61 protein-coding genes, 1 pseudogene and 1 riboswitch are annotated in these 56,804 nt (G+C 43.5%); of the genes and pseudogenes, 51 read left to right on the top strand and 11 right to left on the bottom strand.

Annotation, left to right across the window (positions count from 1 at the left end):
• Positions 1-82 precede the first annotated feature (82 nt).
• A riboswitch (cyclic di-GMP riboswitch) is annotated at positions 83-174 on the top strand.
• Between the two features lie 115 nt (positions 175-289).
• The 9 genes from RTR76_RS17230 (at position 290) to RTR76_RS17190 (ending at position 11,184) form a co-directional block, all read left to right on the top strand.
• Positions 290-484 (top strand): hypothetical protein, encoded by a 195-nt coding sequence (locus tag RTR76_RS17230; protein WP_312523040.1) that lies wholly within the window; start codon positions 290-292, stop codon positions 482-484.
• Positions 485-641: 157 nt separating this feature from the next.
• A complete protein-coding gene (locus RTR76_RS17225; protein WP_312523039.1) occupies positions 642-2,180 on the top strand; it encodes a diguanylate cyclase in 1,539 nt (512 codons plus the stop codon).
• Positions 2,181-2,289: 109 nt separating this feature from the next.
• Positions 2,290-3,771 carry a cbb3-type cytochrome c oxidase subunit I gene (locus RTR76_RS17220; protein ID WP_312523037.1) on the top strand — a complete coding sequence of 494 codons (1,482 nt, stop codon included), beginning with the start codon at positions 2,290-2,292 and terminating at the stop codon, positions 3,769-3,771.
• Between the two features lie 256 nt (positions 3,772-4,027).
• Entirely contained in the window at positions 4,028-5,377 is a 1,350-nt protein-coding gene (locus tag RTR76_RS17215; RefSeq protein ID WP_312523034.1) for a hypothetical protein, read from the top strand.
• Positions 5,378-5,608: 231 nt separating this feature from the next.
• Positions 5,609-7,966, top strand: a complete 2,358-nt coding sequence (locus RTR76_RS17210; RefSeq protein ID WP_312523054.1) for an anaerobic ribonucleoside triphosphate reductase — start codon at positions 5,609-5,611, stop codon at positions 7,964-7,966.
• Positions 7,963-8,472, top strand: a complete 510-nt coding sequence (gene nrdG / locus RTR76_RS17205) for an anaerobic ribonucleoside-triphosphate reductase activating protein (RefSeq protein ID WP_312523032.1) — start codon at positions 7,963-7,965, stop codon at positions 8,470-8,472. The genes RTR76_RS17210 and nrdG overlap by 4 nt, the downstream gene beginning before the upstream one ends.
• Before the next feature lie 178 nt (positions 8,473-8,650).
• Entirely contained in the window at positions 8,651-10,129 is a 1,479-nt protein-coding gene (locus RTR76_RS17200) for an ATP-binding protein (protein ID WP_312523030.1), read from the top strand.
• 67 nt (positions 10,130-10,196) lie between these two features.
• Complete coding sequence (locus RTR76_RS17195) at positions 10,197-10,700, top strand: ferritin family protein (protein WP_312523028.1); 504 nt, start codon at positions 10,197-10,199, stop codon at positions 10,698-10,700.
• Between the two features lie 88 nt (positions 10,701-10,788).
• The gene (locus RTR76_RS17190; RefSeq protein ID WP_312523026.1) at positions 10,789-11,184 is read left to right on the top strand and encodes a pyridoxamine 5'-phosphate oxidase family protein; all 396 of its coding nucleotides are present in this window, start codon (positions 10,789-10,791) and stop codon (positions 11,182-11,184) included.
• Positions 11,185-11,258: 74 nt separating this feature from the next.
• On the opposite strand, the gene RTR76_RS17185 is transcribed toward RTR76_RS17190, so the two are convergent.
• On the bottom strand, positions 11,259-11,666 hold the full coding sequence (locus tag RTR76_RS17185; protein WP_312523024.1) for an EVE domain-containing protein: 408 nt from the start codon (positions 11,664-11,666) through the stop codon (positions 11,259-11,261).
• An 88-nt stretch (positions 11,667-11,754) separates the two neighbouring features.
• Between RTR76_RS17185 and RTR76_RS17180 the strand changes: the two genes are divergently transcribed.
• The 3 genes from RTR76_RS17180 (at position 11,755) to RTR76_RS17170 (ending at position 13,476) form a co-directional block, all read left to right on the top strand.
• Positions 11,755-12,687 carry a YafY family protein gene (locus tag RTR76_RS17180; protein WP_312523021.1) on the top strand — a complete coding sequence of 311 codons (933 nt, stop codon included), beginning with the start codon at positions 11,755-11,757 and terminating at the stop codon, positions 12,685-12,687.
• Positions 12,688-12,834: 147 nt separating this feature from the next.
• A complete protein-coding gene (locus tag RTR76_RS17175; protein WP_312523019.1) occupies positions 12,835-13,173 on the top strand; it encodes a nuclear transport factor 2 family protein in 339 nt (112 codons plus the stop codon).
• A 15-nt stretch (positions 13,174-13,188) separates the two neighbouring features.
• The gene (locus RTR76_RS17170) at positions 13,189-13,476 is read left to right on the top strand and encodes a Dabb family protein (protein WP_312523017.1); all 288 of its coding nucleotides are present in this window, start codon (positions 13,189-13,191) and stop codon (positions 13,474-13,476) included.
• Between the two features lie 50 nt (positions 13,477-13,526).
• Here RTR76_RS17170 and RTR76_RS17165 read toward each other — a convergent pair whose 3' ends face one another.
• Complete coding sequence (locus RTR76_RS17165; protein ID WP_312523015.1) at positions 13,527-14,387, bottom strand: AraC family transcriptional regulator; 861 nt, start codon at positions 14,385-14,387, stop codon at positions 13,527-13,529.
• 181 nt (positions 14,388-14,568) lie between these two features.
• Between RTR76_RS17165 and RTR76_RS17160 the strand changes: the two genes are divergently transcribed.
• The 8 genes from RTR76_RS17160 (at position 14,569) to RTR76_RS17125 (ending at position 20,850) form a co-directional block, all read left to right on the top strand.
• Positions 14,569-15,078: a hypothetical protein gene (locus tag RTR76_RS17160; protein WP_312523013.1), complete on the top strand. Its 510-nt coding sequence runs from the start codon at positions 14,569-14,571 to the stop codon at positions 15,076-15,078.
• Positions 15,079-15,243: 165 nt separating this feature from the next.
• Positions 15,244-16,218, top strand: a complete 975-nt coding sequence (gene gmd / locus RTR76_RS17155) for a GDP-mannose 4,6-dehydratase (RefSeq protein WP_312523010.1) — start codon at positions 15,244-15,246, stop codon at positions 16,216-16,218.
• A 30-nt stretch (positions 16,219-16,248) separates the two neighbouring features.
• The gene (locus tag RTR76_RS17150) at positions 16,249-17,034 is read left to right on the top strand and encodes a glycosyltransferase family 2 protein (protein WP_312523008.1); all 786 of its coding nucleotides are present in this window, start codon (positions 16,249-16,251) and stop codon (positions 17,032-17,034) included.
• A complete protein-coding gene (locus RTR76_RS17145) occupies positions 17,035-17,385 on the top strand; it encodes a L,D-transpeptidase (RefSeq protein WP_312523006.1) in 351 nt (116 codons plus the stop codon).
• Between the two features lie 129 nt (positions 17,386-17,514).
• Positions 17,515-18,105, top strand: a complete 591-nt coding sequence (locus RTR76_RS17140) for an Ada metal-binding domain-containing protein (protein ID WP_312523004.1) — start codon at positions 17,515-17,517, stop codon at positions 18,103-18,105.
• Complete coding sequence (locus RTR76_RS17135) at positions 18,077-19,015, top strand: DUF1848 domain-containing protein (protein WP_312523002.1); 939 nt, start codon at positions 18,077-18,079, stop codon at positions 19,013-19,015. Before RTR76_RS17140 ends, RTR76_RS17135 begins: the two co-directional genes overlap by 29 nt.
• Before the next feature lie 137 nt (positions 19,016-19,152).
• Positions 19,153-20,523: a sodium-dependent transporter gene (locus RTR76_RS17130; RefSeq protein WP_312523000.1), complete on the top strand. Its 1,371-nt coding sequence runs from the start codon at positions 19,153-19,155 to the stop codon at positions 20,521-20,523.
• Between the two features lie 114 nt (positions 20,524-20,637).
• Entirely contained in the window at positions 20,638-20,850 is a 213-nt protein-coding gene (locus RTR76_RS17125) for a hypothetical protein (RefSeq protein WP_312522998.1), read from the top strand.
• A 49-nt stretch (positions 20,851-20,899) separates the two neighbouring features.
• On the opposite strand, the gene RTR76_RS17120 is transcribed toward RTR76_RS17125, so the two are convergent.
• Positions 20,900-21,247, bottom strand: a complete 348-nt coding sequence (locus RTR76_RS17120) for a helix-turn-helix domain-containing protein (RefSeq protein ID WP_312522996.1) — start codon at positions 21,245-21,247, stop codon at positions 20,900-20,902.
• 155 nt (positions 21,248-21,402) lie between these two features.
• Here RTR76_RS17120 and RTR76_RS17115 point away from each other — a divergent pair, with 155 nt between their 5' ends.
• From RTR76_RS17115 to RTR76_RS17095, 5 genes are all read left to right on the top strand, one after another.
• Positions 21,403-21,624 (top strand): DUF2798 domain-containing protein, encoded by a 222-nt coding sequence (locus RTR76_RS17115; protein ID WP_312522994.1) that lies wholly within the window; start codon positions 21,403-21,405, stop codon positions 21,622-21,624.
• A 40-nt stretch (positions 21,625-21,664) separates the two neighbouring features.
• Positions 21,665-21,979: a dimethylsulfonioproprionate lyase family protein gene (locus RTR76_RS17110; RefSeq protein ID WP_312522992.1), complete on the top strand. Its 315-nt coding sequence runs from the start codon at positions 21,665-21,667 to the stop codon at positions 21,977-21,979.
• Between the two features lie 13 nt (positions 21,980-21,992).
• The gene (locus RTR76_RS17105; RefSeq protein WP_312522991.1) at positions 21,993-22,457 is read left to right on the top strand and encodes a pyridoxamine 5'-phosphate oxidase family protein; all 465 of its coding nucleotides are present in this window, start codon (positions 21,993-21,995) and stop codon (positions 22,455-22,457) included.
• A gap of 94 nt (positions 22,458-22,551) precedes the next feature.
• Positions 22,552-23,364, top strand: a complete 813-nt coding sequence (locus tag RTR76_RS17100) for an alpha/beta hydrolase (RefSeq protein ID WP_312522990.1) — start codon at positions 22,552-22,554, stop codon at positions 23,362-23,364.
• A gap of 146 nt (positions 23,365-23,510) precedes the next feature.
• Positions 23,511-24,020 carry a flavin reductase gene (locus RTR76_RS17095; RefSeq protein WP_312523053.1) on the top strand — a complete coding sequence of 170 codons (510 nt, stop codon included), beginning with the start codon at positions 23,511-23,513 and terminating at the stop codon, positions 24,018-24,020.
• A gap of 102 nt (positions 24,021-24,122) precedes the next feature.
• Here the strand turns inward: RTR76_RS17095 and RTR76_RS17090 are convergent, their stop codons facing one another.
• A complete protein-coding gene (locus tag RTR76_RS17090; protein WP_312522989.1) occupies positions 24,123-25,310 on the bottom strand; it encodes an MFS transporter in 1,188 nt (395 codons plus the stop codon).
• 116 nt (positions 25,311-25,426) lie between these two features.
• On the opposite strand from RTR76_RS17090, the gene RTR76_RS17085 reads away from it, so the two are divergent.
• Together RTR76_RS17085 and wrbA are read left to right on the top strand one after the other, a co-directional pair.
• The gene (locus tag RTR76_RS17085) at positions 25,427-26,809 is read left to right on the top strand and encodes a PLP-dependent aminotransferase family protein (protein ID WP_312523051.1); all 1,383 of its coding nucleotides are present in this window, start codon (positions 25,427-25,429) and stop codon (positions 26,807-26,809) included.
• 104 nt (positions 26,810-26,913) lie between these two features.
• Positions 26,914-27,525 carry an NAD(P)H:quinone oxidoreductase gene (gene wrbA / locus RTR76_RS17080; protein WP_312522986.1) on the top strand — a complete coding sequence of 204 codons (612 nt, stop codon included), beginning with the start codon at positions 26,914-26,916 and terminating at the stop codon, positions 27,523-27,525.
• 65 nt (positions 27,526-27,590) lie between these two features.
• Here wrbA and RTR76_RS17075 read toward each other — a convergent pair whose 3' ends face one another.
• Positions 27,591-28,580, bottom strand: a complete 990-nt coding sequence (locus tag RTR76_RS17075; RefSeq protein ID WP_312522984.1) for a hypothetical protein — start codon at positions 28,578-28,580, stop codon at positions 27,591-27,593.
• 111 nt (positions 28,581-28,691) lie between these two features.
• Positions 28,692-29,579 carry a LysR family transcriptional regulator gene (locus RTR76_RS17070; protein WP_312522982.1) on the bottom strand — a complete coding sequence of 296 codons (888 nt, stop codon included), beginning with the start codon at positions 29,577-29,579 and terminating at the stop codon, positions 28,692-28,694.
• 327 nt (positions 29,580-29,906) lie between these two features.
• On the opposite strand from RTR76_RS17070, the gene RTR76_RS17065 reads away from it, so the two are divergent.
• Genes RTR76_RS17065 through ttdB form a run of 3 tightly spaced genes read left to right on the top strand, consistent with a single transcriptional unit; the run spans position 29,907 to position 32,833 of the window.
• On the top strand, positions 29,907-31,268 hold the full coding sequence (locus RTR76_RS17065) for a citrate:proton symporter (RefSeq protein ID WP_312522980.1): 1,362 nt from the start codon (positions 29,907-29,909) through the stop codon (positions 31,266-31,268).
• Between the two features lie 60 nt (positions 31,269-31,328).
• Positions 31,329-32,228, top strand: coding sequence for a L(+)-tartrate dehydratase subunit alpha (gene ttdA / locus RTR76_RS17060; protein ID WP_312522978.1), 900 nt, complete (start codon positions 31,329-31,331; stop codon positions 32,226-32,228).
• Positions 32,225-32,833: a L(+)-tartrate dehydratase subunit beta gene (gene ttdB, locus RTR76_RS17055; RefSeq protein WP_312522977.1), complete on the top strand. Its 609-nt coding sequence runs from the start codon at positions 32,225-32,227 to the stop codon at positions 32,831-32,833. Before ttdA ends, ttdB begins: the two co-directional genes overlap by 4 nt.
• Before the next feature lie 94 nt (positions 32,834-32,927).
• Here ttdB and RTR76_RS17050 read toward each other — a convergent pair whose 3' ends face one another.
• Positions 32,928-33,845 carry a helix-turn-helix domain-containing GNAT family N-acetyltransferase gene (locus RTR76_RS17050; protein ID WP_312522976.1) on the bottom strand — a complete coding sequence of 306 codons (918 nt, stop codon included), beginning with the start codon at positions 33,843-33,845 and terminating at the stop codon, positions 32,928-32,930.
• A 579-nt stretch (positions 33,846-34,424) separates the two neighbouring features.
• Positions 34,425-35,297 (bottom strand): LysR family transcriptional regulator, encoded by an 873-nt coding sequence (locus RTR76_RS17045; protein ID WP_312522975.1) that lies wholly within the window; start codon positions 35,295-35,297, stop codon positions 34,425-34,427.
• Positions 35,298-35,436: 139 nt separating this feature from the next.
• Between RTR76_RS17045 and RTR76_RS17040 the strand changes: the two genes are divergently transcribed.
• The 11 genes from RTR76_RS17040 (at position 35,437) to RTR76_RS16990 (ending at position 45,357) form a co-directional block, all read left to right on the top strand.
• Positions 35,437-36,774, top strand: a complete 1,338-nt coding sequence (locus RTR76_RS17040) for an aspartate aminotransferase family protein (protein WP_312522973.1) — start codon at positions 35,437-35,439, stop codon at positions 36,772-36,774.
• 12 nt (positions 36,775-36,786) lie between these two features.
• On the top strand, positions 36,787-37,599 hold the full coding sequence (locus RTR76_RS17035) for a 3-keto-5-aminohexanoate cleavage protein (RefSeq protein WP_312522970.1): 813 nt from the start codon (positions 36,787-36,789) through the stop codon (positions 37,597-37,599).
• Positions 37,600-37,984: 385 nt separating this feature from the next.
• Positions 37,985-39,397 carry a PTS mannitol transporter subunit IICB gene (locus RTR76_RS17030; protein ID WP_312522968.1) on the top strand — a complete coding sequence of 471 codons (1,413 nt, stop codon included), beginning with the start codon at positions 37,985-37,987 and terminating at the stop codon, positions 39,395-39,397.
• A gap of 50 nt (positions 39,398-39,447) precedes the next feature.
• Positions 39,448-39,870, top strand: coding sequence for a PTS sugar transporter subunit IIA (locus RTR76_RS17025; protein ID WP_312522965.1), 423 nt, complete (start codon positions 39,448-39,450; stop codon positions 39,868-39,870).
• A gap of 56 nt (positions 39,871-39,926) precedes the next feature.
• Positions 39,927-40,697 (top strand): DeoR/GlpR family DNA-binding transcription regulator, encoded by a 771-nt coding sequence (locus RTR76_RS17020; protein ID WP_312522963.1) that lies wholly within the window; start codon positions 39,927-39,929, stop codon positions 40,695-40,697.
• A 6-nt stretch (positions 40,698-40,703) separates the two neighbouring features.
• A complete protein-coding gene (gene pfkB / locus RTR76_RS17015; protein WP_312522961.1) occupies positions 40,704-41,648 on the top strand; it encodes a 1-phosphofructokinase in 945 nt (314 codons plus the stop codon).
• Between the two features lie 24 nt (positions 41,649-41,672).
• A complete protein-coding gene (locus tag RTR76_RS17010; protein WP_312522959.1) occupies positions 41,673-41,942 on the top strand; it encodes an HPr family phosphocarrier protein in 270 nt (89 codons plus the stop codon).
• A 29-nt stretch (positions 41,943-41,971) separates the two neighbouring features.
• Positions 41,972-43,225, top strand: coding sequence for a zinc-binding dehydrogenase (locus RTR76_RS17005; RefSeq protein ID WP_312522957.1), 1,254 nt, complete (start codon positions 41,972-41,974; stop codon positions 43,223-43,225).
• 290 nt (positions 43,226-43,515) lie between these two features.
• Entirely contained in the window at positions 43,516-44,304 is a 789-nt protein-coding gene (locus tag RTR76_RS17000) for an EFR1 family ferrodoxin (protein ID WP_312522955.1), read from the top strand.
• 79 nt (positions 44,305-44,383) lie between these two features.
• Positions 44,384-44,734, top strand: coding sequence for a hypothetical protein (locus RTR76_RS16995; RefSeq protein WP_312522953.1), 351 nt, complete (start codon positions 44,384-44,386; stop codon positions 44,732-44,734).
• 77 nt (positions 44,735-44,811) lie between these two features.
• Complete coding sequence (locus RTR76_RS16990) at positions 44,812-45,357, top strand: glutathione peroxidase (protein ID WP_312522951.1); 546 nt, start codon at positions 44,812-44,814, stop codon at positions 45,355-45,357.
• Between the two features lie 46 nt (positions 45,358-45,403).
• On the opposite strand, the gene RTR76_RS16985 is transcribed toward RTR76_RS16990, so the two are convergent.
• On the bottom strand, positions 45,404-45,976 hold the full coding sequence (locus RTR76_RS16985; RefSeq protein WP_312522950.1) for a nitroreductase family protein: 573 nt from the start codon (positions 45,974-45,976) through the stop codon (positions 45,404-45,406).
• 236 nt (positions 45,977-46,212) lie between these two features.
• Here RTR76_RS16985 and RTR76_RS16980 point away from each other — a divergent pair, with 236 nt between their 5' ends.
• From RTR76_RS16980 to RTR76_RS16950, 7 genes are all read left to right on the top strand, one after another.
• Complete coding sequence (locus RTR76_RS16980; protein WP_312522948.1) at positions 46,213-47,007, top strand: MBL fold metallo-hydrolase; 795 nt, start codon at positions 46,213-46,215, stop codon at positions 47,005-47,007.
• A 119-nt stretch (positions 47,008-47,126) separates the two neighbouring features.
• Positions 47,127-47,594, top strand: coding sequence for an OmpH family outer membrane protein (locus RTR76_RS16975; RefSeq protein WP_312522946.1), 468 nt, complete (start codon positions 47,127-47,129; stop codon positions 47,592-47,594).
• A gap of 263 nt (positions 47,595-47,857) precedes the next feature.
• Complete coding sequence (locus RTR76_RS16970) at positions 47,858-49,024, top strand: adenosylcobinamide amidohydrolase (protein WP_312522944.1); 1,167 nt, start codon at positions 47,858-47,860, stop codon at positions 49,022-49,024.
• A gap of 123 nt (positions 49,025-49,147) precedes the next feature.
• The gene (locus RTR76_RS16965) at positions 49,148-49,813 is read left to right on the top strand and encodes an amino acid ABC transporter permease (protein WP_312522942.1); all 666 of its coding nucleotides are present in this window, start codon (positions 49,148-49,150) and stop codon (positions 49,811-49,813) included.
• Positions 49,794-50,471, top strand: coding sequence for an amino acid ABC transporter permease (locus RTR76_RS16960; protein WP_312522941.1), 678 nt, complete (start codon positions 49,794-49,796; stop codon positions 50,469-50,471). The genes RTR76_RS16965 and RTR76_RS16960 overlap by 20 nt, the downstream gene beginning before the upstream one ends.
• A gap of 34 nt (positions 50,472-50,505) precedes the next feature.
• Positions 50,506-51,237 carry an amino acid ABC transporter ATP-binding protein gene (locus RTR76_RS16955; protein ID WP_312522940.1) on the top strand — a complete coding sequence of 244 codons (732 nt, stop codon included), beginning with the start codon at positions 50,506-50,508 and terminating at the stop codon, positions 51,235-51,237.
• Between the two features lie 19 nt (positions 51,238-51,256).
• A complete protein-coding gene (locus tag RTR76_RS16950; protein ID WP_312522938.1) occupies positions 51,257-52,132 on the top strand; it encodes a cysteine ABC transporter substrate-binding protein in 876 nt (291 codons plus the stop codon).
• A 48-nt stretch (positions 52,133-52,180) separates the two neighbouring features.
• On the opposite strand, the gene RTR76_RS16945 is transcribed toward RTR76_RS16950, so the two are convergent.
• Together RTR76_RS16945 and RTR76_RS16940 are read right to left on the bottom strand one after the other, a co-directional pair.
• Entirely contained in the window at positions 52,181-53,638 is a 1,458-nt protein-coding gene (locus RTR76_RS16945) for a hypothetical protein (protein WP_312522936.1), read from the bottom strand.
• 74 nt (positions 53,639-53,712) lie between these two features.
• Positions 53,713-54,201 carry a CBO0543 family protein gene (locus tag RTR76_RS16940; RefSeq protein ID WP_312522934.1) on the bottom strand — a complete coding sequence of 163 codons (489 nt, stop codon included), beginning with the start codon at positions 54,199-54,201 and terminating at the stop codon, positions 53,713-53,715.
• A 153-nt stretch (positions 54,202-54,354) separates the two neighbouring features.
• Between RTR76_RS16940 and RTR76_RS16935 the strand changes: the two genes are divergently transcribed.
• The 3 genes and pseudogenes from RTR76_RS16935 to RTR76_RS16925 all read left to right on the top strand — a co-directional run.
• On the top strand, positions 54,355-55,563 hold the full coding sequence (locus tag RTR76_RS16935) for a GGDEF domain-containing protein (RefSeq protein ID WP_312522932.1): 1,209 nt from the start codon (positions 54,355-54,357) through the stop codon (positions 55,561-55,563).
• Positions 55,564-55,638: 75 nt separating this feature from the next.
• On the top strand, positions 55,639-55,980 hold the full coding sequence (locus RTR76_RS16930; RefSeq protein ID WP_312522930.1) for a zinc ribbon domain-containing protein YjdM: 342 nt from the start codon (positions 55,639-55,641) through the stop codon (positions 55,978-55,980).
• 240 nt (positions 55,981-56,220) lie between these two features.
• Positions 56,221-56,804 (top strand): annotated as a pseudogene (locus RTR76_RS16925) (hypothetical protein); the annotation flags it as partial.

Below are 56,804 nucleotides of genomic sequence, written 5' to 3'. Positions count from 1 at the left end.
GAAAATAATTGACTAGCTAGTAAAAACGTAATAAAATTATATCAAAATACTACATATTTTTTGATTTTTTTGATGAATTAAGTAAATATATTGGCAAACTTGTCGAAAGATAAGGGCGCAAAGCTATGGGTCTAAGGACATTTGGACAATGTCTATGATTGCCAGGTTGCCGATTCTATGCGAATTGTATTTTCAGCACAGTCGGGGATGACGTGTGCTGTTTTTGTTTTCTGTAAAGCTTTTCTGTAAATGCTAAACGCCCGTTGAATAAGGAGCGGAGGTTTTATTGATGCTGGATCAGTCGAGTATTCAAGAGATTCTAAGAGCTAATTTACCGGATGCTACTAATGATTTACTTTGCCAATTATCAGAGGAAGTTGAAAAAGAAATGGAGTCACATGGGAAAACAATTATTCGCAACCTCCTAACGCAAGGCCACGCAAAAGCGAGAGGAGCGCTCTTTAATGTCGATATTAAAATTTAAGCTCACCTGACTACCCCCCAATTTATAATCAATAGCAAATAATCAATCCTTAAACCACAATCAATCACGTATTGTGCAGAGGTTAAGGCGTGTCAGGAATGGCTGGCGTTTGCAGCGAAAAACAGCAACTTTTGCATATCGATTTGGGGGGAGCAGTTTGTTTAAATTGCAAAGCAAGTTTAGCTATATCTATGGATTACTTGTTATTGTATTTACACTGGCGTTTTTAGCTGTTAGTCCAACAATTACGTTTAAGGTGCTTTCCGGATTATTTCCGCTTTTAGTGATGATTGCCTATAAATATCGAACAACCAGCTTTTCTTATGCTGTGGTAGCTTGTTTGCTTGGCGTACATCATCTTTTACTTATTGCAATGCAGCGTTACCAAACCGTTTCTGTAGATGTATTGACCCCATATATTATTAATTCAGGATTTATTTATGCACCGCTGCTACCAAATCCATTTTATGCTTTAGGACCGCTGGCTACTCTTTCCATTCATTTTACTTTATATAAGGCTGAAGGCGATTGGTGGATAGTAGCAACAAAAATAATTGGGACAATTTTATGCGGGCTGATTGCTGGAGCTGTTATTCAATTTTTGCACGGTCTTACACTTGAGCGGGATCGCTTTTATAAGTCCAGTATTACCGATCCGTTAACGGGTGTGTATACTTTTACCTATATGATTGAGTGGGGACAGAAGTTAATTGATGAGGGCCATAAACTGACGGCAGTATTAATTGATTTAGATAATTATAAGAACATCAATGACACGTATGGACATTTCATCGGTAACAATGTTCTAATTCAATTTGCAGAGGTATTGCGCAGTGTTTGGCCGGAAGCATTAATTGGCCGCTTGGGCGGCGATGAATTTGTTGTACTGCTTACAACGGAGAATGAGAGCAGTCAGGTTGCTGCCGTCCTGGAAGAAATGAAAAATAGGAGCTATGTTACCGATCCCGATCTCATACCTATTTCTGTCGCTTTTTCTTATGGCATTGCTGAACAAACGTCAGATGAAGCAACCATTGAACAATTACTGACTACTTCAGATAAAAATATGTTTTATAATAAAATCGCCCAAAAAAGCAAGCAAATAAGCTGTGAAGTTGAAGATATTCCTGAGCCGTTTGTAGATTTATTAAATGTTTTGTCCCAGAAAGATATGTATACGTTTATCCATTCTTTGTATGTTGCCAAATTCAGTAAGCAGCTTGGCGAACTTTTGGGCTGGAATTCTCTTGCCGTTACTAATATTGCCTTGGCCGGCTGGTTGCACGATATTGGTAAAATCGCCATCCCTAATGAGATTTTAAGAAAACCGGCTCAACTGAGTAATCAAGAATATAGGTCAATACAAAAGCATGTTGAGTATGGTTTACATTTGCTACAATCCTTTGATATTAAAAATGATGTAATTACTGCAATAGCCGAACATCATGAACGATATGATGGCACAGGATACCCCTTCGGCAAGGCCAGGGAGGAAATTTCCATTGAAGGTCGCATCTTAGCTATTGCTGATGCTTATTCGGCAATGACCATAAAACGGGTATATCAGAGCCGTCACCTTTCAACAGCGGAGGCAGTTTGTGAATTGAAAAAGGGGAAAGGCTATCAATTTGATCCTGTACTTGTAGAGCAATTTGTCAGCATGATTACTATGAAGCAAAACTGTAGATCCCATTAATGCAAAAAAGTCTAAGCAGATGCTTAGACTTTTGTAATATCTTAATGCCAATTCTTTCATACTATAGGAGTTACATGGTTACCTAGGGTCTTGAAGAGGGGGCGGGCAATTGTTCTTATTTCGAAGGGTACACTGCTGGTTTGCTGTATTTGCTGTTGCCGGCTTCGGCTTACAGGGTTTAGTATCAAATACCGGTGCCTTGTCAGTACTATTTGTTGATTTGCCTTTCCCTATTCCGTATATAAATGGCAGGACTTTTCACGTAAATGTTGGAATATATTGGATATTTTCCGGTTTAATAAGCGGAATACTTTATTACTTCACTCCGATTAGCAAGAAGCGAAGTAATTATTTTACTGCAGCTATTTTTCTTCTCTACTCATTTGGCGCAATGCTAATTCAGGGAATACTGGCACTGCATTTTACAGTAATTAGAGAATATTTGGAAGGCCCAGTAACATTACGGGCCTTTTTACTTATTCCCCTTGCGATGCTCAGCTATTATCTGCTGCGTTCAATAGGAGAAACTGTAAAAGAGCAGGGGCGGATTATATCACTTTCAATTGCGTGTGGTGTGGTACTACTCACGGCTTTCTATGGGACTACTGTATATTATTATACAAATCCTGGATTAGCAGAATATCAGCGCTTTCTTACATTTCATATTGGTGTGGAAAGTAGTGCAGAGTTAATTAGCCTGGGACTTACAGGATTGCTGCTCACAAGGCTTGCCGGTATAGAACGCACGGAAGTGGCCTTTATCATTTTTGGTACGATCTGTGTCGCAGTGCTGGCGATGCTGACTGCTAGTGCCGGATATCTGATCTGGCCGGGCAACTGGCTGGTAGCTGCACTGGCTGGAATAGGGTTTAGTATGCTGCATTTGCTTTCTGCTGCTGCATTCTTTGTGCTTTTAATAAAGGCGATACAAAATGGTTTAGTGAAAAAAAGTGATTATCGTTCTGTGATTTCACTGACTCTGACAGCAAGCAGCTTGTTGTATCATATTATAGGAGCGGCCCTGTTAGGCTTGTTTTTGGCGTACCCTGCCACGCATCAATATATAAAGGGAACTTATATTGTGTCGGCTCATTCTCATCTTGCCCTGTTTGGCGTTTTTGGGTTTCTCGCATTATCGGTAGCTGTTTCAGTCTTATTGGAGTTCGTCTCATTGAGTAAGAATGAAAACAGGCGCTGCTTAGGAGGAATCCTGCTGCTGCATGGAGGGATGTTGACAATGGCTGTAGGATTAATTCTTGCAGGAGGGTTGCAGGCTTATTTACTACGCGTTCTCAATGTGGATATGTCTCTTACCGATGTTGTATTACGACCCTATCTGTTCTTAAGGATAGGTGGTGGAATTCTCTATATGCTGGGCAGCTTGCTAGTAGCTTATACAATACTGAAGACTGTATGGCAGCAGCGAGAAGTGGTTTTTGGTTATGGATCGTCAAATCAGGGCAGCCGGAATTGTCTTTATAAATCCTATAAGAAGCTGCTGCAAAAACAAAACGAGTTAATACCCGTTATTCAACGAATTACTATTTTGCAAAAAATTCAGGCTGTGCTGCATAAATTAGCAAAAAGATAATATCTACAAAATGTTCAGTTACCACAAGCAAGATATACACGCTGAAAAGCTTCTGGATCAGTCATTGACTATCCGTCAGTCTTTTTAGTCGTGTTTTTTTATTAAATACCGCTTGAAGAATAATTATTATGTCTACACGGTACAGTGCTCAGCCATTCCATTAAGAAGCTAACTAATTAACATATGTCACGTTTTTGTTAATATGCACGTATGATAGTATGCAGGTTAATATTTATCTGAAAGGAGTTAGTTTATTATGTATAATGACTATCATAAATGCTCAAAGTGCCACCAGTGCCATTCATGCCATCAATGTAATCCATGTCAATGTCAGAAATGTAACCCATGTCCGCCTATTTGCCTAATTCTCCCGCATGGGGCAACGTCAGCTACAGGGTCTACAGGTATTACAGGAGCTACTGGCACTACAGGTGCAACAGGTGCAACAGGTGCCACAGGAGCCACAGGCGCAGGAGCAACAGGCGCAACAGGAGCAACAGGCGCAACAGGCGCAACAGGCGCAACAGGCGCAACAGGCGCAACAGGTACCACAGGCGCAGGAGCAACAGGAGCCACAGGAGCCACAGGAGCCACAGGAGCCACAGGAGCCACAGGAGCTACAGGAGCCACAGGAGCTACAGGAGCAACGGGAGCCACAGGAGCTACAGGAGCCACAGGAACAGCAGGTCTGGCAGGAGCCACAGGTGCAACAGGTGCAACAGGTGCAACAGGAGCCACAGGTGCCACAGGTGCGACAGGAGCCACAGGTGCCACAGGTGCGACAGGAGCCACAGGTGCCACCGGCGATACTGGAGCAGCAGGTTTGGCAGGAGCGACAGGTGCTACGGGAGCCACCGGAGCTACAGGAGCTACAGGAGCTACAGGAGCTACAGGAGCTACAGGAGCTACAGGAGCTACAGGAGCCACAGGAGCCACAGGAGCTACTGGAGCTACTGGAGTCACAGGAGCTACAGGTGCAACAGGCGATACTGGAGCAGCAGGTCTGGCAGGAGCGACAGGTGCAACAGGAGCTACGGGAGCCACAGGAGCTACAGGAGCGACAGGTGCCACAGGCGCAACTGGAGCTACGGGAGCCGGAGCCACAGGTGCCACGGGAGCCACAGGTGCTACGGGAGCCACAGGCGATACCGGCGCTACGGGAGCAACCGGTGCGACTGGCGCTGCAGTAGCATTAGGCGGCTTACAAATCCAACTAGTAGGTGAGGTTGGTTCAATTGCACCAGGCGCTCCGGTTATTTTTGACGCAATAGTAAATGATTTGTCCACTGTTATTGCTTATGATATTGCAACAGGGACTGTTACTATTTCGGCAACCGGGGTTTATTATGTCAATTGGTGGCTGGCTGCAGATGGTATTGCGGGCGACGGAACGGCTACAGTGCCGACCTTTGCTATTGCTACTTCCACTGCTGGGACCTTCCTTTCTTCAAGTCCTATTGGTTCGGGTCAGTTTAGCGGCAATGCCTTAATCTTCGTTGCTGCTGTTCCGGTAACGTTTCAGTTAGTAAGTGCTATTGACAGTACAACGTTCTTAGGTGTACTCCCAGTTAGAGCGGATTTAACAATTTTGAATGTCAGTGTATAAATAAATAAGGGTAACAATGCGGAATAAGCCTTAAATTTTGAATTTAAGGCTTATTCCATTTGTATTACAGCAATACTATATAGCAGCAATTCCAGTTTATTAGGTAATTTTTGCACTATATCTTGATTGTGCAGCTATTGACAAACACAATATGTGGTAATAACATTGTAGTTAGCAATCAAACGAGGAGGCGAGGGGCCGCAGAAGCATATTCATGGCCTAATGACAGTTATGATTACAACAATTGTGAAAAGAGATGGGCGGGAAGTACCGTTTAATTTAGAAAAGATCAGTAATGCTATTAACAAGGCGCTTCAGGCTGCCGGTATGGGAGATGACAAATTAGCGCTGGCGCTAGCTGTTGCCGTTTCTAAGCAAGCGAGTGAAGAAAGCTCTGCTAAAAAAACATCTCCTACAGTGGAAGAAATTCAGGATATAGCTGAGAAGGTTTTAATTGATGCCGATCTTTCCAAAGTAGCAAAAGCATATATTCTTTACCGGGCTGAACGTACAAGAGCCCGTGAGATGAATACCCGGCTGATGAAAACCTATGAAGAGATTACCCATCGGGACTCTAAAGAGAGCAATCTGAAACGGGATAATGCCAATATTGACGGCAATACTGCGATGGGCTCTATGCTTAAATATGGCGCAGAGGGTGCCAAGATATATAATGAAATGTATATCTTGAAGCCTGAGCATGCAAAGGCTAACCATGATGGAGATATTCATATTCATGATTTTGATTTTTACACTCTGACAACAACCTGCTGCCAGATTGATATTCAGAAACTTTTTAATAATGGGTTTTCCACTGGCCACGGCTTCTTGCGCGAACCTAATGATATAGCCAGTTATTCAGCACTTGCCTGCATCGCCATTCAGTCCAATCAAAACGATCAACACGGAGGACAGAGCATTCCTAATTTTGATTATGGACTTGCCGATGGGGTACGCAAGACTTTTGCCCGCAGGTATACGGAAAATCTAATTAGAACGCTTGAATTTGCTGTGGGGCGCAAAGCTTCTATTGTGGACAATGTGAAAGATGCTGCTAAAACAATCTTTACTAATTTACAATTGATGCCTGTTGTGGCAAATAACAATGATTATATTAAGCAAGAATACGCGCTTTTATCTGATTCATTCGAGCCGGAGACGTTAAGAAAAGCACAGGCTTTCTCTCTGGAACAGGCCTTGGAAGAAACAGACAGAGCAACCTATCAGGCAATGGAAGCTTTGATTCATAACTTAAATACCATGCATAGCCGTGCTGGTGCCCAGGTACCTTTTAGCTCCATTAATTATGGTACTGATACATCTCCTGAGGGCCGTATGGTGATGAAAAATATTATGCTTGCTACTGAGGCTGGGCTTGGCTTTGGTGAGACACCGATTTTTCCTATCCAGATATTTAAGATCAAGGAAGGGATAAATTATAACCCCGGTGATCCCAACTATGATCTATTTAAGCTTGCCTGCCGCGTTAGTGCCAAACGTCTTTTCCCTAACTTCTCTTTTATTGACGCTCCTTTTAATTTTCAGTATTATCAGGAAGGAAATCCTGCAACTGAAATTGCTTATATGGGCTGCCGTACCCGCGTTATCGGCAATGTGAATGATCCCACTCGTGAAATCGCGTATAGCCGAGGAAATTTAAGCTTTACTTCTATTAACTTGCCCCGGATAGGCATTTCGAGCAATCAAAATATAACCGAGTTCTACACAAGATTGGATGATATGATCAATTTATGTATTGATCAGCTGCTTGATCGCTTTGAAATCCAATGCCGGAAGAAAGTGCGTAACTTTCCCTTTCTAATGGGAACTGCTGTATGGTTAGATGCAGAAAATCTGGGACCGGATGACGAAATACGGGAAGTACTAAAGCATGGTACATTGACTGTTGGATTTATTGGTCTGGCTGAATGCCTCAAAATTTTAATTGGTGAGCATCATGGGCAATCGGCAAAAGCTCAGCAGTTTGGACTGGAAATTGTCAGTCATATGCGTAAGCGGATGGACGAAGCTGCTGCAAAATACAAACTAAATTTTTCTTTAATCGCAACACCGGCAGAAGGTCTTTCAGGGCGATTTATTGAGATTGACCGCAAGCGATTCGGTAGTATACCCGGAGTAACTGATCACGAATATTATACAAACTCATTTCATATTCCTGTTTACTATCCAATTAGTGCCTATGATAAAATTAACCTTGAAGCGCCTTATCATAAGCTTACAAATGGCGGACATATCACCTATATTGAGCTTGATGGTGATCCTTCGGGTAATCTAGATGCTTTCGAATCCGTGATTCGCTGCATGAAGGAACAAGGGGTAGGATATGGTTCCATTAACCATCCTGTAGACCGCGATCCTGTTTGCGGATTTAATGGACTCATAGGTGATGCTTGCCCGAAATGCAGCCGCAGTGAAATGGAAGGGCCCTCTTTTGAGCGAATTCGCCGTATTACAGGATATCTTGTCGGTACTCTCGAGCGGTTTAATAACGCCAAGCGTGCTGAGGTGAGAGACCGGGTCAAGCATCTTAATGTTACAGAAACGGGCAGGGAGATGGAAACTCTTTGAATCAACTGCTAAGACTTGCCGGGATTATTCGTGAGTCAATTGTGGACGGGCCTGGCATTCGGTTTGTTGTCTTTGCTCAAGGATGCCCTCATCAGTGTGTAGGCTGCCACAATCCTCAATCCTGGCCTGTTGAAGATGGTTTTGTTGCTGCTCCTGAGCAGATTGTTGAAGAAATGATAAAAAATCCGTTGTTGAAAGGCCTGACTCTAAGCGGAGGAGAGCCTTTCTGCCAATGCGCAGCTATGGCTCAACTGGCCCGGGCTGCTCATGAAAAAGGGTTTAATGTCATTACCTATACAGGATTTACTTTTGAAGAGCTGCTGGAGCAAGCAGCTTCTGCTCCGGAGGTATTGGAGCTGCTTACAGCTACAGATATTCTAATTGATGGACCTTTCATTGAAAAATGTAAAAGCTATGATCTACAATTTAGAGGATCATCTAATCAGCGAATTATCAATGTAAAGCTTTCTTTGGAAAAGCGGAAGGCTGTGCTCACCAGCTTATAAGAGAAAAGGACAATCTTTGTCGAAAGACAAAGATTGTCCTTTATTATTCCATGCTTCACAGGTTGCTTTGAAAAAAAGGCTAACTGGGTAAAAAAGGAAGGTTTTTCTAGTGTTTGCAAGAATAAATAGCATGAATAGTGCTTGTGGCTTGCACACAGGCTCTTAAAGGAGCTGAAGAATGTATTTCTCAATCGGCACGGCAACAAAAACATATATTATCTTAACAGTATTTGCTACGGCATGCTCTTTAGTAACTACGTATTTATTTTTACAGGAAAAAGAAGAGGGATTAATTCAAAAGAAACAATTGCAGCTGCTTAAAATTTCGTCAGCTTTAGAGCGCAATATCGACATGCAATTATTTGTTACTACAATAGATGATGTTGACAGGCTGCCTATCGGTCAGGATGAAAAAGCAATCATACTGAATAAATGGCTGCAACCGATACTGCTGGAAATATCAAACAAAAACCCTGATTATGGATTGGGTATTTATTCCAAGAAATTGGAGAGAATTATCGCAATTGGCCCCGAATTCAATGAAGCTCGTTTAATAAAAGTGGTGCGCCCCGAATCACGTAAAATATATCAATCGAGGGAGCCTGAGTATTCCCAGTTTAATAACTCTACCGGATGGGGTGGCAAACCGGTCATTAATATTACTTACCCAATCGTTTATCAGGGAGAGTTAGTTGGCCATACCTGGGCATCTGCCAAAACTGAGGATGTTTTGGTTGAACTTCAAGTACTACGTGAAAGGGTAATTTTATATGCCGTTGGCATTTGGGTGATCATACTTGCTGTAATTCGGCTTGCTTTTAATAAATGGTCAAGAGGATTAATGCGCCTTGCAGCATATATTAAAAACCAGAGACAACCCGAGCCGTTAAAACGTGAATTTCCTGAGCTGCGATGTCTTATAGAAGAAATTGCCTGCCTTCGTGATAATCTTGAAAAGGAGCATCAGCAGCGGGAAAAGGTGCTGCAGGAAATAGCTCGAATCGATCGTCTGGACTCGGTGGGGGATATGGCTGCGAGTATTGGTCATGAAGTTCGCAATCCCATGACAACTGTCCGGGGCTATCTGCAGTTATTTCAAAGAAAAGAACACTTTGCAGAACACGCAGAGCAAATCAATACGATGATAGAAGAACTGGACCGGGCAAATTCTATCATAACAGAATTCTTGTCTCTGGCTAAGAACAAAACTGTAAATATGAAGATTGGCAATTTAAACACAGTTATTCATGCACTGTACCCACTGCTTCAGGCCGATGCACTGCGCCGGGGACATGAGGTTCTCATCAGTCTGGATGATATACCAAATAGCGAATTTGACGAAAATGAAATTCGCCAGCTAATCTTAAACCTGGTGAGAAACGGTTTGGAAGCTATGCAGCACGAAGGGGTAGTGACGATTCGGACCTATACCAACGCAAACAGGCTTATTCTTTCTGTTGAAGATACCGGGGTAGGAATTCAAGCTGAAGTATTGCCTAAACTGGGTATGCCGTTTATTACTACTAAAGAAAATGGCACCGGACTGGGACTGCCTGTATGTTACCGGGTGGCAGAACGGCATGGAGCAAAGATCAGTATACAAACCGGTAATACTGGCACGACATTTATCATCCAGTTTTATTTGCCTGTTGTATGATTACAGGAAAATTTGCTAGTAATATTTGCTAGTATTATAATAAAGCTAGTAATAAGGAGGGGATTTTATGAATGCTTTTGATTTTGCCTTACAAATGGAATTAGACGGTGAGAAGTACTACAGGCACTTGGCGGAAAAAGCAAAGTATGAAGATTTAAAAAAGGTCTTAGAGGGCCTGGCCGATGATGAACAGCGCCATTATCAAATTATCCAACTCGCTCAAAGTCAAAATTTCAAGCATATTGCACCTGATCCTTCTTTAAGCAGAATACAAAATGTTTTTGTCAGCAGCAGTAAATCCATTCATCCTGACAATCAGGAGGTTATTGCTAAATTAAAAGATGAGCAGCTTGATGTATACCGGGAAGCTCTTATAAAAGAAAAAGAAAGTGTAGCACTTTACAGGCAGTTGCAAGAAAAAGCACAAAATCAAGATGAAAAAGAGATCTTTGGTAAGCTTATGGAGGAAGAAGAAAAGCATGTCGATGTACTTGATACTATTATTGAGCTTCTGAATCATACAAGTGACTGGGTAGAGTCAGCCGAATTTAATCATACGAAACCCTATTAAGCATAGCAATATTGGATTTAGTTGGCGCATATTATTTTCTTGTAGAATCATAATAAGGGGATAAAAGAGAAAGGAGGCGGAAGTTACGATGAATGAGGTTTTACAATTTCTTACGGAAAACCCGATTTTTTATCTGGCAACTGTAGAGGGTACAACACCTAAAGTGCGTCCCTTCGGGTTTGTCATGAATTATCAGGATAAACTATATTTTTGTACTAGCAATAAAAAAGATGTATACAAGCAGCTTACACAAAATCCTTATTTTGAGGTGTCTACCACATCCAAATCCCATGAGTGGATACGGTTAAAAGGCAAAGCTGTATTTCATTCTACAAAAGAAACCAAGCAGGCAGCATTAACGGCAGCTCCTTTTCTCAGCAATATGTACAGTGCAGATGATCCTAGTTTCGAATTATTCTATATTGAAGAGGCGGAAGCGAATTTTTTCAATATGAAAGGTGTTGCCAAATCAATTAAGTTCTAAATCGTAGGCCATAGAGAAGGACAACCTCGCAGCTAAGGTTGTCCTTCTGTCTTATGCGAGTTTAATGGAAATGATTATGATTTGGCAGCTTGATGAATTAGCTTCCAATGCTCGGGGGTTACAGGCATGACTGAAAGCCGAGATTGACGAACAAGTTCCCAATTCTGAAAAATGGTATTTAGCTTTATTTCTTTTAGTGTTACCGGCCTGGCTAAGCGGTAGCGAGGCTCGACATCTACCACGATTAACCGTTCATCAGTTTCGTTAGGGTCTGGATAGGCAGAAGATACAATCTCAGCGACTCCTACTATGGCCTTTTCTTTGCCAGTATGATAAATGAAAATCTCATCACCTGGTGTCATGTTACTGATGTGCTTTAGTGCAGCAAAATTTTTCACACCGTTCCAGCGGTCACGTCCCAATGTTTCCAGGTCACTATAGCTAAAGCTTTCCGGTTCGGTTTTTGCAAGCCAATAAGCCATATTATCACACTCCTTATTAAGCTGAACGTAGGACGACTAGTTTAAGTGATTTTATTATATCCCAATAATTTGATTAATTTGGTGAAACATGAAAATAAACCGTTTGTACGAAATCACAACAATTCTGTTAAATAAAGGAACGGTTACAGCTAAGGAGTTGGCTGACCGCTTCGATGTGTCAACAAGAACTATTTACCGGGATATTGATGTTCTTTCTACTGCCGGAGTACCGGTGTATATGAATAAAGGAAGCGGTGGTGGCATCGCTCTGCTGGAGAGCTACGCAATGAATCGAGCCTTAATCTCAGAGGCCGAAAGTGAGAGCCTGCTGATTGCGCTCAAAACGCTGCAGGCAACTCAATACCCGGAAGTGGATAAGGCACTTGAAAAAATAGGGGCTCTTTTCAAGAAATTGCCTGACTACGATTGGGTAGAAGTAGATTTTTCTCCTTGGGGTGCCATAGCAAATGAAAAAAATAAGTTCAATGAGATAAAGCAGGCAATGCTGCAGCGAAAGGTTATCCGCTTCGTCTATGTGAGTGGTGAGGGGCATAGGAGTGATCGTCTAGCCGAACCGGTAAAATTGATTTTTAAGGGAAATGCATGGTATTTAATTGCGTACTGCAGATGTCGGCAGCAACTCAGAACGTTTCGTATTTCACGTCTCAAAAATCTCGAAGTGACAGAAGAATCCTTTGATGAGCGTTTAGTATCAGTAAGCTCTGCAAAGGCTGCTGATTACCAACGGGAGCTTGTGCAATTGAAGCTGCGATTTCATGCGAAAGCCCTAAATCGTCTATACGATTATTTTGATGATGCATTCATTAGTGCTAATCATGACGGAAGCTATATTCTGGAGGTTTCCCTGCCGGAAGGGGAATGGATTTATAGTTATATTTTATCCTTCGGCAGCCTGGTGGAAGTAATTGAGCCGGAACATATCCGAGATACTATTATAGATCGTTTGAGGCAGGCTTTAATTTTTTATGAGGATTGTACCTTGTCAGCCCTAAAACGATAAGAAAATAGAACCGCCTGTATTCACTGGAGTAGAGCTGATCAGGTGCTGAGGCTTTAGCAAACGGTCTGAAAGTAATATGACATGCTGTTGTCATATTACTTTTAGTATGATTAACATGATAGTAAAAAAAGTTAAGGAGTGGTATGAATGGCTGTAGTATTACCACCGGTTATTGCTGCTTTTATTCAGGCTAAGAATGATTTTAATGTAGAGGCAATAATAGACTGCTTGACAGATGATGCCGTTGTCGAAGATGAGGGACAGGAGCTTCGCGGACAGGCAGAAATTAAAAGCTGGCTTAAGAAGACTCATGAACAATACAATGACACACTTGTGGTCATTAGCTGTGCAGCCCAGGGCGAACAGCACATCGTGAATGCCCAGGTTTCGGGTGATTTTGAGGGCAGTCCGGTGCCTCTTGATTTTTGCTTTGTTACTAAAGAGGCGAAGATCTCATCATTGCGTATTCGCCTGCATGGACAATAAGGAGGGTCAAAGAACATGGTTACAAATACTTTGCTGCTTAAGTTAAAAGACCGGTCGGATGAGAATATAGCAAAGGCGAAGGACCTGTTATTGAGTATGGAAGGAAGGATTGAGTATCTTCGCAAGGTAAAAGTTGAAGTGGACATACGTCACGGAGCCTCGTCCTATGAATTGCTGCTGATTACGGAATTCGCAGCTATGGAAGATTTTGATGCCTATCTCGTTCATCCGGTACACATCGAAGTAGCGGGCTATATAGGAGAATTAGTGGCAAGCGGAGCAGCGGTATGCTATGAGGCTTGAATAGCAGTAAAAAGCAACAGAATCCAACGATTCTGTTGCTTTTTTATTGCCTATTTCAGCACTCGTGAAGGTGATACGTGCTTATATTTTTTAAACAACCGGCTAAAATAGTTGCTGTCATTAAAGCCGACAGAGACCGCTATCTCAGTAATGGTAAGATCACTTTCCCGTAATAGAAGGACTGCTCTATTTAAGCGTAAATGGTTAATATATTCGGTTGGTGATTTACCGGTAAGGTTTTTGAAAAGACGGCAAAAATAGTGCGGGCTCATAGCCGCCATGGCAGATAGCTCGCCAAGGCTGAGCTTTTCGGTGTAGTGAGATTCTATGTATTCCAGTATGGGATTGAGTCGCCCTACGGTTCGGCGCTGGCGCTCTTTTTCCGATTCACTGATGGTCTTTTCTCCATAAAAACGAAGCAATAAAACAAGTATCCGATAAATGTATGCTTTAACGGCAAGCTCATAACCTAAATCCTGGCGATAATATTCCGCAATTAGATGGCGTACCTCATCCAGCAATTCGTCATTATGTTCGATTTGATTGCGAAAAAGAATACGGTTATTGACCAAAGGTGTTACATATTTTGTCTGGCACAAATCAAGCTGATTGCTATGTAGAAAAGAAAGATTGAATTCAATTACATAATAAACAAGCTGACTCGATAAGTTCTCCCCATAATGAAGATCATTGCTGTTAATGACAATTAGCTCTCCCGGTCCGACATGAATGGGGCGAGAGTTGCAATGGATCAGCGCTTCGCCTTGTTCAAAATAGAGTATTTCAAAATTTTCATGCCAGTGGCATTCAAAAGCAGTTCCCCGGCGATGGTGCTCGCTGCGATGGATATCTACAGGAAAATCATTGTTAATATTTAAATCACACTTACGCCCGTTTTTATCAATTGCCATCTCTATGATAATCACCACCTGGACAATTTTGTGCTATATTTTAACAACTTTGTTCATGTAATATAAAATATTCGTTAGTATAATGGTATCATATTCAGCAGTTTTACACAGCCTCTTTTTATATTAATAATTTTGCCGGGAAAACAGTAAAAATGGCAGGAGAAGGAGGTAAACACAAAACATGGATGGGGCTGTTAATATTCTCAGTGGAGGCAAGGATATAGCCAATACACTTGATTTTTATAAGTTTATGATAGTGCCTATAGGGCAATTATCAGGTGGTGAGTCACTTCAAATGTGTACGGAAGTTTACCATACTGTGGAACAAGTCCTGACCAAGCTGGGGCGGAATACGTCTACCGGTGAAGATGGTGGTTTTACACCAAATTTAGTGTCAAATGAAGAGGCCTTAGCTGTTATACTGGGAGCTGTCCAAAAAGCCGGTTACAAGCCAGGCGAGCAGATTGCTTTAGCAGTTGATGTAGCCGCTTCGAATTATTTTGAGAATGGCAAATATAACTTTCCCGGCGAAGGCTTTGTTCGCACACCAAATGAAATGGTCGAGTATTATGTCAGTTTGGTGGAGGAATATCCCCTTCTTTCCATTCAGGGGGGGATGGCCAGGGACGACAGGCAAGGCTGGGAACTGTTTGTCCAGCGGCTGGGAGATAAGATACATATTGGATGCTGAGTGAAAAAGTCTTTGGGGCTGGCCCGAAGACTTTTTTTGTTCTTTTATGGTATTTATTGGCTGCTGTCACCACTTGACTAATGTCCGCATACAATATGACATCTGGCTTACGGAGTAAGGAAAATCGGATAGAGTTTTTAGAGTATGGCTTGTGGAGGTGCTTGGATGCAATCGGCATTAATTACGGGCATTACTGGTCAGGATGGAGCGTATTTAGCTAAATTATTGTTGAGTAAAGGCTATAAGGTTTATGGTTTAATTGCCCGCAGAGCAACATCAACCACCTGGAGATTGCAGTATCTGGATGTTGAGAACGAAATTGAACTTTTTAACGGAGATTTAACGGATGTAGCGTCAATTATTAGAGCGATAAAAGCAGCTAATCCTTGCGAAGTATATAATTTGGGTGCCCAAAGCTTTGTCGGAACGTCATGGCAGCAGGCGATATTAACTTCACAATCCACCGGTATCGGAGTTTTGAATGTATTAGAAGCTATTCGTCAAACTGATCCTAGTATTCGATTCTATCAAGCTTCCAGCAGTGAGATGTTCGGACTGATTCATGAACCAATACAGTCGGAAACAACCCCCTTCCACCCCCGCAGTCCGTATGGAGTTGCCAAATTATTTGGGCACTGGATGACGGTTAACTACCGGGAAAGCTTCAATATGTTTGCCTGCAGCGGAATTCTTTTCAATCATGAGTCACCAATTCGCGGCATTGAATTTGTAACAAGAAAAGTTACAGATGGTGTAGCAAAAATAAAGTTAGGCAAACAAAAGGAATTGCGATTGGGCAATTTGGATGCAAAGCGGGATTGGGGTTTTGCCGGGGATTATGTTGAAGCGATGTGGCTAATGCTGCAGCAAGAACACCCTGATGATTATGTTGTAGCTACCGGACGGACAACAACCTTGCGGGATATGTGCAAGATTGCTTTTGAATATGTTGGCCTTAATTACGAAGATTATGTTGTCATTGATCCGAAGTTTTATCGTCCTGCCGAAGTAGATATTTTGCTGGGTAATCCGGCTAAGGCCAAAAGAATATTGGGATGGGAAGCGAAGGTCAGCCTGAATCAATTAGTTGAAATGATGGTAGATGCAGATCTTGCACGCATAAGAGAAGATAAAATATAAGAATGAAAAGCAAGGGGTGTTAAAATCATCATGAGTACTACCGATTTTGTTACAGTTGCGATTCTTGCCAAAGACAAAGCACATGTTTTGCCTTTATATCTCAACTTAATTGAAAACCAGACATATCCTGCTTCGAAAATTAAGCTTTATATACGGACTAATAATAACAATGATAATACTGCAGAAGTCCTGGAGCAGTGGATCGAAAGGGTGAAGGACCGGTATTCGGAGATTTACTATTCATCAAATGATGTTGATGAACAAGTGCAGCTATACTCGCCACATGATTGGAATGACTTGAAGCTGACTGTACTTAAGCGTCTGCGTCAGGAGTCAATTGAATGGGCACGGGCCAGAGGGACTCATTATTTTGTGGCTGATTGTGATAATTTCATTGCTCTAGATACATTGGAAGTGATGCTGGAAACAGGGATGCCGGTTATCGGGCCACTACTGAAGGATGGTGATAGTGAAGCCAGCTACTATTCAAACTATCATTTTCATGTCAATGAATATGGCTATTACCAATATGCAGAGTTGTATTTCGATGTTTTCCATCAACGGATCAAAGGCTTAATTGAAGTGGAAGTGATTCACTGTACGTATCTGGTTCGCAGTGAAGTCTTGAATATTGCCAGTTATATTGATAATACCTCCCGTTATGACTATGTTATCTTCAGCGATACGCTGCGAAAAGCTGGCATACCCCAGTATATTGATAACCGGAGAATTTACGGCAAGCTTACTTTTTGTGATACGATTGAAGACTTTTGTTCAAAAAATATAACAGTTAAGTTAGAAGGCGGCGAGATCTAAATGAATAATCATATAATCGTCAACCTTACAAAATGCCGTCTTTATTATTTTGAAGATAATAAAGTAATAAACGAGTATACGGTAGGGATTGGCAGAGAGGTGACACCCACTCCGGCAGGGAATTATCAAATCCTTGAAAAACTGGTGTTTGAGAAACCGGAAATCATAGATTTCGATTTTGGCTCCCGGAGAATGGTTTTATCAAGCGATAAGACCTGCCTTCATGGCTCCTGGAATGGTCCCGTCGAGGGACTGGTTTCCGGCGGCTGTGTCAGAATGTATAATCAGGATATTGAAGAACTGTTTGCCAAAGTATCAGTAGGTACAACGGTTATCATGCTTGAAGAATAAGAGCATTGGACAGCAGGCGGCCGGAAAACGGTCGCTTTTCTAATATTGCAGTGTGAAATACCATAAGACAGTACAGGCTCATTTTGCTACAATAGTAGTAAGCAAAGCTTAAACGGAGGTAGTTAGGGCATGCCGACTGAAGATGAAAAATGGAATGCCGTCGTTCAGTGTGACAGTACGTATGACCGCGTATTTTGGTATGGAGTAAAAACGACAGGGATTTTTTGCCGGCCTTCCTGTAAATCTAAGGTTCCATTGCGGCATAATGTGGCATTCTTCAATAACCTGCAGCAAGCTTATGACTCTGGACTGCGTCCCTGCAAAAGATGCCGACCCGATTTAGTTGAATTCAATCCGGCACTGGATGTAACTGAAAAGGTAAAATTCATTCTCGATACCTGCTATGATGATCGCCTGCAACTGGCAGACCGAATGAAAGAACTGCGTATTAGCCGTAATCATCTTATTAGCTTATTCCGCAAACAATACCATGCAACACCGGTAGAGTATTGTAATAGATTGCGTATAGCAAAAGCGGCACAGCTGATTAAAGAGTCTGATGAAACTATCTTAAGTATTGCGCTGTTGTGCGGCTTTGGCAGTCTTTCTACCTTTTATCAGTTTTTTAAGAAGCATGTCGGTCTGACTCCGCAGGAATATAGAAAAATAAATAAGAAGTGTGAAGAAAGCAATGATTATAAGTGCCAGCAGAAGGACTGATATTCCTGCCTTTTATGCAGAATGGTTCATCAATCGCCTCAAACAAGGCAGCTTTCTTGTAAAGAATCCCTATAATGGGAACAGCATTTCCCGGATTGTTTTTACCAGGGAGAGTATTGACTGCATTGTTTTTTGGACAAAAAATGCTGAGCCCATGCTGAGTAAGTTGAAGACTATTGATGCTATGGGCTATCCTTATTACTTTCAATTTACGATTACACCGTATGACACGAATATCGAAAAGAATTTGCCAGCTAAGTCAGCAATTGTGGACACTTTTAAGCGCTTAAGCGCCACTATTGGCCGTGAACGGATAGTTTGGCGCTATGATCCTATCATTATCAATCAGGAGCTTTCTGTAGAGTATCATCTGGACAAGTTTGGCAGTTTGTGTAGGAGGCTTAGCGGCTATACCGGGCAGTGTGTGTTTAGTTTTATTGATCTTTACCCCAAGCTTCGGCTCAAAATGCAAAGTATTGCTGAGCGGCCGGTAGCTATTGCCGACAAATACCTGATTGGCGAGGGGTTTGCTAAGATTGCAGCTGAGTATAACCTTGCGTTGGCGACCTGCTGTGAAATAACTGATTTCAGTCGCTATACTATTGAAAAGGCGGCTTGTATTGATCAAAAGCGGATTGAAAATATTTTAGGCTTTACGCTAAAAACAGAGAAGGATATCAATCAGCGTCCGGCCTGCAATTGTATAAAAAGCGTCGATATCGGCGCTTATGACTGCTGTCCTCATGGCTGTATGTACTGTTATGCAACAACCTATGAGCACAGAGTATACGCAAACCGGCAGCACCATGACCGGGATGCAGCGATTATAATCGGCAGTCTGGATAATGAAAAAGTGGTAGTAACAAAAAGAGCAGAATCACTTAAGCGGTTGCAGGTGCCACTGTTTTAAAAAGATGTCTTCAACTCATTGAATTGGTATTTAAAGTATTTTTAAAATTATACAAAATAAAAGTAAGCTCCCAGCTAAAAAACATGGTATTATAGTAAGGCATATTTATTCTATCTGAAAAGTGGGAGTGGAATTGATTGACAACAAATAAAACAAGAGAGACCTTTTCGTCAGGATTAGCAGTATTCTTTGCAACGTTAGGGTCAGCGGTGGGCTTGGGAAATATTTGGAAATTTCCTTATTTGACAGGCCAAAATGGCGGTGGAGCTTTTTTATTGGTGTATTTTTTCTGTATTTTGTTTGTCGGTCTGCCGGTCATGTTGAGCGAATTTTACATTGGTCGCAAAACCAGAAAAAATGCAGTCGGTGCATTGGAACAGCTCAAACCAGGTACACCATGGAAAAACATTGGTATCATGGGCGTCGGTGCATCCTGCCTTATTATGTTTTTCTACAGCTGCGTGGCAGGATGGGTATATTTTTACCTGTTTAAGGCTATTGTAGGGGATTTTGCCAATGTTACGATGGAGACAGCCAAAGCGCAATTCGGTTCTGTGATTATGGGCCCCTTATCGCCGATCTTGTGGCAGTTTATTGTATTAGCAGTTGTAACAGCTATTTTAGCAATGGGAGTAAAGCAGGGCATTGAGAAAATCACCAAGACGTTAATGCCATTATTATTTGTTCTCATCATTATCTGTGATATTCGTGCGTTGACGCTGCCTGGCGCTGAAGAAGGAATCCGCTTCCTGTTCCATGTCGACTTTGGTCAGCTGTCAGCTGCCGCCATATTGGCAGCACTGGGGCTTGCTTTCTTTAAATTATCGCTTGGCATGGGAACCATGATGACGTACGGCAGTTACTTTACTCAGGATAATAATATGTTTAAGACTGCTGTTAAAGTGGCCTTTTCCGATACACTGGTATCGATGCTCGCAGGTCTTGCCATATTCCCGACAGTATTTTCTTTCGGTATGGAGCCAGCTGCGGGGCCAGGCCTGTTATTTATGACAATTCCACTTGTATTTTCACAAATGCCCTTTGGTACCGTTCTGTTAGTCGCTTTCTTCTTTTTAACGGCAATTGCAGCTACTACGGCTATGTTATCTCTGGTAGAAGTACCTGTTGCCTATTTGTCTGAAGAAAAGGGGATGTCTCGTAAAGGTGCGGCTATTTTAACCGCTTTTATTATGTTCGCGGTGGGAATATTAGCGACCTTATCTGTTGATAAGGCCAGCGTATTAGGGCATATTACTTTCTTTGGCTTAGGATTCTTTGATCTGTTTGATTATATTTCTTCTAATATATTATTACCGCTCGGGGGCTTATTGATTGCTTTAATGATGGGCTACTCAATTAAGCAGGACGATGTAGTGACCGAGTTGTCCAATCACGGCAGACTCAAAATTGCCGGCTTGGTAAAATGTTATTTTTTCCTTGTTCGCTATGTTACACCCGTACTGCTGATCATTGTGTTCTTAAGTTCTATTGGGATCATTAAGATTTAAAAAAATTAAGCTGCCTTTTGGGGCAGCTTTTTATTTTGCTTCTTAAAACATTGACAAAATAATCAGAAAAATCATATTATGGTAGTAAGAGAGTGAAGTGCTGGAGGGATGAAAATGAAGAAGCTGATAGGACTTGTCCTGGGAGTTTGCTTTCTGTACTACCTGGCATACCTCCCGACCTTTGTATTTTTTGTCTTTATCGGGCAGCATATTCAATCAAGCTTAGGTGTTACAGAGCAGGTATTTATCACAATACTGAACTTACTGTTTGCCAGTCTGCTCCTGCTGTTTATTGTATGGGACAATGCGAAACATAGGCTCCATTAGTAATACTGCAAAAGCTACTCAGTGAGAGTAGCTTTTTTCTTTTGCTAAGTTAATCGTCGACTAAGTCGTCAAGGCTCTTACCTTGCTTTGTTAAATAGTCTTTGCCCCAGAGACTAATAGATTCTAAAATCGGTTGCAGGCTCCAGCCGAGTTCGGTTAAGGAATATTCAACTTTTGGCGGCACTTCGGCATAAATTTTCCGCGTAATTAAGCCATCGTGCTCCATTTGCCGCAGTTGCTGCGTAAGCATTTTTTGACTGATTCCGGTTATACCACGCAAAAGATCACTAAACCGTTGGTGGTTTGTATTGAGTAGGTTTCTCAGAATCAGGACTTTCCATTTGTGACCAATTAGATTGACGGCTGCTTCTATTGGGCATATTTTAATTTCTTCCATTGTAACCTCCAGTAAAATCAATAATAGTTACCATTTGGTTTGTACCCAACGAAATAGTGCCTTCTTGCGAAAAGAAACATTCTTCCCTATTATAGTAACAAATGCAGTTATAGGCAATGTACCTATCGATTGCAGACTTAGAAAGAGGTGAATTCATGCGAATAAGCGGTAAATATACAACCTTGTTATTTGGAACAATAATGGGGAGCTTGACATCGTTAATCATATCCGCTGTGTTAACTTTGGTGAACAGCGGTTCGGTGGAGTTCCTTCAACACTGGCTGAGAAACTGGATGATTGCCATATGCTTAGCGGTGCCGATTGCAACACTTGCTCCTCCGGTCATTAGAAGAGAAATTGCTAAGATTACGGAGTAAGAAAAAAATCATGATAAGAAAATAAACAGGAGGAACAGTAATGAAAAAAATTAATGTTGATTCTTTATTGGAGTTCTCACTGGAAAAATCAGTTCGTAAGGCCATTGGTCATGAAGACAGCAAATTGGATGTAGGGCTATTATTGTATGCTCCGGGACAAAATACGCCTGAACATACTCATCAAGATATGGACGAGGTCTTTTATATTGTAGAAGGGAGCGGAGTGCTTACCATCAACGGACAGGAATTTGTACTGAATGAAAAAGATATTATTCTGTCACCTCGAGGCGAAGGGCATGGATTTCAGAATAGAGGTCCCAATAATTTAGTGGTGTTACAGGTTAAGATTTTTTAAACTTTAGGAGGTAATGATGAGAAATGCCCGTGATGCAAATAAGCAGGTAACAAGCTCGGATGCGATGGAGATGTTAGAACAGGGTGAATATGGAGTTCTTTCGACAGTGGATAAAGCTGGTCAGCCTTATGGTGTGCCGTTAAACTATATTATCATAGACAATGCCATTTATCTGCATTGTGCTCTTGAAGGTCACAAATTAGAGAATATAGCGGCTAACAGTAACGTGTGCTTCACCGTTATCAACTATTCAGAAATAGTCCCAGCTTCTTTTACGGCAAAGTACGAAAGTGTTATCGTTTTTGGTAGAGCCAACATAACAGGTGAAAAGGAAAAGATTACTATGTTAACGGAATTAGTGAATAAATACAGTCCAGATTATCAGGAAAAAGGCTTGAAGGTTATAGAGGCTTTTAAGGATAAGTGTACAGTTATTCGAATTAGCATCGATCATCTCACAGGCATGCGAAAAAAGTAAGCGATAAGGTCAACATAAAAAATTAACTTAGCGCATTTTACTTCCAGGTTGAATATATTACCATGTAAAGAACTTTGTAATGGAGTGATTTGGCATGGGCTATTATATTCCGGTTGGCCCGGACGTAAAGCTTTTTGTAGAGGATATTAACCCCCGGGGCTGTAAAACAATCGTATTCATCCATGGCTGGCCGGCAAATCATAGGATGTTTGAATACCAATTTGATCAGCTTCCCCGTATGGGATACCGCTGCATCGGCATTGATCTCAGGGGATTCGGTAATTCTGATAAGCCTTGGAGCGGCTATGACTACGATCAACAGGCAGACGATATTCGTTGTGTCATTGAGGCGCTTGGCTTAGAAAATATTACACTGGGAGGCCATTCGACAGGTGGCGCGATTGCTATTCGTTATGTGGCCCGCCATAATGCATATGGGGTGTCAAAGCTTGCGCTATTTGCTGCAGCAGCTCCTAGCCTTATCGAGCGGCCTTATTTCCCCCATGGATTAAAAAGAGAAGACGTAGAAAAAATCATTCATGATACGAATACTGACCGGCCTAATATGCTGCAAGGCTTTGGCAACATGTTCTTTTTTCAATATATAACAGCGCCGTTTTCAGATTGGTTTTTCCAAATGGGACTGCAGGCAGCAGGCTGGTCTACAAGCGCAGTTGCCCAAGCCTGGCTAAAAGAAGAGTTATTCGATGATCTTCCACGAATACGGATTCCGACCTTGATCCTGCATGGCATTCATGATAAAGTATGTCTCTTTCCTTTAGCGATAGCGCAAAATCAGGGAATCCGCAACTCAAAGCTTGTACCGCTCAAATACAGTGGACACGGTGCATTTTATGATGAACGCGATAAATTCAATAAGGAATTGGTACAATTCATTGAAGAATAAAGTAAGGGGCAGACGCTAGGTCTGCCCCTTTACTATCCTTTTAGTAAGTAACGTTCAAAAAAGTGCATACTATACGTGTGGAAGAATTTATATTATGATTTGTACATAAAGATTGTTGTTAGAATAAACCAGGAGGCGAATTGATGATGAGTAATTTCAAGGAAATCCAGCCGCAAGAGTTTGTGTATAGTCCTTTTAAATTGATAGGCGAAGAGTGGATGCTCATTACTGCCGAAAAAGATGGCAAGGCTAATACCATGACGGCTTCTTGGGGCGGTCTCGGGGTTATGTGGGGAAAAAATGTTGCCTATATTGCCATTCGTCCTCAACGGTATACGAAAGAATTTATTGATAACTCGGATACCTTTTCCTTGACGTTTTTTGATGACGGCTTTAAAAAAGCACTAGGTTATCTTGGCGCAACATCCGGCAGAGACGAAGATAAAATTGCAAAATCCAATTTAACAGTCCAGCATACCGATGGCGTTCCCTATTTCGCAGAAGCAAAAATTGCTATTCTCTGCAAGAAACTGTATGCGCAGGAGTATAAACCGGAGCTGTTTGTTGATCAGGAGATTAATGAAAAATGTTATCCCGATGCAGATCATCACACGCTGTATATTGCTGAAATTACGAAGATCCTTGTGAAAGAGTAAACGAGTAAGGATATTATAAAAACAAAGAGCCAGCAATTATTGCTGGTTCTTTGTTCTATATGCCGCTTATAAAAATAGAGAGTTTTGTTTATATGTATTTTATTAGCTAGCTGGTCTCGTAGCGGACGTAGCCATTATGAGAACAGGTATAATAGCACATATGACGGCAATAGCCATGATACTATAAATCCAATTTATCCCGAAAAAAGAAGCAATGAAACCAAATAAGAGGGGAGTAACCATATTGGTAATCCCTCGAGAAAAGGTGCTAATTGAAAAAATATCATCGTAGTTATGTTTTTCCCTAACAGGCTCTGTAATAATAGTCTGAATAACAGGGATGGTTCCTTTGGTTACAATACCAAGTAAAAGTGATGCTCCAATGATGATAAAGAGTTGGTGTCCTACAACAAGAATTACAAGCAGTAATGCCATAAAAATTTCTGAAAAGATAAATACTTTTCGTGTGCCAAATAGATCAACCATTCTTCCACATGCTACTTTCCCAAGGATGCAACCCAATGTGAAGGCAAGTGCAAAGGTGGCAATGATTTTGGAATCAATACCTTTGGCAAAGAGGAGGTATGGCAAAAATGTAAATATCTGATCACTGCCAAAAGCATCAAGTATGTTTGCGCCTATTGGCAGGGCATATTGGCGGTTGCGTAAAAGCGAAAATGAAGGGAAATGCCTTGTTGGTCCAGCTATTGGAAAAGATTCTGGATTATCTGTTTTTACATTAATTGAAGAAAAAAATATATAGAATGCAAATAATATAGCTCCCAAGCCATATGCTAAACAAACAATCCGCCATCCTGGAAATCCAAACGTAAAAGCTGCAATAAAAGCAGCAAGTGAAGCAAATGGAACTCTACCAATATCACCAATAGCTGTGAAATTACCCATACTTCTTCCTAAGAAGTTGCGGTCGGAGTTCGCTGTAAGATAAGTAAATGCAATGTTATGAAATACACAATAACCTGCAACTGCTATGATAAAGCAAAAACCTGTGAAATAAATGTTTTTTGAAAATGCATTAGTAAAAAATCCAATGCCATATAATAAGATTATCAGACTTAGGGAGCGTAACAAACCTAAGTATCGGGAAAAAAATATTGTAGATAGCCCTAGAAGAGTGCTTCCCATAATTGCAAGAGAGATAATGATACCGGTTTCTTTTTCACCAGCTCCCAAAGAAATGACTATAAAGGAAAGGAGTATCGGGACACTATCAAATAGACCATCAATGATTATATGAGATGTATTAAGTAAAAATTGTTGATTAAGCACTTATGCTTACCCCCTCTGATCCTTATTTTGAATTAAATCCATTATAACGGTGGGGCCGATTACCAACAATTGTGTTATATTGAAACTGTATCGATACAGTTTAGGAGTTGAATGTGATGAAGCCAGCATACGAGCAGATTGCTGATGATATCGAGAGAGAGATCCGGGAGGGAAGATTTCGATCGGGTGAAAGATTGCCATCTATTCGTGAAGTATGCGCCACCTATCGGGTTAGTAAAAATACAGCGGTGAATGCATATGATATTTTAAAGAGCAAACACTTAGTTTATTCTATTCCTCAGAGTGGGTGCTATATTTTGGAGCAGCGTCTCAAGGTAGAGCGACCGAGCGCTACGGTAATTGACTTTTCACGTGGGAATCCATTACTCGGGAATGTTTATACGCCCGATTTAAAACACTGTCTTGATAGGGCCATTGACATATGCAATACCAATAGCTCTGATTGGCATGAACTATATGGTGTTCCTTCTTTAAGAAAGTTGTTGCCCAAATACCTGGCAGATTTTCAAGTGTTCACTACTCCTGAAAATATCTTTGTTAATCTTGGAGTTCAGCAAGCTCTTAATATATTACATAACATGTCTTTTCCAAATAAAAAGGACGTTATTTTGATTGAGCAACCTACATACAGGTATTATAGTAATTATCTGAAAAGCAATGGTGCCAAAATTCTTGGTATCCCGCGAGAGCAAGCTGGAATTGATATAAATCTTCTTGAAGATCTTTTCAAAAAAGAGAAAATTAAATTTTTCTACACAGTACCTAACAGCCATAACCCACTAGGTACTTGCTACTCTAAAGCGCAACGTAAAGCCATTGCACAATTGGCAGAAAAATATGATGTATATGTTGTAGAGGATGATTATTTTGGGGATGTCCTATTTGGTGACCATGGAGATCCTATCTACTCTTATGGAGATTTTAAACATCATATTTACTTAAAAAGTTTTATTAAGATAATACCCTGGATTAGGATCGGCATAAGTGTCATTCCAACGCATCTATTACCACTATTTACTGAACAAGTGCGCTACTCCTACTACAATTCTTATTTTTCTCCGTCTCTGGTATCGCAGTCAACTTTAGAAATCTATATACGCAGCAATTTATTACATAAGCATGTTGTATCTCTAAAAAAGGAATTAGCTTTGAGAATTGAATGCTTAAAAACACATTTTGCAGATGCAGCAAAATATGGTGCAGCATGGGTAGGAGGTGAGAGTGGCTTTTATTGCTATTTGATGCTGCCTGACTATATAAATGAGATACAGTTTGTGGAGAATTTAAAAAGGAGAGGGATTTTAGTTACTCCTGGTGCCGAGTGCTTTTTTAATGAGCAGTATTATAAAAAGGGCATACGTATTAGCGTGGCGCGAACAAATGTGAGTGAAATCAATAGAGGCATTCTAGAAATATATAAGGAGCTTAGTAGGCATAGCAGTAAAAATAATCACGATATAGTCTCCCTGACGCTTTAGGTCATATATAAAATATTGCTTTGAGGAGGGAAGAAATGGTTATAAGTAGAATAGGGAGGGATAATGTATTTGTACATATCTCAGCTGTAAGGAGGGTGTAAGTTATGAAAGTGTTGATTGTCTACTATTCCATGTATGGACATGTTCATCAGATGGCGGAAGCGATTGCTGCAGGTGTGAGGGAAGAGGCTGGTGCTGAGGCTGTTTTACGCAGGGTCCCCGAAACACTGCCTGTGGAAGTTCTTGAAAAAATGGGAGCAATTGAAGCACAGAAAGCCTTTGCTCACATCCCTGTTTGCACAGTAGAAGAGTTAGTTTCGGCGGATGCAATTATCTTTGGTACGCCTACCCGCTTTGGCAATATGTGCGGTCAGATGAGACAGTTTTTGGATGCAACCGGCCAATTATGGGCTAAAGGAGCACTTGTCGGTAAAGTAGGAAGTGTATTTGCCAGTACCGCTACTCAGCATGGTGGGCAAGAATCTACTTTACTTAGTTTTCATATAACGCTCTTGCATCACGGAATGCTGATTGCCGGCTTGCCCTACACCTATCCGGGCCAGTCCACCATTGATGAAATGACAGGCGGATCGCCCTATGGTGCAACTACAATTGCCGGTGGACAGGGGCAGCGGCAGCCCAGTGAAAATGAACTGGCAGGTGCCCGCTTCCAAGGGAAATATGTTGCCGGAATTGCTGCCAAGTTGAAAAAGTAAGATAGAAAATATAGGAGCCGGATTTAGCGTAAGCTAAATCCGGCTTTTGGGTTTCCTCACACCGATTATACAGTGACATTATCTGCAGCAATCTTATTCACAATAGACGGTTTACTGCTGGAACCGGATAAGTCGGGAGCTGCCGTAATTATTCTTGCTATTTTGCTGACAGACACAAAAATCGGGGTGTTTCCGCCTGCATCGGATAGCACAAGAATTCCATATTCGTTCTGATAAACTTCTCCGCTGGCTTGAACAGTTACTCCCATTTGAATAATAACCTCAGTAGGGATGGGCAGATAATCATGAATGGCTGCAATCAGGTCGGTATCACAGCCCTTGGGCAGCGGTGAGGGGGGAGCGAGATAGGTGATAGAGGGATCATATACGGTAGCTTCACCGGTATAAATGCCGCAAATTGCTGCAATTGGTATCGCTTCCGATTGTCCGAGGCTGTCGGTTAGAATGAACAGGCCTGCACCATCGGCATCCGGTGAAGTATAAAGTGAGGTTGCGGTGCCTGTTACCACATTGGCGTTGGTTGTGAAGACAGACATAACGCTAGCCGGATATAAGGTAATTAACTGTTCGATAACATGTGTCAACTGAGCGTAACTGAAGCAAAGACTGGAATCACTTAAATCGCCTGGCGGTTCATCTTTAAATAAGGTAAGGCCTGCTTTTGTATGAACCAGTGAGGAAAAGGTAATATCGCCCGAAGTCGAATTTACCAGGGAAATAGTGGCAGGTGTGGAAGTGATATTAATAACTCCTGCTCCGCTGAATGGCCCGATCTTATTGGGTGAATTGCTCTGGATAGAGGCTCCCAGTGACGAAGAAAGAGCGAACCCAGGGCCTGCCGAGGCAATAGCCGCTTGTGTGACGGCCCACCAATTAATGACGTACCGGCCAGGTTCATTGATTGTGATAATACCTGTGAGGGGCGCATAACTAATATTTCCTGTTGTAAATAAGACGGTGTTAAAAACAACACTGGCGGATGCTGCTACTACTCCGGACGTTGAGCGTTCTAACTGTAAGGCTACTGTTCCCACTTTATTCCTCCGTTCTGTATAAAAATACTTATCTATTTTTATGCACATAAGTCTTGTTAAATGAATAAAGCTCCGGCTGAATTGCTATAATTCGGCCGGAGCTTTTTATTACTAGATTGCACTGGGAGGGCAAATGATTTCGGTTATAAACTTAATAAACGCTTGTGCAGCCTTAGAAAGATACTTATCTTTTTTCCAGGCTAGTCCGAATTGCAGATGGAGCGGGCTGATAAGCGGAACGGCTGCGAAATCATTATTTTGGCGTGCTACTGCCCGGATGAGAAACGAGATACCAACTCCTTTTATGACCAGACCCTTTATGGTTTCGATTTGGTCGGAGGATAGCAGTATATTGGGCATAAAGCCGTGACGTTTGCATTCTTCAAGAATGATCTGCCGGTTGTAGGCGCCTTCTTTGAATAAAATGAATGGTTCATTCTGTAAATCTTGTATGTTGATGACAGGGCTGCCTGCCATAGGGTGCGTTAACGGCAGGCAAGCAACAATTTCCTCAGTTGTTATCGGTAAAGTCTCAAGTAAAAGGGAAGGCTGATATAGATTGACAATAGCCAGATCAAGTTCGCCCCTTTCAAGCAGCTGGCGAAGAGCAGAAGAGCTTTCTTCGATAATGGAAAGCTGCAATTGAGGATACAGCGATGTGAACTCAGCCAGTATTTCCGGAAAGAGAAAGGAGCCGATCATTGGCGGTACGCCAAAGCGAATCGTACCTTTTTGCAGCTGGCGGTATTTTTGAATTTCAGCAGTTGCATCCTGCAGTCGGTTTAGAATGTCTAAAACGCTTTGCAAAAATACTTGTCCTTCTGCCGTGAGGGAGAGCTGCTTTTGGCTGCGGTCGAATAATTGTATATCTAAGCTGTCTTCTAACTTCTGGATCGCTAATGTAACTGTTGATTGTGAGACATGGAGCTGTTCAGCTGCTCTTGTAATGCTATGAAGCTTGCTGACCATTTGAAAATATTCGAGTTGCCGTAAATCCATATGCTACCTCCGGCTTAAATTATCTGAATTGAAGAAATCAATTATATCATTGTGAATATATATTTTTCTTTACTGACACCAACCATTACACTATAAAAGAGACGAGATACAGGTTAACGGCAGCGCACTGCAAGTCTTGCCAATTGCCTGAGTCGCATCTTTTAACGGAAGTATAGCAGGTGAAGACAGATGGGGTCAAGAGTGCGTTAGAAACCAAACGGCGCCGTAAGCGGTTTCTGACGAGGATTAGCACTGCTTGTCAACATGCGAATCATTGAGCTTGCTATCCGTATACTGAATATTTAGAAATAGTGAGGAGGCCCATTGATGTTAACGATATTAGCCTATGCGATGATTATCGCCTTCTTAATACTTCTGACAAAAAAGAAACTAACTGTGTTTTCCGCTCTTATTCTCGTACCGGCTATTTTTGGTGTTGTTTCCTGTATCATTCTGGACAAAGAATTATTAGATATCTTTGTCTGGATAAAAAATGGTGTTTTTTACAGTGTTAATCCGACAACGAAAGCAGTAAAAATGGGAGTTATTTCCGGGGCCAGCTTAATTTTGTTTGCCGTATTGTATTTTGGCGTCATGCTAAAAGCCGGTCTGTTTGATCCACTTTGCATTTATTTCATCAAAAAAGCAAAAGGTGATCCACTGAAAATAACAATGGCTACAGTTATGGTAGCTAGCATGGTTACACTGGACGGTGACACCACAACAACCATTGTTGTGTGTACGGCTGCTTTTTTAACGCTCTATAAACGAATGAATATGAAGTTATCTTATCTCGCAATCCTGATTACTATGCCTATCGGCATTTTCAACCAGCTGCCCTGGGGAGGCCCCTTAGTTGCCTCTGCTACGGCGCTGAATGTGGATATGAGCGCTTTGTTCAGACAAATTCTCCCGGGGATGCTGGTTGCAGAAGTGTATACAATCTTTGCCGCCTATCTGATTGGCAAGAAAGAACGGGCGAGATTGAACTATGATCCTGCCCATGCAGAAAATATAACACCTGAGCATATTGAAGAAATGGTTGCTTCAGTGAAGAATTTCGAGCCTGATTTTAAACGTCCTAAGTTTTTTATCTTTAATTTGGTGCTGACTGTTATTGTACTGGCCATGCTGATTGGTGATATGGCACATGGCGGTATTCTCTTCATGGTTGGTTCGGCTATCGCTCTTGCTGTCAACTATGGCGTGGACGAGCAAATGGAATTGATGAGAAATTGCGCATCAGATGTATTAATCCCGGCATTAGCGACCTTTGCAGCAGGAGCTTTTACCGGAATACTGGGCAGCAGCGGGATGTCCAAGGCAATTGCCGATAGTATTATCAGCATTATCCCCGCATCATTGGGAGTTCACATGGCCCCGATTTATGCAGTGATTGCAGCACCGGCCATTTGCTTTCTGCCTCAGGATGCATTCTACTTTGGAATTGCAGCAGTGATTTCACCAGTGGCAGCGCAGTTTGGTATTTCCAGTGAGCAAACTGCTGTGGCATCCATGGTAGGGCAAGCTTTCCGCCTGGCAAGTCCCGTTATTCCGGCGCTGTATCTATTAACAGAAAGAACAAATATGAACTTTGTTGAATACCAGAAGTTATTCTTTTCATGGACTTGGCCTGTATTGCTGATTTACCTGTTCATGCATTCCATTACAGGGGCAATGCCGTTTTAAACTGTGCTTTAAGCCTCGCTATTCTTAATAAGGCGAGAGACAATATTAGGGGGCTTCGATATGAATAAAGAACAAATGATTCAGTTAATGACAGAAACGATTACTAAATTTACCGGCTATATGGGCAAGAGGCTTCCAGATGATGTAATGGCAAAGCTGCGCGAGCTCAGAGAGCAGGAAGATACGTATCTGGCAAAGGTAGTTTATGATTCCATGTTTGAGAACCAGGAACTAGCAGACAAGCTGGATCGTCCCTGCTGCCAGGATACTGGTGTAATTCAGTACTTTGTTAAAGCCGGTGCTGAATTTCCCTTACTGTCCGAAGTCCAGGAAATATTGCGCAATGCCGTGCTGGAGGCAACAAAGGTTGCTCCTTTGCGCCATAATGCAGTCGAGATTTTTAAAGAAAAAAATACCGGTACTAATACAGGCGAACGTGTTCCTATTGTTAACTGGGAAATTGTCCCTCACTCAAAATCAATTGAAATAGAAGTTTATATGGCCGGCGGCGGCTGCAGTCTTCCTGGTCAGGGTAAGACACTTATGCCGGGTGAAGGCTATGAAGGTGTAGTTAAATATGTCTTTGATGTAATGACTTCTTACGGCGTTAATGCCTGTCCGCCCATTTTGGTGGGAATCGGCATAGCTGGTTCCATTGAAGTAGCGGCTACTCTTTCTAAAAAAGCACTATTCCGGCCCATCGGCTCCCGTCATCACGATCCACAAGGTGCGCAGATGGAACTGCTTATTGAGAAAGGTCTGAATGATATCGGCCTTGGACCACAAGGCTTATCAGGTAAAAACTCTGTTACAGGAGTGCATATTGAATCGGCAGCCAGACACCCGTCCACAATCAGTGTGGCTATATCCACAGGCTGCTGGGCTCATAGACGGGGCACGATCCGTATTAATGAAGATATGTCGTATGAAATTATCTCTCACAAGGGGGTATCACTGTGAAAAAGGTCTTAACAACTCCAATTAAAAATGAAGATCTGGAAAATATTACAGTTGGTGACGTTGTTTACCTTGACGGCTACCTGATTACCTGTCGTGACGTTGCTCACCGCCGGTTGATTGAACTGGGCAGGGAATTGCCGGTTGACCTGAATGGCTTGGCTATTTTTCATGCCGGACCGATTGTAGCTAAAGACGATAACGGTAAATGGCAGATGATTTCTATTGGACCTACTACCAGTATGCGCATGGAAAAGTTTGAAAAGGAATTTATTAAGCAAACCGGTGTGAAGTTGATTATCGGCAAAGGCGGTATGGGGCCGGAAACCGTGGAAGGGTGTAAGAATGATAAAGCTCTTCATGCCGTTTTCCCAGGCGGCTGCGCTGTTTTGGCGGCAACGGAAGTAGAGGAAATTGAAAGAGTGGAGTGGCAGGATTTAGGCATGCCTGAGTCGCTGTGGGTTTCACGGGTGAAGAACTTTGGTCCGTTGATTATTTCTATTGATACAAAAGGCAATAACCTGTTTGAAAAGAATAAGGCTGTATTTAATGAGAAAAAGACGGCAATTGTGGAAGATATTTGCAAGCAAGTTAAGTTTATAAAATAACAATACAAGCTTTCGTCGGCATAGAAATACCCTGCTCAGTGCATCGAGCAGGGTATTTAAGTTTAGAGGTACAGCTGGATTGTAGAATATTATATTAGTCACTTAACGTAACATCCCAGCGCTGTTCCAGCAATTGTTTTTTCCAGGTATTGTTTTCTTTTTCTTCCGTAAGAGTAAAGCCATATTGCTCATATAAGTGACAGGCAGCATCCAAGCCTTTAAAGGTCCACAAAAATACGTTATTGTATTTTTGCTGATGGCAATACTCCATTGCTGCAGCCATTAATTTACGCCCAGCACCAGCACCCCTGAACTCGGGCTCAATTAAAAACCAGCGCAATTGGGCACTGGTTTTACTTATCTGAACGATTCCAATAAAACCAACAATAGTGCCGCAGTACTCTGCTATAAGGATTTTGCCGCCTGCCGGGTTTTCCAGATAAGCAAGGAGGCTTTGTAAAACGTACTTTTCAAATATCTGATCAAAGCCATGCTCTTGGGCATATAGCACACCGTGACGGTAAGCAATGTAGCCACAATCGCCGGGCTTGTATTCGCGAATCGTAATCGTAGTATTGTTTCCTGATAACAGGGCTTGTATTGCCGTCATATGGTCAACTAGCTGCTTTTGGCCGCCTTGGGGAATTTGTTCTAATAAATGGATAAGTTGAAGAGAGGAGGATTCTGCCAGTCTTCGATAAATCTCCCGGCCTTTATCCGTTATTACAAGGTTTTGGGACCTTCGATCCGTTAAAGATTTGTTTGTTTCGATGAGTCCTTCTTTCTTAAATCGCCGGAGAATGCGGCTAAGATAACCAGGGTCAATTTGCAGCAGTTCCGTTAAGTCGCTGGCAGTGCAGGCAGCGGCGTTATCCATTTCCACCAGTACCCGTGCCTCCGCCAAAGAATAGGGGCTTTCCAGGATCGTCTGATTGACAAGACCAATAATATTGGTATAGAATCGGTTAAATTTCCTGATCTCGTTTACCTGTGCCTGAGTACGATCATTCATTGCTATCTGCCCCTCCCTAAATAGTTATTAGGTTACACTATTACAGTACCAGTAATAGTTGACATAGTCAAGTGTTTATTTGACATTGTCAACTATTATTGTTTATAACTATTGGACGTACCGCTGTTACGAAGCCAAAAAGTCGTGCCAATACATGGCACGACTCAGCGTGTAGACAAACATACCTGGAAAGAGATTGCCGCGTCGTTTTACTCCTCGCAATGACAGTAAAGTCGGGTATCATCGCGAGCGTAGCGTGGCGATCTCCTTTGTTGTATTACTTCTGTCGACAGCCTCAATCGGCCAATAATGTCTGACCGCACAGTTTGTTGAAATCTCGTTCCCAGGTTGTTCAGAAAGTCCCAGATGCACGATCTCCATCTCAAGTGTTTGATTTTGTGCAGCAAAGAGCTGTGGGCGCGGGGAATCCCGAGGAAGCGAGCGAAGACAGTACAGCAGCGGTACGGCAAGCGAGCTCCCGCAGGCCTGAATGCGAAGTTCTTGGTACTTTAGTTCCTTAGAACTTCGGCTTACCCCTTGCGGGTACAACGCAGATGGGGCTTTATCAACGGCCTGACTTTATTGAGTGGCTAGCTCGATAAATGCCCGCATTGCAGGTGTCAGCCATTTATCCCGGTGATAGATCAGCTGGGTTTTCACCGGAAAGGCAGGTCCTTCCCAGGCTAATTCCACCAGCTTACCCCGGTCAATATCATCCTGAACGGCAACCTTCGGCAAAATAGCAGTTCCCAAGCCGCAAATGGTACATTGCCTGATAGCACCGATGCTGGATAGCTCCATAAGAGCTTCGGGCTTAACGCCATACTCTTGCAGCATTGACAGAATGAGCGGACGGTAGCCGCAGCCCGGTAATGTGATGATCAGGCATTCGCCGGAAAAAGCATGTGGCGTAATATTTTTCTGCAGTGCCAGGGGATGGGAGGGGCTCACTACAACGCTCATCTGCTCCTGATACAATGTCTGCACCAGCATTTCCGGATTTTTGATTGCATCGGTCAGAACTAAGGCGATATCAATATTGCTGGTTTTGAGCAGCTCAAAAAAATGCTCGCAGCTTTCGGTTTGCACCCGGATGTCCACCAGCGGGTACAGCTTCCGGTATTCAGTTAAAATCTGCGGCAGCCGATATACGCAGACCGTCTCAGCGGCTCCGATATTCAAAACGCCTCGTACAACCTGAGGGAGAAATTCGCCTTTGGCTCTTTCACATAATGCCAGTATTTGAGTGGCATTCACCAGAAAGCTTTTACCGTCGGTTGTTAACTGAATGCCTCTGCCGATCCGCTCAAACAGCTTAACTTGCAATTCTTCTTCCAACTGATGAATTTGGCCAGTAATATTGGACTGGGCATAGCCAAGCTTTAAACCAGCTTTCGTGAAATTCAGTGTTTGGGCAGCTGCACAAAATATCTGAAGCTGACGTAATTCCATTTCTATCCCTCCGGCGATCTATCTGTAAAACTGATTATAATCATATAAAACAATCATTATTTCCGCTGTTAATTACATGATATACTAGGGCCAGCGATCCGTCTATAGTAAGGAAATAAAGAAAGCAAGGGTGAGGAAAATGAGTAATGTATTTTATCGTGCCGTAAACAAAGAGTATCTGGAAGTGGATCATGGCGCAGGGATTTACCTGTATGATACAGCGGGCAATAAGTATATTGATGCCTGTTCAGGTGCCGCTGTCAGCAACCTGGGTCATGCTCATCCTGTCATTCTTGAAGCAATGATGGCTCAGGCGCAAAAAGTGGCTTTCAGTCACTTGTCGCGATGGACCTCACAGCCTATTCAGCAGCTGGCTGACCTGGTAGCACAATTGGCACCGGGCTCGTTAAATAAACTCTATCTGGTATCGGGCGGTTCAGAGGCAACGGAATCGGCGCTGAAAATGGCGCGCGGCTATTTTGTCGAGCGTGACGGTCAGAGCTCCAAATACCGGATCATTTCCCGCTGGAAAAGCTTCCATGGCAATACAATTGGCTCATTGTCAATGACCGGTGATAAACGCCGTAAAAAATATACTCCGCTGCTCTTGAATTTCCCCCATATTGCACCTGCATACTGCTACCGCTGTCCTTTCGGCAAAGAGCAGGAGACCTGTGAGGTAGACTGTGCTCTCGATTTGGAACGGGCAATTAAAATGGAAGGCGCCGAGTACGTGGCCGCTTTTATTGCTGAGCCGGTAGGTGGTGCGGCCTGTGGAGCCATTGTTCCTCATAAGGATTACTTTAAAGTTATTCGCCAGATTTGCGATCATTATGATATTCTGCTGATTGATGATGAGGTTATGGCTGGCTTTGGCCGTACCGGATCGATGTTCAGTATTGATGACTGGGGCGTTGTGCCTGACATGATTTGCGCTGCCAAAGGGATGAGTGCAGGGTATTCGCCTCTCGGTGCAGTCATTGCCAAGCAGGAAATTTATGATACGTTTAAGAATGGTTCAGGAATATTTGTTCATGGCCATACGTATGGCGGCAATCCCTTGTCAGCTGCTGTTGCGCTGGCTGTGGTCAAAACGCTGCTTACCGATAACATAGCCGAAAATTCACGAACTGTCGGTGCCTATCTGCTTACGCAGCTACAGGAAAAATTACTGCCCTTTTCCTTCGTCGGTGATGTCCGGGGCAAAGGTTTGATGCTAGGGGTGGAAATTGTCAGGGACAAAGCGACAAAAGAGCCTTATCCTTTAGCGATGGCAATGGCTGAAAAGCTGACGGTTACTCTCATGAAGCATGGCATTATTGTTTATCCTGGTACAGGAAATGCCGATGGCGAAAACGGTGACCAGTTCCTATTGGCACCGCCGCTGATCATCACCAGAGATCAGGCCGATGAGCTTGTAGAAGGACTGGTATCTGGCTTCAAAGAATTTGAGCAAACGTACTGCACAATAAAATAAAGGAGTGAGCTTGTGGAAAAACTGATCATTACTATAGCGCCGACGGGGAATGTGCCGACAAAAGCAATGACCCCTCATGTACCGGTGCGACCGGCAGAAATTGCCGCTGACATTGTAGCCTGCTATGAGAAAGGTGCTGCTGTCGCTCATATTCATGCCCGCGATGAGCAGGAAGTCCCCACGTGTGACAGTCACTACTTTGCTGAGATTGTCAGACTGCTGAAGGAGTCGGGCTGCCCCATTCTTAAGCAAATCTCCACTGGTGCCCGTGGCGGAAAATCCGGCGAAGCCCGTGCCGCATCCTTAAGTTTAAAGCCCGAATCAGCCAGCCTGGCTACCGGTTCATCCAATTTTCCTGCCAGCATTAATGCCAATGATCCTCAATTAATCGAGTATATGGCAAAGATCATGCTCGATAATCACATTAAACCGGAGATTGAAGTCTTTGATGCGGCAATGATCCATAATGCCGTGAATCTGCAGAAGGCAGGACTGTTAAAGGGCCCGCTCCTGTTTAATCTCGTGTTGGGAGTCAAAGGATCGCTGCCGGCTACTGCCAAAAACTTATTTTTCCTGGTAGAAAGCCTGCCGCCTGATGCGGTGTGGAGTGTTTCTGTAATTGGTCCCAGCCATGTGAATCTGTCGGCTGTCGCCATGGCACTGGGCGGTCATGTGCGGGTCGGCATTGAGGATAATGTATACTATACCAAAGGTGTGTTAGCGACAAACACAATGCTGGTAGAGCGAATTGCCGGCATCGCTAAAAGTATCGGCCGCGACTTGGCGACACCGTATGACGCTAAGAGAATATGGGGAGTTCTATAGACCCTGCTAATCGTGAAAACCTCTTTCGTGGAAAAACGAAAGAGGTTTTTATGACAGTTGGGGACGGTCCTAAATTGTCACCTTTTCTTGAACGCTGTTTTGCAGATTAAAGTGACAAAAAAGGACCGTCCCCAACTGTCATAAGAAAGGGTGCTGCTATTTTGTGATTAAGTTAAGTTACAGTAATATATTTTATGATTTTATATTTTCAGATTATATTGACAATGTATTGAGGGTGGTTCTATAATGAGCATAAATGAAAACAAATGAGCATAAACAATCAATAAAGAGCGAGTTAAACAATCGTTAATGAAACTAAGAAGAAGGTGAAGTGACCTAGTTGTAATTGCATTTGTATGGGTGTCTAAAAGTAAGGAGGGAGAATATGAGAGAGCAGTTTCAAAAGTTTGGTGGTTTTCTGGCTGGCATGGTTATACCCAATGTTGCAGCATTTATCTGTTGGGGGTTTATCACTGCTTGCTTTATTCCTACCGGGTGGATTCCTAATCAAGATCTAGCAAAACTTGTAGGGCCGATGATTCAATATTTGCTGCCCCTATTAATCGGTTTTTCCGGCGGAAGACTGGTCTATGGTATACGTGGTGGCGTAATGGGTGCTATGGCGACGATGGGAGTTATTGTTGGCAGCGAAATTCCCATGTTCCTGGGAGCTATGATAATTGGACCGTTTGCTGCCTGGATCATGAGAAAATGGGATAACCTAATTGAAAACAAAATACCCATTGGGTTTGAAATGCTTGTTAATAACTTCTCGGCAGGCATCCTGGGCATGATTCTCATCATGCTCGCCTACAGCATTATTGGACCGATAGTCGCAAGCATTGCCACCTTCTTAGGTGTTGTAGCCAAAGCTATCGCTGAAGCTAAGCTTTTGCCTCTTTTAGCACTATTGATCGAGCCAGGCAAGGTATTATTCCTGAATAATGCAATTAATCACGGCGTTTTCTCACCGATCGGGGTAGCAGAAGTTAAAGAATTCGGCAAGTCTATCTTCTTCTTATTAGAAACTAATCCTGGTCCTGGACTTGGCCTATTGCTAGCTTATTGGGTATTTGGCAAGGGGATGGGCAAACAGTCTGCACCGGGAGCTATTATCATTCATTTTTTAGGCGGTATTCATGAGATTTATTTCCCCTATGTATTGATGAATCCCCTGTGTATCATTGGCCTTATTGCCGGTGGACTGTGTGCGAATTTGACCTTCCTGCTGTTTAATGCCGGTTTAGTGGCAACTCCTTCACCAGGAAGTATCTTTGCCGAGCTGGCTATGACTCCTAAAGGGAGTTTTTTGGGGGTTATGGCAGGTATTATGGTTGGCACAGTAGTATCTTTCTTAGTTTCTACTCCCTTTGTTCGTGCTTATAGTGGCAATGTAGATGATAAGAGCGGTGAAGATTTTGCAAAAGCTCAGCAGCTGGTAAAAGCCTTAAAACCAGCTAAGGTTCAGGAACAAGCACTTGATGCGGCAAAAAATGAAGCTCTTGCAACAAACGAAGCAGGGCTGGTAAAGAAGATTGTATTTGCCTGTGAGGCAGGCATGGGTTCATCCGTTATGGCAGTTGCAGTACTTAAGAAGAAACTTGCTCAGGCAGGAAAAACAGGCATAGAGGTAGTTCACAGTCCGGTCAATCAAATTCCTCAAGATGCAGATATTGTTTTGACAGCGATGGGGTTGGTAGAACGAGCGAGAAAAATAGCAGCACCGGCAACCAGAGTTTATGGTGTGCAGGATTTTATCAACACGCCGGTGTATGACGAAGTAATTAGTCAATGCTAAGCAGTGCTGTTGCAGTTTGATATTGCTGGATAGAAAAGGCGGTAAATAACATGAGATTTGATCGTAATCTGATTTTTATTAATAATGAGCTTTCCAATAAGGCTGAAGTTATCGAATTTTTAGGCAGCCAGCTTGTTCAGAGCGGGGCAGTTCATCTTGATTATGTGCAGGCTATGCATAAACGGGAGCAGGATATCGGCACCTATATTACCGAAGGAGTGGCAATCCCTCATGGAACGGAGGCTAGCCGGAGCCTGGTCAGGAAGGCTGCAATTGTTGTCGTGAAAATTCCCCGCGGTGTAGAATGGATTAATGGCAATAAGGTTTATTTGGCCTTTGGCATTGCAGGCAGCGAGGAAGAGCATGTTGATTTGCTTGGTGAGTTAGCAACCATTCTCATGGATGCTGATCAAAAGGAAAAGCTGATGGCAGCCGAAAGTGAAGACGATTTATTTACCCGCCTTACCAAGTAACAGCGGCAAATATTGGAAATAGCACTTGTAAATGGATAAGGTAACTGGAGGAATTTATGTTTGCAGAAGAAAGAAAAACAGAAATTTTGCAGCTTGTTAAAATAGGTAAGCCCGTAACAGTGACTAGTTTAAGCCAGAATTTTGGTGTTTCTGAATCAACTATTCGCCGGGATTTGCAGGAGCTGGAAGACAATGGTCTTATCCAACGGACACATGGGGGCGCAATTTCGGTTCAGACCGGTTTTGAAATGAGCTTTCAGGAAAAAGAAATTCGGTTTTTAGCAGAAAAGCGGCAAATTGCAATGCTGGCGGCCAATCTGGTGCAGGACGGGGAGACGGTTCTGCTTGATTCGGGAACAACCACACTGGAAATTGCCCGGTTATTGTGTTCTAAAAAGATAACAGTTGCTACTAACAGTATGGAAATAGCTCAGGTTTTTAGCGAGGAAACCAGTGTTGAGACTTTGCTACTGGGTGGGACACTGCGTAAAAATACACGGTCCCTAGTAGGTTCTCTTACTAATGATGCTCTGCGCAAAATGTATTTTGACAAGGTGTATCTGGCAGCGAACGGTATTGATGTTGAGTTTGGGATAACTACGCCTAATCTAACAGAGGCAGAGACTAAACAATATATGCTCCACGCCGGCAAAGAAAAAATTGTAGTAGCAGACAACTCAAAGCTTGGTCAAAGAAGTTTATGCCGGGTCTGCGGTCTTGAAGAGCTTGACTTACTAATTACGGATAGCGGGCTTAAAGCAACTGATGAACAACAACTTGGGTCCTTGCTTCGAGTAATGAAAGCAGCTATTGCCAGCGGGGAGTGACGACGAGTGAAAAATGAGGAAAAACAAAAGATTGTCACAATTACACTCAATCCTGCACTGGACCATACCATCCATCTTCCGCAATTTCAGACAGGCGAGGTTAATCGGGTTCAACAGCAGCGGATAGACCCGGGCGGCAAAGGCATAAATGTGGCAAAAGTAATCCGTGCACTAGGCTATCCGGTTGCTGTTACCGGTTTTCTAGGGCAGGACAATAGTAAAGTGTTTAATGAATATTTTCAAAGGCAGGCAATTAATAATTTTTTTGTTGAAGTTACCGGCGCTGCCAGAGTGAATATTAAAATTGTCGACGATCACAGTGGTCAGGTAACGGAAATCAACTTTCCCGGTCTCACCAGTACATGTGCGGACCTGACACAACTGACAGGAGTTATCCGGCGTCTGGCAGGCGAACAGCAATGGTTTGTTATCTCCGGCAGTTTGCCCCAGGGGCTGCCGGACACTATTTACAGGCAGCTAATTGAACTATTGAAAGAGCACAGAGTGAAGGTGCTTCTCGATAGCAGCGGGCTGGCTTTGCGCGAAGGCATCAAGGCTATGCCTGATGCCATAAAACCAAATTTAGAAGAGCTTAGTCAACTGATGGGAAAACCTTTGGAAAAGGAAAGTGAAATCACGAAAGCCATAGCAGAGCTGCTTGCCGGTGGCATAAAGCAGGTCATTGTTACTTTGGGCTCTCAGGGAGCAATTATTGCGGATAAAGACCAAACTCTTCGAGTCAGGCCGCCAGCCGTCATAGCCAAAAGTACGGTTGGAGCTGGAGATGCCCTGGTTGCCGGCTTTGTTGTCGGCCAAACTCAGGGCTTGTCATTGGCTGAATGTGCTCGTTTAGGAACGGCTGCTGCTAGCGCTTCGGTTATTCAACCGGGTACACAGGCAGGTTCGATGAATGAAGTAGCAAGATTATTGGGCCAGATCGACATTAGCTAAAATAGACTAAGAAGGTGATGCTAAATGATTACCCGCGAAATGGTGATTGGCAATAAAAGCGGACTGCATGCGCGCCCTGCATCCCTGTGGGTACAGACTGCCAGCCGGTATCAAAGCAGCGTACGTATGGTAAAAGGCGATCGGGATGTAGACGGGAAAAGCCTGCTGGCTCTTCTTTCCCTGGGCTTATCTGGCGGAAGCACCTTTCAATTCAGTGTGAACGGTCCTGATGAAGCTGCAGCTGCAGAAGCTTTGGCTAAAATGGTTGCTGAATTGGGCCATAAGGAAGAGTAAACCCCAATAGTATCTTGAGAGGTGATGAAATGGAAACGCGTGCAGTCAGATTATATGGTAAGAAGGATTTGCGGCTGGAAACATTTCAACTGCCGAAGATCAAAGAAGATGAGATTTTGGTTCAGGTTATTTCCGACAGTATCTGCATGTCTAGCTATAAGGCTGCCATTCTCGGCCCTGAACATAAGCGTGTTCCCAAAGACGTAGACAAACACCCGATTATTATCGGTCATGAAATGGCCGGTAATATTGTGAAGGTTGGTGCCAAGTGGCAGCAGCAGTTTCAGGCAGGTGAGAGATTTGCCATGCAGCCTGCACTAAACTATAAAGGAAGCATGGATTCACCGGGGTATTCTTATCGGTATTGCGGCGGTGCAGCTACTTTTGCGATTTTGCCGCAGGAAGTTATGGAATTGGGCTGCCTGTTAAAATACGAAGGAGATTCTTATTATGAGGCTTCACTTGCTGAACCGATGTCCTGCATTATCGGCGCCTTTCATGCCAGTTATCATACCGACATGGGCTCCTATGAGCACCGGATGGGCATTGCTGCAGGCGGTAAACTAGCTATACTGGCCGGCGCCGGACCGATGGGGCTGGGGGCAGTTGATTACGCCTTGCATGGCGACCGGAGGCCGGGAATGATTGTTGTTACTGATGTAGATGAAGCTAGAATTACGAGAGCGAAAGCCATCTTTGATCCTGCAGAGGCCCAAAAAGCAGGCATTGATTTATTGTTTGTCAATACGACAAATTTGCAAGATGTATCGAAATATTTGAGAGAACTGACTGGTGGCACAGGCTTCGATGATGTTCATGTTTATGCCCCCGTCAAAGCAGTGGTGGAACAGGCTGATCAAATTTTAGGACGGGACGGCTGCCTGAACTTCTTTGCTGGACCTACCGATACGGCTTTTTCCGGATTGATTAACTACTATAATGTTCATTACAATTCAGCTCATGTTATGGGTACTACTGGTGGCAATACAAATGATATGATTGAATCACTGCGGCTGACGGAAAAGAATCTAATTAATCCGGCAGTTATGGTTACGCATATTGGCGGGCTGAATAGTGTAGCTGAAACCACTTTAGCATTGCCGGAGATACCAGGCGGGAAAAAATTGATTTATACCGGCATTAATATGGATTTAACAGCAATTGATGATTTTGCTGCTTTAGGCACAACCAATCAGCATTTTGCCAAGCTGGCAGAAATTACGAGCCGCTCTAAAGGTCTGTGGAGTGTTGAGGCAGAGCGGTATCTCTTAGAGAATTGGTAGTAAGCATATTTTGCTATCCTTATGAGAAAACACATTTGACTGGAAGTGAATCGCATTCGCTTCCAGTCAAATGTGTTTAGGGACTGAGCAGGAGTTTATAGTTCTGTGGTAAATACACTCCAAAGGATTGTGATTGTTTCAGTAATCTCAAGATGCTGAGACTTTGGCATGAATGGTTGTATTTTGGGGAATCTCTTAAGTAAAACGTCTAAATATAACGCTTGCGCTTTGTATTCTTTTGATCAATCGAAAAAGTTTAGGGTTGTTAGATAGCATGAAGGAGTTTTACTATGAAAACAACGATTTATTATTTTTCCGCTACAGGAAATTCACTGCATGTTGCCAGGGAAATCGCCGCAAAGCTTGAAGATTGCACGCTGGTATCCATGCCTGAACTTAGGGAAAGTAAAACCATTTTGGACGATGCCGAACGAGTGGGTTTTGTCTTTCCAACACATTATTTCGGTCTGCCACCCCTTGTCAGCAGCTTCATCACAAAGCTGGAGACAGATAAAGACAGCTATTTATTTGCAGTTACAACAAGCGGCAGCAACCGTCATTTCAGCAGTGCACTCCAGCAGGTGGCTATGCTGCTAACAGAGAAAGGCCGTAAGCTGAGTGCTGGATTTCATATCGACATGATCTCGAGCTACACGCCACTCTCCGACTTGCCGCCGCTGGAGAAAACGAACAAGAAACTGGAACAGGCCGAACTGGCAATAGAAAAAGCGGCAAATGCAATTTCAGCAGTACGCGGCAATCACGAGGCAGAGCATTTCTGGCTGCCCTTTCACGCAATAAACAAGTACTGGCGGTGGAATTTACTGCCACATGCTTACCGTAAGTTTTCCTGTACAGATGCTTGTACATCCTGTGGTAACTGTGAAAAGGTTTGTCCGGTGAATAATATTTCCCTCCACGCAGGAAAGCCTCAGTGGCGGGAAAACTGCCAGGAATGTCTGGCCTGTCTTCATTTTTGTCCGGTGAAAAGCATCGAATTCGGCAGTCGTACAGCTGGAAGAAAGCGGTATCATCATCCGAAAATCACCTTTACTGATTTAACTAACCCTAAAAAATAAAAAATCCATTTGCTGCAATAAATGGAGTGTCATTGCGTCATCTAAAGTAGTGGAATATATTTAGGCAGGAGGAGTTCGTATGGTTGATTCAAAAATAAGCGAAGCTTTTCAACTGATGTGGGGAAAGTTTCCTGAGCCGGTTATGCTGGTGCATAAGAGCAGGGAAATATTAGCCGTAAATGAAGCTTGTCAAAACGCCGGAGGGACGGCAGGCATTAAATGCTCTTCCATAGGTACTCCCGATCGTCACAAGGGCTGTCTGGCAAATCAGGCGCTGGCGTCAGGTCAGGCAAGCTATTGCAAGAGTGAAGCAAATGGTAAAACAATAATCGGCTATTGGATTCCTGTGGCGGAGCACCCTGACATTTACGTGCATTTTGGAGTAGGGACCACGATTGACTATGATCAGTTTAAAAAGCAATCATCTTAAATCATGTGAATAGCTGAGAGAAGCCGATAAATAATAAAGTATTGGATAATGCTATGCTAAGCGTTAAGGAGGTCAGTATGAATACTTACGATTTTAGTGTTACAACCATTGAGGGCAAACAAACTTCATTAGCCGATTATAAAGGCAAAGTTGCTATTATTGTTAATACTGCCAGTAAATGCGGGTTTACTCCCCAATATGAGGAACTGCAGACGCTGTATAACATCTATGCTGAAAAAGGACTTGTGATTCTCGGGTTTCCCAGCAATCAGTTTGCGGAGCAGGAGCCCGGCAGCAATGCAGAAGTGCAAAGCTTTTGCCGTTTGAATTATGGCGTAAGCTTCCCCATGTTTGAAAAAACTGAAGTGCGGGGAACCAATGCACATCCCTTATTTGTATACCTGACCGAACAGGCGCCCTTCAAAGGCTTTGATCCGAAGCATCCAATTGCCGGCAAACTGCAGGAGGTTTTGCAGGAAAAGTTTCCTGAGTTACTGGAAGGTAATTCGGTCAAGTGGAATTTCACTAAGTTTCTGATCAACCGTCAAGGCGAGGTAGTGGGACGCTATGAGCCGACAACTTCACCACTGGCCATGAAAGCAGACATTGAAAAGCTGTTATGAAGCGGGAAAACTCCCGTCCCTTTCAAAAGGGGCGGGAGTTTTACTACTAGTTTTCCTTTTCCCATTCGGTAACTTCCTGCCAGTCTTTACGGGAGCGGGGATAAGGTGATTGTGCGGCATGGCCAATGGCAATAGCTGCTACCAGTTCATCGCTGCGACCCAGCCAGGAGCGTATCTCTCTTTCAGAATAAAAAATGTCGCACATCCACAGCGTACCAAGTCCGAACGTCTGGGCAGCTAAAAGCATGGTTTGAATGGCAGCACCGATAGACTGGGTATCGGTAAGCAGCCGGTAGTGATTGTAGTCTGCTTCAACAGTTGAGAAGGCGTTGAACACGGCGATTACAGCGGAAGCTTGTCTGATCGCATTGATACTCAGTTCGCTGCTGCCGGTATCAAGACTCTGCTGTTTTCGCTCAGCTGCAACCCTTGCCATAATGGCAGCAAGCTCTGCTTTTTTACTGCCTTGTAAAACGACAAAACGCCAGGGCTGGCGATTTTTACCTGACGGTGCTTTCGTTGCCAGATCCAGGATTTTTTCAATTGTTTCCTGAGAAACCGGTTTATCTTCAAATTCGCGAATGCTTCTTCTTTCAGTAATTGCAGTTAATGTGTCCATTGTTCCTCCACGCCATTTAGTTCCAATAGTAATTATAACAAAGACAGGAAGCTGGAACAATAAAAGCGAATGTGATCAGCAAGATGGAAAATCGGATACATTGCACAAGGGGATGAGGTCAAATATTTACCATAATAAGAGACTTGCTCAAAGGCAGCTCCATAACAAAACCGGACAGGGTGCTTCCGGTAGTTCCGGCAGATATTGCCGCTCTTCAGAGTAGGCAGGAAGCAAACATGACATGGTTTGGTCACTCTACCATTTTGCTGCACATAGAAGGCAAAAGAATATTGCTTGATCCTATCTTTTCCAATAAGCCTTCGCCATTTCCTTTTGTTGGCGGTAAGCGCTTCAGCAAGGTTTTGCCCGTCGAACCGCAAACTCTTGCTGCCATTGATGCGGTCATCCTATCCCATGATCATTATGATCATATGGATTATCGCTCTATCATGGTCTTGAAAGACAGGGCCAGTCTGTTCTTCGCCCCTGCCGGTGTAGCAGGGAGGCTGAGGGCATGGGGGATTAAGCCCGAAAAGATTCGGGAATGCAAGTGGTGGGACGAAGAAGAACTAGGCGGGTTAAAGCTTATTTGTACTCCGGCCAGACATTTTTCGGGGAGAGGCTTATTTGACCGCAATAAAACCTTGTATAGTTCGTGGGCAATAAAAGGACAACAGACCAGCATCTATTTCAGCGGTGACGGCGGCTATGGTGCTCATTTTGCCGAAATCGGGGCAAAATACGGCCCCTTTGACCTGGCCTTGATGGAATGCGGCCAGTATGACAAGCGATGGTCGGATATTCACATGGCACCGGAAGAAACAGTCCAGGCTCATCTGGATGTGAAAGGAAAGCTGCTGGTTCCCATCCACTGGGCTGCCTTCAGTCTGGCCTTTCACAGCTGGACCGATCCTATCGAACGGGTAACAAAAGCTTCCCGCGAGCGGGGCGTAGCAATTGCCACTCCCAGGATTGGTGAGCCCGTTATCCTTGGAGCAGCAGAGTATCCTACTGCCAAGTGGTGGGAATAACGGGCGGGGAAATGGTTTGACAAAGCGAGACAAGGAATGGTAGTATTGAGATAATTTGGAGCAAAAAGCCCGAATGAAAATGGATAAATTGCCCTCGGGGGGGCAGGAAAGCAGGCACTATGTTGAACCTGAAAAAACGTGTATCTGTTACCTTTATTGCAACCTTAATCCTTGCATTGGGAGTGATCGGCTGGGGGGCAATACAGCCAGCAGCAGTCTCCGCTGCAAAAGCACCGGCATCAAATATTGGGATAGTCGATTATGGCAAGCTTATTGATCAGCATCCTGATGCTGACAAAGCTGACGCTGCGCTAAAAGCAGAAAATGAACAAGCCAGACAAGAGTTTGAAAGCAAAGCCGCTTCCTTGAATGATCAGGAAAAGCAGCAGCTTGGCAATCAGCTTAGCCAACGGATTGAAATGAAACGCCAGCAATTGCTCAGTGGAATCATGGATAAAGTCGATGCTGCCGTTAAAGCAGTAGCGGACGAAAAAGGCTTATCCATTGTTGTTCACAAAAGTGCTATCGTATCCGGCGGTGTGGATATTACCAATGACGTATTGGCTAAAGTGAAGAAAACGAAATAGAGTGTCAAGGACCTGAACAGATGATTTCGTTCAGGTCCTTTCTCTTGAAGCTGCTGGTCGGGATTTGCGGGGACGGTTCTCACGAGTTGAAGTCACAGGGACGGTGGTACTGTCTTAACTCGGGGAGTTAGCAAAAGTACAGGCGAGTAGCAGGAAAGCATGCAGGATTGTGTCGAATGAAGTTTATATGCGATTAGGTAAGGTGTAGGATAAGATATCAATAAAGGGCACGGCAGAGTATTGCCTGGTGACGGGAGAAGAATATGAAATCATCTTTATGTTTTCGGCCGGTATGGCTGGCTGTCCTTATTTTTTGCTTTAGCATTGCCTTCTGCTTTGGCAGTGAACGTATTCCGGTTGCTGCGTTATCTACCGGCGATGTCGTATACCAGGAAGGCACCAGCGTTGTGGTTGCTTTCACCGGTCCGAGAGCGGTACTGAGTACTTCACTTTTTAGTGGCGGATACCGGAACGACTTGCAGGCGGTTTTTAATCATGATATGAAGCGAGCCACCGGGATAACTGCCGATAATTATCTGACCTATCTAGCCGATAAGGCCGGGAGTCTGGGCCTTGATCCGGCCAAAGTGAGCGGGATGGGTACGGCAGCCTCTATGGAAAATACCGTTGTCCTTTCAGAAAGCTACCAGTCGCTTACGGTGACGGCAATTGCCACCGGTGGTGTAGAAGGCAACGGCGGGCGAGTAGGCGATCCTACCCCGTATTTTATGCCGGGACAAAAATCGGCAGCCTATAAACCGGGAACGATTAACATTATGCTGGTCATTGATGCTGATCTGCCTGCCGGTACACTGGCCAGAGCGCTAGTCACCTGTACGGAAGCCAAAACAGCGGCCTTGCAGGAGCTGGTGGCAGGCAGCCGGTTTTCCACCGGCCTGGCTACCGGTTCAGGCACCGATCAGACGATGATCATTACTAATCCGGGCTCAGAGCTGTATCTGGAGGACGCAGGCAAGCATTCCAAGCTGGGTGAGCTGATCGGAAGGACGGTCAAACAAGCCGTGAAAGAAGCGTTATTTAAGCAAACCGGCCTGTCTCCGGAGAAGCAGCATAGTGTGCTGCGGCGCATGAACCGCTTCGGAGTGACAGAGGACATGCTGTATCAGCAGTATGTGCAGAGCGGCGGTATAGCCAATAAAGTGGGTTTTGCCACAGTGCTCAGGCAGGTGGAGCGGGAGGCGCCGCTAGTCAGCTATACCTCATTGTATGTGCATTTGCTTGATCAATTGCAGTGGCAGTTGTTAAGTAGTGAGGAAGTGAAGGAAACGGGTAACGCATTGCTGCGCCTGACGGCAGATGCCTATGGTGTTCAGGCTCCGGCTATTGCTGGTTCTGATCTGCAAGGTGTTGTTCAGGCCTGGACAGATTTGGTTGTGGAAATAATGAAAAATCCTCTTGACACGGACTGATTCGTAGGGTATCCTTTTAACAAATACATAACTGCGCTGATCAGAAAAACTGAAGGCCAATGTCTCTCGCAAGAGAGGCTTGGCCTTTTTTATTTTGCTGTCACCGGAACAGGTGGTTAACGAATGCATTTAAATTGGGAATTTATGCTGCAAAGCCTGCCGCTCTATCAAAAGGCGGCTATACTGACACTCCAGCTCGCTATTGGGGGTATTGGCGTGTCGCTGCTCATCGGCCTGCTGTGCAGTATCATCTTATACTACAAAACGCCCATCCTGAGCAGTGTTGTCCGGGTATATATCGAGTTTTCCCGCAATACGCCGCTCCTCATCCAGCTGTTCTTTTTGTACTATGGCTTTACGAAGCTTGGTCTCACGATGGGTGAGTATACCTGCGCCATTCTCGGCTTGTCCTTTTTGGGCGGCAGTTATATGGCAGAAGCTTTTCGCGGGGGAATGGAATCAGTCGGCAAGTCGCAGATTGAGGCGGGACTCAGTTTAGGTCTTTCCAACCGGGAGCTTATCCGCTATGTTATTCTGCCTCAGGCATTTACCGTTTCTCTTCCAGCAGTAGGGGCCAATTGCATCTTTTTGCTGAAAGAGACTTCGATAGTCGGCGCAATTGCCATTCCGGAGCTGATGCACCTGACACAGGATCTAATCGGCATGTACTACCAAACCTATGAGTCTTTATTTATGTTGGTAGTCTCTTATCTTATTATGCTTTTGCCTTTGTCGTTTGGACTGACTTGGTTGGAAAGGAAGCTGCGCTATGCTGAATTCGGGAATTGAAGTACTTTTTGAAGGAATTAATATGCAGCGCCTTATGGGTGGACTGCTGATTACAGCCCGTATTGCCTTGCTTTCTATTATCATTGGCTCTTTGCTAGGCCTTTTGTTAGGGCTTATTCAGACCTCGAAGTCGAGGATAGTACGGTTCTTTTGCCGCTTCTATCTGGAACTGTTTCGTATTATTCCCATTCTGGTGTGGCTGTTCATTGTCTACTTCGGGATACCCAGTATGCTGGATATTCATGTTGAGGGGGAAGCCGTGGCAGTCGTTGTCTTCAGTCTCTGGGGGGCGGCAGAAATGGGTGATATCGTGCGGGGCGCTCTGATATCCCTGCCCAAGCACCAGGCAGAGTCGGGCAAAGCCCTGGGCCTTAGCTTCTGGGGGCTGTACCGCTATATTCTTATCCCGCAGGCTGTCCGCCGCATGCTGCCGGGAGCAATTAATTTATCGACACGAATGGTTAAGACGACTTCGCTGGTTGTCATGATCGGTGTAATTGATGTTGTAAAAATCGGCCAGCAGATTATCGAGTTGTCCATCTTGAAGGCGCCTACCGCTTCCTTTTGGGTGTATGGTTTCATCTTTATCCTGTATTTTAGTATCTGTTATCCACTCTCCAGGCTGTCCAAGCAGCTGGAGTCAAAGTGGCAAAGCTAGGGAGGCGTTTAGTATTACGAACAGTAGTGAAGTATTGCTGGAAATAAAAGATTTGAACAAGCAGTTTGATGGAAAAACAGTGTTGGATAATATCAATCTTACCATTCGCAAAGGCGAGGTTGTCGTTATATTGGGGCCGTCAGGTTGTGGTAAAAGTACCTTGCTCAGATGTCTCAATGGTCTGGAACAAATTCAAGGAGGTGATATTCACTTCGCAGGGAAAAGCATTACTGGCGAAAACGTGAAATGGCAGGCGGTCCGCCAGAGGATTGGCATGGTTTTTCAAAACTATGATTTGTTCCCTCACATGACGGTTATTGAAAACATCCTTTTAGGACCGGTAAAAGTTCAAAAGAGAGCGCAAGCAGAGGCTTTGGTGCAAGCAGAACAATTGTTAGAGCGGGTAGGCTTACTGGACCGCAAGGATGCTTATCCCCGCCAGTTATCGGGTGGACAGAAGCAGCGGATTGCCATTGTCCGGGCTTTGTGTATGAATCCTGACATGATGCTGTTTGATGAAGTGACAGCTGCCCTTGATCCGGAAATGGTGCGGGAAGTGCTGGATGTTATTCTAGGACTTGCCAAGCAGGGCATGACGATGGTCATGGTCACTCATGAAATGGGCTTTGCCCGGGCGGTAGCAGACAGGATTGTATTTATTGACGAAGGAAATATCTGCGAGATGTCCGGCCCAAACGAATTTTTTACTCATCCTAAGACAGAACGGGCTCAGCAATTTTTAAATATTTTTCAATATCAAAATTAAAAGTAAAGGAGAAGATAACATGAATTTCAAAAAAATCCTGGCAGCAGCGTTCAGTGCGTTATTACTAATCGGGGTTTTAGCGGGCTGCGGCTCAAATACAACCTCGAAAACAGATGGCAAAAGCGAAACCGCAGTTAAAAGTTCAATTGAAGAAATTAAAAAACGGGGTACTGTAAGAATCGGCATATTTGGTGACAAACCTCCCTTTGGCTATATTGATGCCAATGGTAAAAACCAGGGCTACGATGTATTTATTGCCAAACGCTTTGCTAAAGATCTGTTAGGCGATGAATCCAAAATTGAATTTGTACTGCTCGAACCGGCCAGCCGGGTTGAGTACCTGCAGACCAATAAAGTAGACATTATTCTCGCTAACTTTACGGTTACAGAGGAAAGAAAGCAAAAGGTTGATTTTGCAAATCCGTACATGAAAGTGGCGCTGGGCATTGTTTCACCAAAAGGAGAACCAATTACCTCCGTTGAGCAGTTAAAGGGTAAGAAACTGATTGTCACCAAAGGAACAACTGCAGAAACCTATTTCACTAAGAATCATCCTGACATTGAATTGCTGAAATTCGATCAAATCACCCAAACCTTCGAAGCGCTGAAAGATAAACGCGGTGCTGCCTATGCCAATGACAATACCCTGCTGTTTGCCTGGGCAAAAGATAACGCCGGTTTCACCGTTGGCGTTCCCACTCTGGGTGGCCTTGACACCATTGCACCGGCAGTAAAGAAAGGCAATAAAGAATTGCTTGACTGGATTAATACTGAATTAGAGACTCTTGGCAAAGAGACCTTTATCCACAAGGCTTACGATGCAACATTAAAACCTGTATATGGAGATACTATCAATCCTGAAGATATCGTAGTTGAAGGTGGCAAATTAAAATAAGATAGTTTCAACAATAACAGCCACTGGCGAAAGCCGGTGGCTGTTTCATTATCGCTGATCACTTATGGAAGCATCGCTGTTATTTGCTGATAAATCAGTCAGCGGGTCATAAGGCGGGCCAGTTATTGTTCCAACAAGCAAGGCAATATCAACCGCGTTTTCCGGGCTGCCCCAGGAGTTGCCAGAGAATACAAAGATTGCCTGGTCGACAACAAAGCCACGGCTATTGTACACTACATTATTGACGATATGTCCGGTTGAGTTTGGATTGAAATAGGCAGGCTGACGAAGTGAATATAAGATATTATTTTGAGCGATTAAATTCACTACATTTCCTTGCGTTAAAAAACCGCGATTCACAACCCAGCCCGTTGAGGGACCTGCCTGTGGCGGACCAAAAATGACATTATTAACAAGCTTATGATTTGTTCCAGCTAGTTGAATAAACTCAACGGCATAGGGATTATCACTAGTAATGGTTAGACCGTCGATGGTGATGCCGCTGCCGGTAACCAGGAAAAGAATAACCGCCGCTTGCAATTGTATAACTGTACTGGGATAGCCTTTTAAGGTTACGCCTGCTTTGTTGATGGTTATTGTCGAAGTGACGGGATAGGTTCCACCGAGTATATGGACAGTCCCTGTTGGAGAAACTGCCGCCACGCCTTGCTGAATCGTGCCAAACGGGCTGGCCTGCGTGCCATTTCCGCCCACCGCTCCTGCCTGAACATAAACTGCAAACGGATTGGGTTCGAAGGTACCTGTTGCCCCTGTTGCTCCAGTTTCCCCTGTTGCGCCTGTAGGACCGGTAGCCCCGGTAGCCCCGGTTGCTCCAGTAGGGCCCGTTGGTCCAGTTGAGCCTGTTGCGCCCGTAGGTCCAGTTGAACCCGTTTCACCCGTTGAACCGGTATTGCCTGTGGCACCTCCTGGAGCACCAGTTGGACCTGTATCGCCAATTGCTCCGGTAGCTCCTGTCGAACCGGTGTCTCCTGTTACACCGGTTGCGCCAGTGGCGCCGGTTGGACCTGTATCACCTGTTGCACCTCCACCTGCGCCGGTAGCTCCTGTTGCACCGGTTGCCCCCGTAGGGCCAATCTCGGGAACATCATCTTCAATAATAACAAGCGTTGCCGTAACCGGTACGATTGCCGAATAGTAAACTAAGGCATCACTTGCATTTACCAGTGATAATGTAACCGGAGAAGCTACAACATCAATAATTCCTACTCCTGGAACCACACCTAATTTTGATGGAGAATTGCCGTCTAAAAAGTCTCCCTGTGAAGAAGACAGTGAAAAAACTACTCCACAAGCTGAAGCAATAGATTGGGTTGCAACCCACCAATTGAGGAAGTATCTTCCCGGTTCATTAAATGTTATTATTCCTGTTATGTCATTGTAACTAATATTACCAGATGAATATACGACGGTCTCAAAAATAACATTTGCTCCATCTACAACACTGCCGGCAGTTGTACGTTCTATTTGTAAGGCGATATTACTCATGAATTCTCCTCCTTACGGAAAACCTTGTTATATTTTATGTCATTAGGCGGCAATGTGTAACATTAACAGCAAACTTATTCGTTTTTGCTAAAATGGTCGCAGCCCCAGCGATAGAAGGCAATAAAGGAGCGTGAAAGCAGAAAGGTTATCATTAACGTATAAAAAGTAGTAAACCAGCTCCATTCGAGATACTCAATAAGATCAGTGTACATTTCAAGCGGATACTCTACTGCAGTTATCCCTGCACTGAATAATATAGCGTAGCCAATAATGGGCAAGAGACCTTTCTTGCGGGTAACCTGGTTGTACAATATACACAGAATAGGGAAGACCCATAACTCGAACAGGATGCACGTATTATAAAACTTGGGCAGCAGCCTGACGGGATAGTCGATAAGCTTCAGGTTGACGACCGGACTTCCCCAAACAAAGTCGATAAGACTTTTAAATAAAAAAATGACAACCCAATCACGAAAATATCGCCAGTCTACAGCGAAAACCAGCAGTAATAAAGCAATACCTGCTGCCAATACGCTAATCACTGTGTCTATGCTGAGCATCATCTCAGATCCTCTCCCCCATGAAGTGAAAAACTAACAATAGCCTTCCCTGCTTCTTTCAAGATCATTCGGTGGCATATAATGACAAAAAATGTCGAAATTGGTATAATAGAATTACTTTAGCATTCATTACTTTTTCGCGAAAGGATTCTAAAAGTGTCAACTATAACGTCGATGTTAACTACAGTTCCGGTGGGCTTGTTGCTGGGGGCTTGTATACTATATTGGGGAGTCCCGTTCGATTCATCCTTAGCAAATACTGTCTACCAAATTTCCTATGTTATTTACGGCATTGCCATGTTACTAAGCTGGTGGTTTAATCGCAGCCGGGTGTTTTTTACTGTCTTTGTGATTGCACTGGTACAATTCGCTCTTAGCGACAGGGCGACAGAAATGATCGCAATTCCAGCCTACACGGCAGCTATTTATCCGATAGTTTGTCTGCTACTGCCTATCAACATTTGTATTTTTTTCTTGCTGAAAGAACGGGGCATATTTAACGGCTGGGGGTTAGGCCGTTTTGGAATTATCTTATCCCAGATTATTTATATAGCGGTGGCCGTAGTTGCAAATGACAAAACGCTGCTTGACCTTTTCTACAAGGCAGCTCCAGTTGATTCCATGACGTTGCCTGCTGCCTTCCCTCAGTCATCCGCTTTGGCCTATGGCTTTACCCTTTTGTTGTTTATCTTTAATCAAGTAAAAAATAAAACTCAGTTGGGAAATGCTTTTCTGGCTGTTGCCGCTGCAACCATGCTTGGTCTGTATTTAAAAAGTGAAGCGCTGGCATTGCCTGTGTTTTTTTCGGCAGCAGGGGTTGTATTTATCGCTGCCGTGATTCAGGATTCGTATTCGATGGCCTATTTGGACGAATTGACGGGATTGCCTGCCAGGCGAGCCCTCAAAGAGGACTTGCTGAAACTAAGCGGTGAATATACCATTGCCATGGTGGATATTGATTTTTTTAAAAAGTTTAATGATGCTTACGGACATGACACAGGGGATGATGTACTACGCCTGGTAGCATCAGTGCTCAAAGGAGTTGAGGGCGGTGGGAAAGCTTTTCGCTACGGCGGAGAAGAGTTTACAATCCTATTTCCTCGGACTAGGCTGGCCGATGCTCTTCCCCATCTGGAAAAGCTCAGAGCTGAAGTAGAAAAGTGTCCTTATCAGTACAGGGGAAAAACGGAAAAGACAAGCAAAAAGAAAACTCCTGCCAAGTCTGGAAAACCACTTTTTGTCACTATAAGTATTGGAGTGGCGGAGAAAAGTGAAAAACATACAAATACTAGTGAAGTAATAAAGTCTGCCGATAATGCCCTCTACCGGGCTAAGAAAAAAGGACGTAACTGTGTATGTAAGTAGAACAGTACGGTTTGTCAGCATGGGATAATTGTGATAGTATTATAAAATTAACAATGATGAATGGAGAATACAACAATGTCTGAATTACCGAATTGTCCAAAATGCAAATCCGAATATACGTATGAAGATGGCAGCCTGCTTGTTTGTCCTGAATGTGCTCATGAGTGGGCTGTAGGTGCAGAAGAATCAGCTAATGAAGAACAAAAGGTCATTAAGGATGCAAGTGGCAACATATTAGCTGATGGAGATTCCGTAACTGTCATCAAAGATTTGAAAGTAAAAGGCAGCTCATCCTCCCTAAAAATAGGAACAAAAGTGAAAAATATCCGATTGGTTGATGGCGATCATAATATCGACTGCAATATTGAAGGCTTTGGAGCCATGAAATTAAAATCGGAATTTGTTAAAAAAGCATAACTGGAATGGTAATACAAGGAGCCGTTCTTTGCATTGAGGCAAAGGACGGCTCCTTGTTTAATTAATGGCCAACTAGCTTATTCAAAAAAGGGGAACCAATTAACATAAAAATTCATATTATATTATGATTAAGTCCATTTGCTGCTTTTAGGAAGAATGCATGTGTACTACTCTTCGTATTTGCAGCAGGGTGCATAATCAGTGAATACGGTTGTTTGATAAATAAAATGGAGGGATAGTATGGATACAATAGGTCTGCAGCTCGAAAGAAATTTAGGCGGAACTGTTGCGACTGGTGCTAATGTTATCTTTGAAACTGTGGTAGATACCTTTGGTTTGGTAACTTATAACCCGCTAACAGGTGTTATAACAATTAATAAAACAGGCAGGTATTTTGTTAATTGGTGGGTAGCCACCCAGGCTGCACCGGGAAATGTAGGAATTTCTTTTGCGATTGTAAGCTCACAGGGAGATGATCTTTCCGGAGAATCGCCCATAAAGTCGGATGAGGTGGTTGGCTTTGCCTTGCTTCAGGTTGATGCTGTACCAGTAACACTGAGTTTAGTTAATCAGACTATAAGTACAGTATCGTATTCAGCTTTAGTGGGTACGAAAGCTTCTCTGGTCCTTGGTGAAGTTCCTGAAGAAACAGGTGTTACAGGTGTTACAGGGCCGACGGGAGCTACCGGAGAAGCAGGAGCAACTGGTGCCACGGGGGATACGGGAGCAACCGGTGCCACAGGAGGTACGGGTGCCACTGGAGTAACAGGAACAACTGGAGCAACGGGTGCAACAGGAGACACAGGAGCGACCGGGGTAACAGG

The sequence above is a fragment of the Anaerospora sp. genome (assembly GCF_032013335.1).
Classification (GTDB): domain Bacteria; phylum Bacillota; class Negativicutes; order Sporomusales; family DSM-15969; genus Anaerospora.
Note: the sequence above shows the minus strand (reverse complement) of the source record. Positions and strands in the feature narration are given on the sequence as shown.

Bases quoted from the DNA above. Each gene is read 5' to 3' on its own strand.
- RTR76_RS17230 (WP_312523040.1), top strand. From the start codon at position 290: ATGCTGGATCAGTCGAGTATTCAAGAGATTCTAAGAGCTAATTTACCG.
- RTR76_RS17215 (WP_312523034.1), top strand. From the start codon at position 4,028: ATGTATAATGACTATCATAAATGCTCAAAGTGCCACCAGTGCCATTCA.
- RTR76_RS17210 (WP_312523054.1), top strand. From the start codon at position 5,609: ATGATTACAACAATTGTGAAAAGAGATGGGCGGGAAGTACCGTTTAAT.
- RTR76_RS17200 (WP_312523030.1), top strand. From the start codon at position 8,651: ATGTATTTCTCAATCGGCACGGCAACAAAAACATATATTATCTTAACA.
- RTR76_RS17195 (WP_312523028.1), top strand. From the start codon at position 10,197: ATGAATGCTTTTGATTTTGCCTTACAAATGGAATTAGACGGTGAGAAG.
- RTR76_RS17190 (WP_312523026.1), top strand. From the start codon at position 10,789: ATGAATGAGGTTTTACAATTTCTTACGGAAAACCCGATTTTTTATCTG.
- RTR76_RS17185 (WP_312523024.1), bottom strand. From the start codon at position 11,666: ATGGCTTATTGGCTTGCAAAAACCGAACCGGAAAGCTTTAGCTATAGT.
- RTR76_RS17180 (WP_312523021.1), top strand. From the start codon at position 11,755: ATGAAAATAAACCGTTTGTACGAAATCACAACAATTCTGTTAAATAAA.
- RTR76_RS17175 (WP_312523019.1), top strand. From the start codon at position 12,835: ATGGCTGTAGTATTACCACCGGTTATTGCTGCTTTTATTCAGGCTAAG.
- RTR76_RS17170 (WP_312523017.1), top strand. From the start codon at position 13,189: ATGGTTACAAATACTTTGCTGCTTAAGTTAAAAGACCGGTCGGATGAG.
- RTR76_RS17165 (WP_312523015.1), bottom strand. From the start codon at position 14,387: ATGGCAATTGATAAAAACGGGCGTAAGTGTGATTTAAATATTAACAAT.
- RTR76_RS17160 (WP_312523013.1), top strand. From the start codon at position 14,569: ATGGATGGGGCTGTTAATATTCTCAGTGGAGGCAAGGATATAGCCAAT.
- gmd (WP_312523010.1), top strand. From the start codon at position 15,244: ATGCAATCGGCATTAATTACGGGCATTACTGGTCAGGATGGAGCGTAT.
- RTR76_RS17150 (WP_312523008.1), top strand. From the start codon at position 16,249: ATGAGTACTACCGATTTTGTTACAGTTGCGATTCTTGCCAAAGACAAA.
- RTR76_RS17145 (WP_312523006.1), top strand. From the start codon at position 17,035: ATGAATAATCATATAATCGTCAACCTTACAAAATGCCGTCTTTATTAT.
- RTR76_RS17140 (WP_312523004.1), top strand. From the start codon at position 17,515: ATGCCGACTGAAGATGAAAAATGGAATGCCGTCGTTCAGTGTGACAGT.
- RTR76_RS17135 (WP_312523002.1), top strand. From the start codon at position 18,077: ATGATTATAAGTGCCAGCAGAAGGACTGATATTCCTGCCTTTTATGCA.
- RTR76_RS17125 (WP_312522998.1), top strand. From the start codon at position 20,638: ATGAAGAAGCTGATAGGACTTGTCCTGGGAGTTTGCTTTCTGTACTAC.
- RTR76_RS17120 (WP_312522996.1), bottom strand. From the start codon at position 21,247: ATGGAAGAAATTAAAATATGCCCAATAGAAGCAGCCGTCAATCTAATT.
- RTR76_RS17115 (WP_312522994.1), top strand. From the start codon at position 21,403: ATGCGAATAAGCGGTAAATATACAACCTTGTTATTTGGAACAATAATG.
- RTR76_RS17110 (WP_312522992.1), top strand. From the start codon at position 21,665: ATGAAAAAAATTAATGTTGATTCTTTATTGGAGTTCTCACTGGAAAAA.
- RTR76_RS17105 (WP_312522991.1), top strand. From the start codon at position 21,993: ATGATGAGAAATGCCCGTGATGCAAATAAGCAGGTAACAAGCTCGGAT.
- RTR76_RS17100 (WP_312522990.1), top strand. From the start codon at position 22,552: ATGGGCTATTATATTCCGGTTGGCCCGGACGTAAAGCTTTTTGTAGAG.
- RTR76_RS17095 (WP_312523053.1), top strand. From the start codon at position 23,511: ATGAGTAATTTCAAGGAAATCCAGCCGCAAGAGTTTGTGTATAGTCCT.
- RTR76_RS17085 (WP_312523051.1), top strand. From the start codon at position 25,427: ATGAAGCCAGCATACGAGCAGATTGCTGATGATATCGAGAGAGAGATC.
- wrbA (WP_312522986.1), top strand. From the start codon at position 26,914: ATGAAAGTGTTGATTGTCTACTATTCCATGTATGGACATGTTCATCAG.
- RTR76_RS17070 (WP_312522982.1), bottom strand. From the start codon at position 29,579: ATGGATTTACGGCAACTCGAATATTTTCAAATGGTCAGCAAGCTTCAT.
- RTR76_RS17065 (WP_312522980.1), top strand. From the start codon at position 29,907: ATGTTAACGATATTAGCCTATGCGATGATTATCGCCTTCTTAATACTT.
- ttdA (WP_312522978.1), top strand. From the start codon at position 31,329: ATGAATAAAGAACAAATGATTCAGTTAATGACAGAAACGATTACTAAA.
- RTR76_RS17050 (WP_312522976.1), bottom strand. From the start codon at position 33,845: ATGAATGATCGTACTCAGGCACAGGTAAACGAGATCAGGAAATTTAAC.
- RTR76_RS17045 (WP_312522975.1), bottom strand. From the start codon at position 35,297: ATGGAATTACGTCAGCTTCAGATATTTTGTGCAGCTGCCCAAACACTG.
- RTR76_RS17040 (WP_312522973.1), top strand. From the start codon at position 35,437: ATGAGTAATGTATTTTATCGTGCCGTAAACAAAGAGTATCTGGAAGTG.
- RTR76_RS17030 (WP_312522968.1), top strand. From the start codon at position 37,985: ATGAGAGAGCAGTTTCAAAAGTTTGGTGGTTTTCTGGCTGGCATGGTT.
- RTR76_RS17025 (WP_312522965.1), top strand. From the start codon at position 39,448: ATGAGATTTGATCGTAATCTGATTTTTATTAATAATGAGCTTTCCAAT.
- RTR76_RS17020 (WP_312522963.1), top strand. From the start codon at position 39,927: ATGTTTGCAGAAGAAAGAAAAACAGAAATTTTGCAGCTTGTTAAAATA.
- RTR76_RS17010 (WP_312522959.1), top strand. From the start codon at position 41,673: ATGATTACCCGCGAAATGGTGATTGGCAATAAAAGCGGACTGCATGCG.
- RTR76_RS17005 (WP_312522957.1), top strand. From the start codon at position 41,972: ATGGAAACGCGTGCAGTCAGATTATATGGTAAGAAGGATTTGCGGCTG.
- RTR76_RS17000 (WP_312522955.1), top strand. From the start codon at position 43,516: ATGAAAACAACGATTTATTATTTTTCCGCTACAGGAAATTCACTGCAT.
- RTR76_RS16995 (WP_312522953.1), top strand. From the start codon at position 44,384: ATGGTTGATTCAAAAATAAGCGAAGCTTTTCAACTGATGTGGGGAAAG.
- RTR76_RS16990 (WP_312522951.1), top strand. From the start codon at position 44,812: ATGAATACTTACGATTTTAGTGTTACAACCATTGAGGGCAAACAAACT.
- RTR76_RS16985 (WP_312522950.1), bottom strand. From the start codon at position 45,976: ATGGACACATTAACTGCAATTACTGAAAGAAGAAGCATTCGCGAATTT.
- RTR76_RS16980 (WP_312522948.1), top strand. From the start codon at position 46,213: ATGACATGGTTTGGTCACTCTACCATTTTGCTGCACATAGAAGGCAAA.
- RTR76_RS16975 (WP_312522946.1), top strand. From the start codon at position 47,127: ATGTTGAACCTGAAAAAACGTGTATCTGTTACCTTTATTGCAACCTTA.
- RTR76_RS16970 (WP_312522944.1), top strand. From the start codon at position 47,858: ATGAAATCATCTTTATGTTTTCGGCCGGTATGGCTGGCTGTCCTTATT.
- RTR76_RS16965 (WP_312522942.1), top strand. From the start codon at position 49,148: ATGCATTTAAATTGGGAATTTATGCTGCAAAGCCTGCCGCTCTATCAA.
- RTR76_RS16960 (WP_312522941.1), top strand. From the start codon at position 49,794: ATGCTGAATTCGGGAATTGAAGTACTTTTTGAAGGAATTAATATGCAG.
- RTR76_RS16950 (WP_312522938.1), top strand. From the start codon at position 51,257: ATGAATTTCAAAAAAATCCTGGCAGCAGCGTTCAGTGCGTTATTACTA.
- RTR76_RS16945 (WP_312522936.1), bottom strand. From the start codon at position 53,638: ATGAGTAATATCGCCTTACAAATAGAACGTACAACTGCCGGCAGTGTT.
- RTR76_RS16940 (WP_312522934.1), bottom strand. From the start codon at position 54,201: ATGATGCTCAGCATAGACACAGTGATTAGCGTATTGGCAGCAGGTATT.
- RTR76_RS16930 (WP_312522930.1), top strand. From the start codon at position 55,639: ATGTCTGAATTACCGAATTGTCCAAAATGCAAATCCGAATATACGTAT.